Raw genomic sequence first — 57,671 nt, 5'->3', positions numbered from 1 at the left:
ATACTGCGGCTGCGCCAGCCAGTGCCACAGCTGTGCCGTTTTATCGTTGTTGCTTTGGATATCCTGCAGCCAGTGGCAGGCCTGCAGCAGTGCACTAAGCAGCGCCAGATAACACTGTGGCTTGCTGTTGGCAAACTGCTGGCTTACCGCAAACACTTTTTCCTGCCAGTTATGCCACAGCTGATCACAGCTGGTAACGATAGTGCCGTGGCCGCTTAATTGTGCCAGGCTGCTCCAGGGCTCACCGACACAAAAGCCGTCGATAGCGCCGCTGGCTAGCTGTGCGGTCATCGCTGCTGGGGCCACGCCTATCACTTCTACCTGGCGCGGGCTGATGCCGGCGGTGCTTAACCAGTAATGCAGTTGATAATGATGGCAGGAGTAGGGCGAAACGGTAGCCAGACGCAGCGGTTGCTGCGCTGATTGTCGTAGCAGTTGTTGTAACAGGTATTGCTGCAGCGCTTTACCGCTGGCCAGCGGGCAGGGCAACAGTGCCGGGTCCAGATCCAGTTGTTGCAGCAGGCGCTGAGATAAAGTTATCGCATTACCGCCGCTGCTTAGTACCAGAGCGGTGGTCATCGGCACGGCTGCCGCGCCCAAACCTAAACTGGAGGCCAGCGGCAAGGGCGCTATCATCTGCGCGCCGTCTAATACGCCAAAGGCGACTTTATCGCGGATACTGGCCCAGGACGCTTCGCGCTGCAGCGACACATTCAGCCCTTGTGCGGCGAACAATCCCAACTCTTGGGCGACGATAAGCGGCGCGGCATCCAGCAGCGGCACAAAGCCCAGGGTCAGGCGTTGTTGCTCAGGGTAGTAACGGCTGGTCATAGTGCCTCCAGAATAGCGATAACATCTTTGGCGACATCAGCCATTTTTTGTTGCCGGTCCATCGCCAGTTTACGCAGTGTGCTAAAGGCTTTGGCTTCATCCATCTGCTGCTTTTTTATCAACAGGCGCTTGGCTTTATCAATTAACTTTTGCTCTGCTAACTGGCTTTGGCTGCTGTGTAGTTGCCGGCGTAATTGCTGAAACTCATTAAAGCGTGCCACGGCGACATCAATAATCGGTTTTACCCGTTTCGCCGTTAAACCATCGACGATATAGGCGCTGACACCGGCCTGAATGGCCAGCTTAATGCTGTCCGGGTTGTCATCGTGGCCGGCAAAAAATACGATAGGCCGTGGGTTATGCTGGCTTATTACCGTCATATGCTCCAGCGTATCGCGATCGGGTGAGTCCATATCAATAATAATAATGTCCGGTTGCAGCCGCTCAACGTGATAGCGCAGCGCGGCGGTGCTGGTTAGCCGGCACACCACCTGATAGCCATGCTGCGCCAGCGCCTGCTCTACCAGCAGGGCGCGGTCGGCTTCATCATCTACCAGCATTACTGATAACGGCGTTTTATCCACGATACTGCGGTCTGCCTTTAGCTTCGGATAAGCTTGCTGTAGCAAAAGCTGTTCCAGCCTAATGCATTTAGCGCTATAGCTGGGCTGAGCGCGCTATGTGTTGCTTTAATCAGCGGCTCAGTGCTGGCGAAATGCGCCTATTTGGTGCAGTTTGCACTATGCTAAAGCGCAGCGGCTAACTTGTGCTGTAGTGGAGCATCTCTAAGGTATTGATAACAAATAAAGTTATGGGTTGGCATTGTGCTTGCAAAACATCAATTGCACTAAGAATTAAAATACCCAAAATAATTGAAGTTGCAGCAAGGCAGCGAGCGAGTGAAGCCCCATGAGCATAGATAGGCTATGTGATTGGGGTTCGGGAGCGAAGCTAACGCTGCTGCAGCTTCAAAGATGAAGGGGATAAAGCACAAGTATATCGAGCAATGGCGCTCGCTATGTTATCCGGTCTTCCGGCTAACGTAGCGGGCGTTTTTTTTCGTCTTTTTACCGGAGATGGCCCAAACGCATGAGTGACATTCTAACGACTTGCCCGTATTGCGGCGTCGGCTGCGGGATCCGCGCTAACCTGACAAGCCAGGCCGCTGATATAACAGGCGATAGCGCCCATCCGGCGAATTTCGGCCGGCTCTGTGTTAAAGGCAGTGCGCTGGGGCAAACGCTGTCTGCTGAGGGGCGTTTATTGCACCCGCAGGTTAACGGCGATGATTGCGACTGGCCAGCGGCGATTAGTGCCGTGGCTGAGGGTTTACAGCAGACGATAGCCGGGCATGGCCCGGGCGCGGTGGCGATGTATTTATCCGGCCAGTTGCTGACCGAAGATTATTATGTGGCGAATAAACTGATGAAAGGCTTTATCGGCAGTGCCCATGTCGATACCAACTCGCGCTTGTGTATGGCCTCTACCGTAGCAGGGCATAAACGCGCCTTTGGCGCTGATGTGGTGCCAGGCTGCTATGACGATATTGAACAGGCACGGCTGTTTGTGTTGGTGGGCGCCAATATGGCGTGGAACCATCCGGTATTATTTCAGCGTATACAGGCGGTACTGCAAGCCAAGCCAGAGGCTAAGTTAGTCGTAATTGACCCGCGGCGCAGTGCCAGCTGTGAAGCGGCACAGCTGCATTTAAAACTGCGGCCGGGCAGCGATGTGTTGCTGTTTAATGGCTTGCTGAGTTTTTTGGCACAGCAGGGCAAGCTGGATCAGTGCTTTATTAATTTGCATACCGAGGGTTTTGCACAGGCCCTGGCCAGTGCACAGCAACAGGCAGCGACAGTGGCGCAAGTAGCCAGTGGTTGCGATTTACCAGCAGATCAAATACTGCAGTTTTACCGCTGCTTTGCCAATGAACCACTTAGCCTGACGCTGTTTTCGCAAGGCGTAAATCAGGCGGTTGACGGCACCGATAAGGTGAACGCCATTATTAACTGCCATCTGGCTACCGGCCGCATTGGCAAGCCGGGCTGTGGCCCGTTTTCGCTGACCGGTCAGCCCAATGCCATGGGCGGGCGTGAAGTTGGCGGCCTGGCCAATCAGCTGGCGGCGCATATTGATTACACTGATAAAGCGCAGCAGGCGCTGGTTGGCGAATTCTGGCAGGCGCCAAAGCTGGTAAGTCAGCCGGGTTATAAAGCCGTAGAGTTGTTTGATGCCATTGAGCGCGGCGAGATTAAAGCCGTGTGGATAATGGCCACTAACCCGCTGGTCAGCATGCCGCAGGCGGATAAGGTAAAAGCGGCGTTAGCTAAGTGCCCGTTAGTGATTGTCAGCGATATTTATCAGCATACCGATACGCTCGATATTGCCAACATTAAACTGCCGGCGCTGGGCTGGAGCGAGAAAGACGGCACGGTAACCAATTCTGAGCGGCGCATTTCGCGTCAACGGGCGTTATCTCCACCACCTGGTCAGGCTAAAGCCGACTGGCAAATTATCTGTGAAGTCGCCCGGGCGATGGGCTTTACGCACGGTTTTAGTTTTAGCAGCGCGGCAGAGGTTTTCGCTGAACATGCCGCGCTGTCAGGTTATCAAAACAGTGGTCAGCGCGCGTTTAATATCTCGGCGCTGGCCAGGCTTAGCGCTGAGCAATACCAACAACTTACGCCGATGCAATGGCCGGTAACTGATACCAGGCCACAGGGCACGGCGCGACTGTTTGCCGATGGCCAATTTTTTACCGCTAATGGCAAGGCGCAGTTTATCGCGCTGCGCCAGCGCTTGCTTAGCCCGGCAGCGGTAGCAACGCCGTTGTGGCTAAACAGCGGCCGGCTGCGCGATCAGTGGCATAGCATGACCCGCACCGGCAGCGTGGCAGGTTTAATGCAACATACCCCGGAGCCCTTTGTTACTTTGCACCCGGCTGATGCCGCTTTATATGGCGTGATGCAGGGCGAGCTGGTGCAGCTGAGTAACGCCGGTGGCCGCTTAGTGCTGCGCGCCGATATCAGCGCCAATCAGCGGCCGGGCGAGCTGTTTGTGCCGATGCACTGGAGCGCGCAGTTTGCCAGCCAGGCGCGGGCTGATGTGCTGTTTGCTGCCGACACGGATCCCATCTCCGGCCAGCCGGCATTAAAGCTGAGCCAGGTGGCACTGCGCCGTTTTACGCCAAAGTGGCAGGCCTTGCTATTCACGAAGCAACCGTTAACGACGTCACAACTGGCGCTGTTTAATCAGCATTATCTGGCGCGGGTGCCGCTGGGCAGCTGCCAGAGCTACCGGCTGGGCTTAACGGATGCGCTTGCCCCCCGGCAGCTGTTGCAGCAACTGCAATTAACGCCCGGCGTATGCTGTAGCGACAGCGGGCAAGGCCAGCTGACAGGCTATCGCGCGGCGGCTATCGACAATAATCAGCTGCAATGGCTGCTGCTGGCCGGCCCTGCGCTGCGGCAAGCCGATCAGAGCTGGCTGAACCAGCAGTTTAGCGGCCCGATAAGCGCGGCTAACCGCCGGCAATTGCTGAGCGGCCGGGCCGGACAGGGCAAGGCCGCGGATAACAGCGCACTGATTTGCAGCTGCTTTAATGTGCGAAGTTTGGCGATATTCCAGGCTATAACCGCAGGTGCTGACAGTACCGCCAAACTGGGCAAGCAGCTTAACTGCGGCACCAATTGCGGTTCTTGTTTACCGGAGCTTAGTGCGCTGTTAAAGCGTCAACTTAGTCAAACCAACCTATTGCAAGGAGCTTAACCATGACGGCAATTAACTCTGTTGGCGCAGCGGGCGCAGTGGCGCTGGTGGGCGCCGGGCCCGGTGCCGCCGATTTACTGACCCTGCGCGCGCTGAAGCTGATACAGCAAGCCGGCGCGGTAGTGTATGACCGGCTGGTAAGCGAAGAGGTGTTGGCGCTTATTCCGCCCGGCTGTCTGTGCTTTGATGTTGGTAAAAGCCGCGGCCGCCACAGTGTGTCGCAGGCAGAGATCGGCGCCTTATTGGTACAACTGGCGCAGCAGGGCTTAAAAGTAGTGCGGTTAAAAGGCGGCGACCCGGCGATTTTCGGCCGTTTAGCTGAAGAGCTGGATGCGCTGGATAGCGCCGGCATTCGCTGGCAGATTGTGCCCGGCATCAGCGCGGCCTCCGGCTGTGCCGCAGCCACCGGCATACCATTGACTGAACGTGGTATTGCCCAACAACTGCGTTTTATCAGCGCGGTGGATAAAGACTGCAATACGGCGCAAGATTGGGCCAGCCTGGCCAGGCCCGGCCAAACGCTGGTATTTTATATGGGGCTAAGTGCACTGAGTGAAATAAGTCAACAGCTGATAGCACATGGCCTGGCCCCCGACTGGCCGCTGCTGTTGGTGGAAAACGGCAGCCGGCCAGCGCAGCGTCAGTTATTAACCACGCTGGCAGAAGCTGCTACTGCGGCCCAGCATATGGCCCTGCAGTCACCATGCTTGATACTGGTTGGCGAGGTGGTATTGCGCCAGCGTCAACTCGTTCCGCTGATGGCCCGGCTAAAGCAGCAGGTTGGATTTTTAGCGGCGTGAAGTAACGTAGTTAACGTTATTTGGCCGGCAAATAGCTGCATGTAAAAGTGTCCATATTGATGGCGCCAGTGCTTCCATGCATGGCGCTTTGGTTAATACCCGTGTTGTTATTGGCAACTGCCACAGCATATCTGGCGGTCGTCATTCTTTGCTGCTGAGGTGGGTTGTACAAACAAAATATGGTTTTCCAGCAAAATATGCTGCATTAAATCTTCTTTCAACTCTTTTAAGCCAATATACAAAGCGGTCCAGGTGTTGCAGGCATCCGCCGGCAAGGTGATGTTATTGGTCAGTTGCTCAAGTTTGTCCAGTGCATCACCATGCTGCAGGTGCTCTTCCTCCATCACACTGATAGGTCCGGCCGGATAAATACCGCCGGCCAGCATCGGAAACAGAATTTGCTCTTCTTTCATCATATGGCTCTCCAGCTCCTGGTACATGTCACCTAAATGATCGGCCAGGCCTGTCGGGCAGTTGGGGTCCAACGCATGTACATGCTCCACTCTGCGGGCTAACCGACACAGTTCAGGTAACTGCTGGCGGTGCCGCTGATGAAAGCGGGTCAAAATATGGTTTATCAGCTGCTTTACCGGCACTGTGCGCCAATCGATATGTTCAGTAGGGTGCTGCTGTAAGGTCTGTAGTGCAGTGACGATATCGTCTGCCGGCAATTGCCGTTTGGCCAGGGCTTCACGCAGGCTAAGTTGACCACCACAACAAAAATCCAGTTTGTATTGATGAAATACGGCGCTGGCGCCGGCAACTGAGGTGGCGATTTGACCTAAAGATTGATCCAGTAATGACATAGGTACTCCTGATTACGTAATTAAGATACCGGGTAAAGACGCCCGTCTGCTGATAAATGGCAAGAGTCAGGCCAAAACTACCACCTTTGATTTATATGGCTTTATTTGCGGCTATGGTAAATTGAACCCAGCCAAAACAGGGTCAAAACAACCCAAGGGTAATAACCACCATGTTGGAAGAAAGTTTGATTGCAGATTTGGTCACAGATCTGCCGGCTGCCGTGCGTTTGCAGCGCTTGGTCAGTACCTTACGTAATCATTTCGGTTGTGGCGCGGTAGGGTTGCTTAAAATTGAACACGAGGTATTAAAGCCGGTAGCCCTACACGGTTTGGTGCGCGAAGCGCTTGGGCGTCGCTTTGTGGTGAGCCAGCATCCGCGGCTGGCTGCTATTTTGGCCAGTCGTAATCCGGTACGGTTTGAGCCTGACTGTGGCTTGCCTGACCCTTACGATGGTTTGTTGGCAGAACAGCCGGGACAGGCGTTACCTGTGCACGATTGTATGGGGATAGCCTTATATATTGAAGGCTGTTGCTGGGGCGTATTAACACTGGATGCGCTGGAAGCCGGCAGTTTCTCATCTGCCGCCGTGTATGAGCTGCAGCGTTATAGCTTGCTGGTGGAAGCGGCAGTGCGCACCACTGAGCTGGAACAAGCTAACAGGGCATTGCGGCTTAATCATCAGGCCGATGAGCAACAGTTTGAACCGGCCGCCAAGTTGCGCTATGAGCTGATTGGTCAGAGCAAAGTGCTGCAGCAAATTTTGCAGGAACTTACCGTTGTGGCAAATTCTGACTTACCGGTATTACTTTTGGGCGAAACCGGGGTAGGTAAGGAGCTGTTTGCCCGGCATTTGCATCGTAGTTCAGTCAGGGCCGGAAAACCGATGATTTACCTCAATTGTGCAGCCTTGCCGGAAAGCCTGGCGGAAAGCGAATTATTTGGCCACAACAAGGGCGCTTACTCCGGGGCGCACAGTGAACGGGCCGGACGGTTTGAAGCAGCTGATGGTGGTACCTTATTTCTCGACGAAGTAGGTGAGCTACCGTTATCGGTGCAGGCTAAACTGCTACGGGTACTACAAAATGGTGAAATTCAACGGTTGGGCTCGGATAAAACACGGCAGGTTAATGTGCGCCTGGTTGCCGCTACTAACCGTGACTTGAAACAGCAGGTAAAAAGCGGTGAGTTCCGCGCAGACTTGTATCACCGCCTGTCGGTTTATCCGCTACCTATACCGCCACTGCGCGAGCGGCGTGACGATATTCCGCTGTTGGCCGGTCATTTTTTAGAACTTAACCGCAGCCGGCTGGGGTTAAGGGCTTTGCGTTTAGCGCCGGATGCTGAGTTGGCACTGCTAAGCTACGACTGGCCCGGCAATGTGCGCGAGCTGGAGCATGTTATCAGCCGGGCAGCAATTAAGGCATTAAGCCAGGGGGCGGCACGCAGCGACATTGTAACGCTGGGCGCAGAGCTATTGGATATTGACAGCGTGGCACCCGCGCAGAATCATATTGTGCTTAACAGCCCGCTGCTGCAAGATACGGCCATTACGCTTAAGCAAGCCGTTAGCCAACTGCAACGGCAGATGATCCAACAGGCGTTAACGCAGCATGCCGGCAGTTGGTCACAGGCGGCACGACAGCTGGAGCTGGACCCAAGCAACCTGCATAAGCTGGCACAGCGGTTAGGGCTGAAATAATGTGGCATATCACTAAGCTGTTTTTTTGGCGGCTATTAGCTTTGGTTAGTTTAATTCTGGGTTTGATAGGTATTCCTTTGCCGGGTTTGCCAACGGTACCCTTTATTCTGCTAAGTGCCTGGTCAGCCGGCAAAGGTTGGCCGGCATTAGAGCAGTGGTTGCTGGCACATTCGCGGTTGGGGCCGCCGGTAGCAGCCTGGCGCGCGCATGGCATAGTGCCCCGGCGTGCCAAGTATTTGGCCTGTATCATGATGACACTAAGCGCCATACTCATTCAGTTTTCAGCCGTGCCGATGTTACTCAAGCTAATGTTACCGCTATTTCTGTTATTGGTAGCATGCTGGTTATGGCGCAGGCCTGAACAAATAACGCAGGATAACACGCATGACAAAACCGTTTAGCTCCCGGCCGTTGGGGCAACAGCAGGCGATGCGCTACAGCCGCCAGCTTATGTTGCCGGCACTGGATTTCAGTGGCCAGGAGGCCTTACTGGCTGGTAAGGTGCTGCTGGTTGGTATGGGCGGGCTTGGCTGTGCAGCCGCACCTTATTTGGTGGCCAGCGGTATCGGCAGTATTACTCTGGCAGATGATGACACTATTGACCGGAGTAACTTACAGCGGCAGATCCTGTATCGCGAGGCTGATATCGGCCAGAGTAAAGCCGGGCAAGCGGCAGCAGGCTTGCGTCAGTTAAATTCTGAAATTGAGATAAATGCTTTACAGCAGCGCTTAACTGCTGATGACTTAGCGCAGCTGGTGCCGCAATTCTCACTGGTACTGGACTGCAGCGACAACCTCGTCACCCGCAATGCCATCAACGCTGCCTGTGTTAAAGCCAAAGTAGCGCTGGTCTCCGGCGCCGCTATTCGTTTTGAAGGCCAGGTTGCCAGCTTTAGTATGCAAGGCGACGGCGCCTGTTATCACTGTTTAAGCCAACTGTTTGGCGAGCAGCAGTTAAGCTGTATGGAAGCCGGTATTTTAAGCCCGGTAGTGGGTGTCATCGGTACTATGCAGGCGCTGGAGGCAGTAAAAATTCTCGCCGGTGTCGGCACACCGCTGTATGGCAAGTTACAGCTGTTTGATGGTTTAACCAGCCAATGGCGCCGGTTTAACCTGGCTAAAGATGCAGGCTGTAGTGTATGTGGCAACCAGAGCCAAGATAACGCTGTATAGCCGCTGACAAACTCAAAACATGGATTGAGATGAAACTACAACGATTGATAAAACCGATAGCCAAATTGGCTGGCCTGCCTGGTATTTTTCTGGCCCTTTGTGCAGCGCCGGCTTTGGCTGACATTGTGTATGTAGTGCGCCATGCTGAAAAACACGCCGTTGACAAAGATCCTGCGCTCACTGCCTGTGGTCAGGCACGCGCAGAAGCATTGGCGACCAGCCTGGCCGGCGTTAAATTGGCCGCCGTTTACGCTACGCCCTATCAGCGCACACAGCAAACTGCCGCTGCAGTGGCTAAACAGCAGCAGCTTGATATAACGCAGTACGATCCACGTCAGCCAGAGGTTTTGCTATCGCAGTTAAGGGCGCAAATCTCGCCGGTATTAGTGGTAGGGCACAGCAATACGGTGCCTGAGTTAGTGACGCAGTTAAGCGATATCGCCATGGCCGCGCTGACAGAGCAAGACTATGACTTGTTATATCAGGTTAAGCTGACCCCACCGGTCAGTGTCAGCATCAGCAGGCAGAGTTTCCGCTGCAAACAGGTGGAATAAGGCTGCTGAGCATTTTTACTGTATGCGCAGCGTGATCCGCCTGTTTAATGCCACTTAACTTGTCTTAGTTGGCAGGATGTCGCTATGCACCATTTGCAGCAGTTTATAGGCATCGCCTAACCTGCAGTTTTCATGGTCGCGTTTTTTATAGCCCAGTGTGGTCAGTTCTATATGCCAGGTGGGCACTACGTCTACTGTGGCCAGGGTTTGTTTAACGCAATTAAGCGGGCAGCCGTCTACCGCCAGTATTGGCCGGCCGGACCGGGCCACTTTTACCAGTTGCTTTACCTTACCGCCGACACCGGCAATACAAGACATTTGTGCCGAGCCTTCGCGGTCGAGCACCACAGCTAAATCGTTGGCAAGTTGCGCCACGTTAGAGCAGCCGGAGCAAGAGTATACCAGTGGCTTGTTATCGTAATCGGTGTTCATGCTGCGTTCCGTCGTTGTCAGACTGTTCGCACAGTGTAAAAGCCGTGACAGTTAGCGGTTTGATATAAATCAAAGCCGCCGCAGCCTTACCCCTTCAGAGGTAACAGCGCAAACGGCCTGTTCTGCTCGGTGTTTCGGTTACAACGCCTTCAGAGCTTGTCACAGCAACTCCTTCGCTGCTGGCGTGCTCAGTCAGACACTCTGTGACAACTCTTCAGGGTTCTAACCTTCACAGTAGTACTCGGCGCTTGTTCAACCCGGCCGGCCATCTGGCCTGGGTGTGGTTAGCACCGGAAAATACACCAGCACGTAAAGTATGTAAGCCAGCACCCAGCCGCCGACACCGAGCCAGAGCCATTGCATGGTTTGCGCCGGCCATAGCCAGATTAGCAGCGTACGGCTAACTGCGGCGGCCAGTACCAGTAAAAATGCCAGCGACATTATAGCTTTAGGTTTTAGCAGCCGGCCACTGTGGCCCAGCGACACCCGTGCCATCATGCTTAAGATCATGCTGCCCATGGCACCGGCGGTTAACGCATGCAGTGCTATGCTATTGCTGATATTTACCCCGGCATAACGTGCGCTGTATAGCGCTAACCCCAGCGGGATACACCAGTACGCCAGATGCAGCGACCACAGCAGTGGCACTTTAACCGTAAGCCAGATTTTCCAGCGCAGGCAGCGCAGGGCGGTGAGCAGGGCACTTAATGCAAATAAGCTGCTGATAGCCAGTGGCGGCAGGTATTTGCTCAGGGCAAAAAAGTGCAGTACAAAGATCAGCCACAAGGATGCCAGCGCCGCGCGATCCAGCCAGACAATGGCTTCAACCTTTTTCGTTTGGGTACCGTTGGCGGTAAACATCGGCAGCACCCGGCCACCGACAATCGCCATCAACAAGGTAATTACCCACACCGCGTTCTGGCTGCCAAGCTGGGTTAAGTCGTAACGCTGGGTGGCGACGCCGATATACATCAGCGCGTTGCAGGCGGTTAGTAACAGCAACACCGGAATAAAAAACAGGTTGCGCTGTTGGCCGGTTTTAATCAGCGGTACGGCAAGCAGATAAGCGCATACCGGCAAAAAGCTTAAATCAACGGCCGCCACCAGATATAGCGATAAACCGTCACCGAACAATAACAGCAAGCGGCCAGCCAGCCACAGCAGGCTGATAAATAATAAACTTTTGCCATGCGGCGCGCGTAGCCCGGTCCAGTTTTGCACTGCGGTGAGTAAAAAACCGATAACGATAGCGCTGACAAAACCAAGCAGCATTTCATGGCTGTGCCAAAACAGCACATTAGCAAAGGGTTTTAGCTGAATATGGCCGGCCAGCGTCAGGCCCCATAACAGCATCGCGATGGCACTAAAGGCGGCGCCGAATAAAAACATCGGCCGAAACGCCTGGCGCAATAGCGGCAACAGCTTTTGTTCAGTCGCCAGATCGGTTATTTGCATGGTTTATCCTCAGCTTCAATAGCCATATCGTCATCAAGTAGAAAGTTATCTGCGCGCGCTGCCGCCAGCTTTTGCTGGTACTGGGCCGCCTGATTGGCAAAAAACATGGTGATCATACACAGCGCCAGTACGCCGTATAAAATCATAAAACAGCCGGTGACTATACCCAGCACATCCTGCGCCACGCCAAATAAAATGGGCAGGGTGCAGCCGCCTAAGGCGCCAATGGCAGCAACAAAGCCACCGGCACTGCCCATATGCTGTGGGTAGTAATCGTGAATAACCTTATACACACTGGCGCGGCCAAAGCCCTGCGCCACGCCGATAATAAAAATCAGTAAGGTAAACCACCAGACATTAAGGCCAATTTCCAGCTGTACGTCTTTTTCCACGCCATGAATAATCAGGGTGGTAGGCGGGTAGCTTAAAAAAAACAGACAAACAATACAGACCCAGAACACGCTCCAGTTTACGGCGCGGCCACCGTAGCGATCGGCGAACCAGCCGCCCAGCGCCCGCACCATGGATGAGGTAGCAACAAAAAACAGCGTAAACGCCATCGCCTGCTGCGCATCCATGGCATAGGCCTGCATATAGTATTGCGGCAGCCATAATAGCAGCGCTAAAAAACTGCCAAACACAAAGTAGTAGTACAGCGAAAAACGCCAGATACGGGCGTCACTGCACAGCTGACGCAGACTAAGAGCGCGCTGTGTTTGCGCTAACGGTAGTGGCTCTTTTGGTGCCAGTAAGGCAAACAGCAGGCTGATGATCAGCATACCGCCGGCATAAAAAGGCCCAACCCATGTCCAGCCAGCGTAATGTACCGCCAGCGGCACCAGCACAAAGGTAATGGCTACCCCGGCATTGCCGACACCAAATAAGCCCAAAGCACGGCCCTGGCGGCTGGACGCAAACCACTGGCTGACATAGCGCACGCCCAACGTAAAAGACACACCGCTAATGCCAAACCAGAGCCCAAGCCACAAATAGCCGCTGTAGCTCTGTACCGATGGCAGCAGTAATAGTGCCGGGATCACCGCCAGCATCTGATATAGCCATAGTGTCCGGCTACTAACGCGGTCGGCCAGTATACCCAGTGGCAAGCGCAAAATAGCCCCGCTTAATATCGGTGCCGCCAGCAAAATGCCGTACCCGGTGGCGCTAAGAGCAAGCTGTTGCTGCAGCGCTATGCCCATCGCAGCGTACAGTGTCCATACCGAAAAACAGGCGGCAAAGGCCAGCGTGGCCAGCAGTAGTGCCCGGTTGGCATCGGGTAAGGTGGCTTGTATCAGCGTAGTCGGGGCAGGTTGTGCCATAGCAAAAACATCCGCTAATCAGGGGTTGGCATTAGTGTAACGCTAAAGCTATCGCTGCAGGCAGCAACGTAGGCGTACCTCTGACGCGCCAGTCAGCAGCGCATGACGTCGCCGCCTACCTATAAGGGAGTATCAGTGCTGGTATTGCCAATGCCTGCAGCCCTGAGTTGACATACCACTATGTTGGTATCTTTTTGTTTTGATTGGCAAAACCGCCTGTCAGGCTTTGTTTTATATCAATGATTTTGCCGTTAAGCCTCTCTACACTGGGCGCAGTTAATCTGTTAATCCTGTGGAGGATGTTATGGCTGGTCCTGCTTTAGCACAACAAAGCGGCAGTGGGTTAAACCTGCTTAATTTTGCCGAACAAAAAATAAAAATGCTGCACCTGACCTGGTTTGCTTTCTTTTTAACCTTTGTGATCTGGTTTGCCCATGCGCCCTTGCTTATTCATATTAAACAGGCGTTGGCACTGACTGATGCACAGGTTAAAGCGCTGCTGATTTTAAACGTAGCGATAACCATACCGGCGCGCATCGTTGTTGGCATGCTGGTAGACCGTTATGGTCCGCGCATTATGTATTCGTTGCTGCTGTTTATCTCGGCGCTGCTATGTATTGGGTTTGCTTTCGCGCAAACTTATGACGCGCTGGCGTTGTTCCGCTTTTTACTCGGTTTTGTCGGTGCCGGCTTTGTGGTGGGGATCAGGCTGGTCGGCGAGTGGTTTCCGCACCATCAGGTCGGTACCGCTGAAGGCATTTACGGCGGCTGGGGTAATTTTGGCTCAGCCGCTGCGGCCATGACGCTACCGGCATTGGCGCTGGCTTATGGCGGCGCTGACGGCTGGCGTTATGCCATTGGTACCGTTGGCGTGATTAGTGCAGTTTATTCGCTGGTGTTCTATAAGTTTGCCCGCAATACGCCCAAAGGCTCAGTGTATTTTAAACCGAAAAAAACCGGCGCCATGGTGGTCTCCAGCTGGGGGGCGCTATGGGGGCTTATTCTGATGAATATTCCTATGCATCTGGCACTGGGCATGTTGGCCTGGCGCTTATCGCCGGCCGGCGTAAACCTGTTTACTACCGATATGATGTATGCACTTTGGGGCGTGTTATTGCTGCTGTTTATTGTGCAGACCCAGCAAACCTGGCGTATTAACGTTGAGCATTTACGGGCCGGTGTGTCGGAGAATGATAAGTACAGCTTTAAACAGGTCGGTATTTTAAATATTGCTTACTTTGCTACCTTTGGCTCTGAGTTGGCGGTGGTATCGATGTTGCCGCTGTATTTTCTTGAGACCTTTGAGGGCATTAGTGCGGTGAAAGCCGGTTTACTGGCGTCGGGGTTTGCTTTTATGAACCTGGTGTCGCGTCCAATGGGCGGCTGGTTTTCCGATAAATTTGGCCGGCGCAAAAGCATGCTAATTTTAATTGGTGGTTTAGCAGCCGGTTACTTCTTAATGGGTCTGATGGACAGCCATTGGTGGATCCCGCTGGCCGTGCTGGCAACCATGGCCTGTAGTTTCTTTGTGCAGGCTGGCGAGGGCGCGGTGTTTGCCATAGTGCCGCTGATTAAACGCAGCATGACCGGGCAAATTGCCGGCATGGCAGGGGCTTACGGTAATGTCGGCGCTGTGGTGTACTTAACGGTATTAAGTTACGTTAGCTACAGTATGTTCTTTTATGTCATTGCCGCTTCGGCGCTGGTGGGGCTGGTGGCGGTGATGTTTTTGGATGACCCCAAAGGCCATATCACTGAAGTGGGCGAGGATGGCACTGTGCATCGGATTAATGTTGGTTAATGGCTAAAAAGGAGTGACAGGTGAGCACACCCGGGCTGCAACTACGCTACAGCAGTATCTGTGAAGCCGGCATCAAGCCGGCCAACGAAGATGCGGTTGCGCAGCATATCCCCTCAGATCCGCACCTGTTAACCTACAAAGGCGCCTGCTTTGCTCTGGCCGATGGCGTAAGTACCGCCGAAGCCGGCCAGCAGGCCAGTAGCCGGGCGGTAAGCCGGTTTTGCCGCGAATACAGCCAGACGCCGGATAGCTGGTCGGTAGCCTACAGCGCCCAGCAGCTGCTGGCGACCATTAATAATGAGCTGTACGAGCTAAGCCATCAGTTTGTGCACGAACAAAAAGGCTATCTCACCACCTTTATCGCGCTGGTGTTGAAATCACAAACAGCGCACTTTTTTCATATCGGCGACAGCCGGCTCTACCACTGGCGCGATGGCGTGTTGGTGCAGCTTAGTCAGGATCACACTACGGTGTTATCCGGGCAGCGCCAGTTTCTTGGCCGCGCACTGGGTATGGATGCGCACGTTGAGCTGCAGCAGGGCAGTATCAGTATCAAAACCGGCGACCGCTTTTTGTTGTGCTCAGATGGTATCTCTGACTTTATCAGTGTTGATGAACTGCAGCGTCAGTTATCAGCCGCCACCGATCTGGATGCAACCGCTGCGCAGTTAACTAAACAGGCGTTAGCTCAGGGTAGTGATGATAATCTCAGCCTGATTTTGCTGGAAATAACCGCACTGCCAGAGCAAAGCCTGGATGATCTAAATCAGCACTTAACTGCGCTGCCGTTTCCGCCGGCGTTAAGCCCTGGCATGAAACTGGATGGCTATAAGGTGCTGCAGGAGCTGTTTGCCAGCAGCCGCAGCCATTTGTATCTGGTGGAAGATGAAGACAGCGGGGCTAAGCTGGTGCTTAAGTGCCCGTCACTGAATTTTGATGATGATGCGCTCTATATCGACCGCTTTATCCGCGAAGAGTGGATAGGCCTGCGTATCGAATCAGACTACGTGGTTAAGGTGGTGCGGCAAAGCCGGCCGCGCACCTTTTTGTATTATGTAATGGAATACCTGCCGGGCCGGAGCTTAGAGCAATGGTTTGAGCGCCAGCCCAAGCCGTTAAAACCGGCGCTGGCAATTAAGTTGGTCAAACAAATAGCTGAAGGTTTAAAAGCCTTTCACCGCATGGGCGCTATTCATCAGGATTTAAAACCGGGCAATATTATTTACCTGGATGACGGCAGCTTAAAAATTGTCGATTTTGGCTCAGTGTTTGTCGCCGGTTTAGCTGAAATTTACAGCCCGCTGCAGCATGATGCGGCGCTTGGCACCGCAGCCTATTCTGATCCGCATTATTTGCTGGGGCATAATTCCGGCGTGCAGGGCGACATTTATGCGCTGGCCACTATTGCCTACGAGCTGTTCAGTGGTGGCCACTTACCTTACGGCAATGCAGTAGAGGAATGCCGCACCGCTGCCGATTACGACAAGCTGCGTTATCTTAACGCCAGCCAGTTTAACCCGGTTATTCCAACCTGGTTTGACCGCGCCCTGCAACAGGGCGTCAGCCTGGATTTATCGCAGCGCTATCAGAGCATCAACCAGCTACTAACCGACTTACAGCAGCCCAATCCGGCGTTTTTACACGAAGAAGTCAAGCAGCAGCATAAAACCAACCCGCTGCTGTTCTGGCAACTGTTGTCCGGCTTTTGGTTTATTACCTTATTGCTGGTGGTGTGGTTGTTTTTGCTTAGGCGCTAACATGGCTGATAGCGAAGACCGGCTTGCTCTAAGACAACCGTTGCAGGCCAGGATGGCCGAATCGAGCCCCCAGGGATGGGTTCACGGCGTGTTGTCGTGAGCAAACCGGTTGAAGCCTGACACCAAAGCTGGATATCAGCTTTTAGGCCGGAACGCTTTAATCACCGCTTCATTGCACTGCAGATAAGGTCCGTCCATTAGATCTATGCAGTAAGGCACCGCCGGAAATACCGCATCTAAACACTGACGAATGGCTTTGGGTTTACCCGGCAGGTTAATAATTAAACTGCTGCCACGCAGGCCGGCGGTCTGGCGCGACAATATTGCCGTGGGAACATATTTCAGCGATTCAGTGCGCATTAACTCGCCAAAGCCGGGCATCATGCGGTCGCACACCGCTTCGGTGGCCTCGGGCGTAACGTCGCGTTTTGCCGGGCCGGTGCCGCCGGTGGTAACAATTAAACAGCAGCCTTGTGCGTCGGCCAGTTCACGTAGTATTTGCTCAATTAACGGCTGCTCGTCCGGGATCAGCCGGTATTCGGCCTGCCAGTCACTGGTTAAGTAGTCTTTTAGCGTATCGATGATCGCCTTGCCGGATAAATCTTCATATACCCCGGCACTGGCGCGGTCGCTTACGGTAACTATGCCGATTTTGGTTAATGTTTGTGCCATCTACGCTCCAAATGTTACATCCTTAGCCACTCAAAACTCAACCCTCAACCCGCCACCATACCGGCCAGATTCAGCCAGTAGCCGTTACTGTCGGTAGCCGGCAGCGGCTGCGGCGCTGTGCCGTTAATATTGGCTTTAAATTTCGCTAACCAGTCAAAGGTGCCGCTTAGCTGTGGGCTTAACCGTACTATATCCACCTGGCCCTGCATAGTGTTTAGCTGGTTAACCAGGTTATAGCGCTGGCCAGACTGGGTTTGAATACCGTTTAACACAAACACCGAACTGCCGTCCTGGCTCTTCACCTCGCGTCCCTGTGGGTAGTTAATACAGCACAGCTCACACTGATCTTTACTGCGGTTTTCCGAACGGGCAGTAAAGCAGCGACCGCTCCAGGCCAATGGCAAATGACCAAAGCCAAATACCTCAGTGCTAAAGCAGTCGCGGATATCAGCAATAATGCTCTGGTTTAACACCTCGCTAAGCCACTGGCCGGATAACTCTACCGGCATGACCCAGCGCGTTAAGCCCATGCTGACTAAGCGGCGCAGCGTATGTTGGTTGTAGCAATTAATGGCAGCACCGGCGACAAAGGGCAGGCCCTGTTGCTGCAGCATGCTAATGGCGCCAACATCATTGGCTTCAACTAAAAACTCGCCGTTATCAACATATTTGCGTAGTTCGCGCAGTTCACCCGGTGCTTCATACAAGGTCATCGATGATAAACACACCTGTTTACCGGCCTCACGCAACATGTGGGCAACAGCAATATAGTCGTCAAATTTAAGCTCGCGCCTTTTACTGCACACGGTTTCGCCTAAGTAAACAATATCTATGTCACTGTCGGCTGCTTCGCGGTAAAACGTCAGCATCTGTGCTTTGGGCCAAAAGTACAGTACCGGCCCCAGAGAAAATTTCATCAGCTTATTTCCATTTACGATGATAGGCGCCCAGCGTGGTCTGGCTGCCCTCAGACAACGTCGCCAACACCTGTTGCCACTGTGGCTGCACGTTAAAACGCTCTGGCGTGGCCATAACCGCATCGATGGCGGCACGCCAGACTTGGGTAATTTGCGCGACATAGGCCGGGCTGCGCTGGCGGCCTTCTATTTTTAATGACTTAATGCCCTCGGCGTACAGTTGTGGCAGCAAATCCAGCGTATTTAAGCTGGTGGGCTCTTCCAGTGCATGGTAGGTGTCGCTGCCCACAGTAAAGCGGCCTTTGCATAGAGTGGGGTAGCCGGCGGTTTCGTTTGGTGCAAAGCGGTCAATTAAAATGCCGTTTAAACGCGACTCCAGCGTGCCGTTATTGTCCTGCCAGTTGACAAACGCTGCCGGCGAGCAGGCACCCGCGGTATTGGGCGACTGCCCGGTCATATAAGAGCTTAAATAACAGCGGCCTTCGGCCATAATGCACAGGCTGCCAAAAGCGAACACTTCCAGGTCGATATCGCAACTGTGAGCCAGCGCCCGCACTTGCTGCATCGATAATACCCGCGGTAGTACCACCCGGCTGATATTGAACTGGCGGTAAAAATCAATTGCTGCTGCATTGGTCGCTGACGCCTGCACTGACAAATGCCGTTCCAGTTTCGGGTAGCGCGCCGCAGCATAATCCAGCACGGCAATATCGGCCAGAATAAGCACATCGGCGCCGGCATCGGCGGCCATATCCACCGCTTGTTGCCAGCGCTGGTAGCTGTTTGGGTGGGCAAAGGTATTGATGGCTACATGCAGTTTTTTACCGTGTTGGTGCACATAACGGGCCGCGTCTTTTAACTTAGCTTCGTCAAAATTCAAGCCGGCAAAATGACGGGCATTGGTATCATCTTTTAAACCGATATAAACGGCATCGGCGCCATGTTCAATAGCGGCCTTTAGTGCCGGCATACTGCCGGCAGGGCAGAGCAGCTCCATAATGGTCTTCCGCGTTAGTTTAGCGTTTATCACTACCTCCGACAGGGAATAGCCGGTGGCGGCGTACTGTGGTTTTATTATAGGGTGATAACTAACTGTAAGGCTTGTATATGTTTGATATTAAAAGAGTTAACTCTAATTTGGTAGCGTCACTACCTACAATGCTGCGTGGCCTTACCCGCTATGCGCCCAAGGCGGCTCAGGCTGGCGTGTTACAGTTGGCGCTAAACCAATTCTTCCGCCCTGAACTTAAAACCGGCGAGCTGAATTTTTTAACGGCTAAGACGCTGGTGGTGCAGGTTAGCGATATTGCACTGCAGTTTGCCATCAGCCTGAACGGTGACAAGCTAAGGGTGCAGTTAGCCAGCGCAGAGCAGGATTTACTGCTAAAGGCAGAGCTGGCCGACTTTGTGGCTATGATCAGCAATACGGCCGATCCGGATACGTTATTTTTTCGCCGCCGGCTGCAAATGCTCGGTGATACCGAGCTTGGCTTGTACTGCAAAAACCTGCTGGACAGCATAGGGTCAGAGCGTTTACCGCTATTTTGTCATCGCGGTTTAAACTGGCTGGCGCAGCAGCAGGCCGCGACAGAAACAGCAGCGCACTAGCCTGCGATAGATCAAAGTGAAGCAGACAGGGGCCATTATAATGACGCTCTGCCAGCAAAGCGCAATAACAGAGGTAAAGATGCAAACGATTAAATGGGACCCGGCATTAATCAGTAAATACAATATTAATGGCCCGCGTTATACCTCTTACCCCACTGCACTGGCGCTGAGTACTGACTTTGACCACGGGCTGATCCGCGGTGCTATCAGCCAAAGCCCGGACCAGCTTAGTTTGTACCTGCATATCCCGTTCTGTCATAAGCTGTGTTACTACTGCGGTTGTAATAAGGTGCTCACCCGCCATCAGCATAAAGCCGATACTTATCTCGACGCGCTGGCTGATGAAATGGCGTTATATGCGCCTTTGCTGGACACTAAGCGCATTAACCAACTGCATTTAGGTGGCGGTACGCCAACTTTTTTAACGGAGGTACAACTTAGCCGCTTAATGGCGCTATTGCATAAGTTTTTTACTATTAATGCTGATGCCGAAATCAGCATTGAAATAGACCCGCGCAGCTGCAGCGACGATAAGCTGAGGCATTTGCGCACGCTGGGTTTTAACCGTGTTAGTTATGGCGTGCAGGATTTAGATGAAAAAGTGCAAATTGCCATTAACCGGGTGCAAGATACTGACCTTATTCGCCATCAGGTGCAGTTAAGCCGTGAGCTCGGCTTTAGCTCGATTAATCTCGACCTTCTCTACGGCTTACCCTTTCAACAGCCGGCCAGTTTTGCCGAAACCGTCGATGAAATTATCCGCCTTAATCCCGATCGGATCTCGTTATTTAGCTATGCCCATATTCCGGAGCGTTTTGCCGCCCAGCGCAAAATAAGCGATGCCAGCCTGCCGGATGCGCCACTAAAGCTGGAATTAATGCAACTGGCAATTAATCGTTTTGTCGCGGCCGGTTATCAGTTTATTGGTATGGACCACTTTGCCCGGCCGGATGACGCCCTGGCCAAAGCACAACAAGCCGGTAAGCTGCAGCGCAATTTTCAGGGCTATACCACTGCCGGCCAGGATGCGTTAATTGGCCTTGGCGTATCCAGCATCAGCCAGGTAAGCGGCGTGCTGTGGCAAAACAGTAAAGAGCTGCCGGCCTATTATGCCGCGATAAATAAGGCTCAGCGCCCCACTGAACGCGGCTTTAGTTTAAATAGCGACGATAAACTGCGCGCTGCCTTAATCAGCCAGCTTATCTGTCACTTCGAACTGGATACAGAGACATTTAGCCGGCAATGGCGTATTCAGGGTTTTTGGCAATACTTCGCCGGGGCGCTGGAGCGCTTACAGCCCTTTATGGAAGACGGCCTGGTTGAGGTATACGCAGAGCGCATTAAAGTCACCAACGCTGGCCGGTTGTGGGTACGCAGCATCTGTGCCTGTTTTGATGCCTATTTAACTCAGGGCCAGCAGCGTTATTCAAAGGTGGTGTAATGCTGTAGGGGCGCCCGTTCAGTAATGAAAATGGGCGCCCCAATATTCGTTAATATAAGGCCACTAACTCGCCGGCTTTATCAAAGGTAAGAAAATCGGCAATCATGCCGCCCTGAATTTTCTCCATCATCATCTTAAGCGGCTGTGTCGCTTCATCGCTGTTCGGCGGGAAGCCACCGCGACCGCCCAGTGCCGAAACAAAGGCAATATCCCAGTCAACACCGGTGGTTTTTGATTCACTCACCAGATTTGCAAAATCGCTGACCTCGTCCGGCAATTTATCAACACACAATACCGGTGCTAAAGCACCGCCCTGGCCTTGCTCAAAGTTGTTTTTCTGCGTATCGGTATAGCCGTTTGGCAGCTCTGCTTTGGCAAACACAAACAGCAAACGTTGCGGCTCGTCCTGCATGGCCGCAGCCTGGATTAAGTCGGAGTAAGATTCAATATTCATAGCAATAGCCCGGTAAGAATTTAAGCCAGTTTAGCAAGCTGGCACCGGCGGTTATATACGCTATATTGGTGTGGCAATTACCCCAAATGAGGTAGCCACCTTTGCCTGCTTAGTGTTTGGGTGGTTTTTACCTAAAATAGTGGTGATTTTCACCCTGAGGCCGTTTTATGACATACTTTATTCGTAACCTGTCTATCAGTCGTAAACTGATGTTATTACTGTTATTGCCAGCGTTAGCCGCACTCTGGTTGGCGCTAAATCGATTTGGCGCTAGCTGGCAGCAGGTGAGTGAAGCGGAGCATGTTAGCCAGGCTATCGAGGTGTCAGCCACAACCAATGCCTTAGTGGCAACCTTACAAGCTGAGCGCGGTGCCTCTGGTGTATATCTGGCCAGTTCAGGTAAGCGCTTTAGTGAACGAATGTTACAGTTACGCTTGCAAAGCGATCAGCGCTTAACGGCTTTTAATGCTCTGCAGATGCCTGAACTTAGCGCACTGCAACAACAGCTTGGCCAGCTAAACGATTTACGCCGGCAGGTTGACCAGCAAAGCGTCAACAATGCTGCCTCAGCAGAGCGTTATACGGCATTAATTACCGCCATGATAGCGCAGAACCATCAGCTGGAGGCGGCACTAACGCATCGGGATATGGCGCGGCAACTGGCGACACTAAACCAGTTTATAGAAATGAAAGAGCGTGCCGGACGTGAGCGCGCTATTTTAGGCTTAGTGTTTAGCCGAGGCAGTTTTAACAGTGAACTATTGGCCCGCTTTAGCAATAATTTAGGCGCTTACAATGCGTTTGCCGAAAACTTTTTACGTATGGTCAGCCCACAGCAGCAAAGCACCTGGCGCACCCTCAGCCAGCATAACAGTTTTGTTGAAGTTTCCCGCTTGCAGCAATTGGCGTTTAATACCGCATTAGGTGAGCCGCTCAATGTCGATGATGGCCAGTGGTTTGACCTTGCTACCAGTCGTTTGGCACAGATGGCAGAATTTGAAACCGCACTAAAAACCGATATTATCGGCTCTGCTGAGCAGCTGCAGCAGCAGTCTGTTCGTCAGTTGTGGCTATTAGCCGCGGCGATTGTCGTTATCAGTGCCGTGCTGGCTCTTGTTGCGGGTATTACCATGCGCAGCATCTCGGCGGCGGTACGCAGTATTGAGAGCACCATAACCGCACTGGCACAGCGCAACCTTACCGCGCGCTGCCACTATAAAAGTAAAGATGAATTTGGTCGTATAGCCGACAGTACCAACAGTATGGCGCAGCAGTTACAGCAGGTTATTCAGGAAATTGGCGGCGCTACCGGGCAGGTCGCTACCGCAGCTGAGCAATCTTCGGCGGTAACGCTGCAAACCAGCAAAGGTGTGCAGCAGCAACAGCAGGATACTGAGATGGTGGCCACTGCTATGCATGAAATGAGCGCGACGGTGCGCGATGTTGCCGCCAGTACGGCAGAGGCGGCAGAGCTATCGGAAACGGTGCAGTCGGGCGCCGCACAAGGGCAAAACAGGCTGGAGCAGACCATAGCGCTTATTCAGCAATTATCTACTCAGGTGGAAAGTACGGCGAAAGTTATCGAGAAAGTAAAATATGATAGCGACGCTATTACCTCGGTGCTGGATGTTATTCGTGGCATTGCCGAGCAAACCAATTTACTGGCGTTAAATGCGGCGATAGAAGCTGCCCGTGCCGGTGATGCTGGTCGTGGTTTTGCCGTAGTGGCCGATGAGGTACGCACCCTGGCACAGCGCACCGCAAAGTCTACAACGGATATTCAGCGTATGATAGAAGGCCTGCAGCAAGGCGCCAATCAGGCGACAGACGCAATGCGCACCAGCTTAAGCCAAGCGCAGGAGGGGCGCGATAAAGTAGCACAAACCGGTGATATTCTGGCGCAGGTGTTACAGGGAATTAATGGCATTAATGATAAGAATATGCAGATCGCATCAGCTGCTGAGCAGCAAGCTGCAGTCGCTGATGAGATAAACCAGAAAATTCTTAATATTAGTGACGTAGCGGTACAAACCAGTGCTGGCGCCGAACAAACCGCCAGCACCAGCCGTGAGCTGTCGCGGTTAGCAGAGCAATTACAACAACTGGTAGCGCGGTTTACTCTGGCCTGATATTTCAAGCCAGTTTGGCATTGAATAAGGCGGCAATAAGATCCGATTGGGTGATCACTCCGACCAGCTGTTGCTGATCGTTTAGTACAGGTATATGGTGCAGGCCCTGATCAGATAACATCGGCACCAGCGCGGCGATATGGTCATCTTCATGTGCAACGCTAAGTTTGCTGACCATAATCTCGGCCACTTTGCGTTTGTACTGCTTATTGTGGCGGTTTTTCAGCAGTAGCTGATTAACATGGCGTAGCAAGCCCCAGTAGTGCGGTACCTGCAGGTTTTTCAGAAAATCGACCGTCGACACTACGCCCAGCAGTTGCTGCTGGCTATCTGTTACCGGCAGCATACTTATTTTGTGTTTGCGCAGTAGCTGCCAGGCCGCCGCCACGGCGCTGTTGGGACCAATGGTGATCAAGTCACGTGACATAATGTCGCTACAGCGAATTTCGCCGCTTTTGCGCTGATAAGCATGCAGTTGTGCCTGGTGATATAAGCGTTCTAAATCTTGCTCGCTAATATCGACTACGGTATCAAAGCTGTTGAGTGCACTGAGCAAATCGTCTGGCTGCAGGCCCAGCCGCTTCAGCGGTGAGGCGTCTTTGTGCAAATGTACCGGGTCAAATTTCTGTGCGGTTGGTTGCAGGCCGCGTTTTAACCAGAACTTTTGCAGCACTATGGCCACCAGCAGCATGATAAACACATTAAGCGCTACCGGGTAGAGCAAAAAGTCATAACCCAATACGCTGTCGGTGGAGGCAATCACCGGTACCAGCGCGGTGGCGCCACCCGGCGGGTGCATACACTCAAAGATGTACATTACAAACAGCACGCAGCCAATAGTTACCGCGGCCATCAGTGCTAAGTCAGTAAACAAGTGCGAGCAAATAAGGCCCACGGTAGCCGAGATAAGATGGCCGGCGGCAAATGACCAGGGCCGTGCCAGTGGGCTGTTGGGTAAACCAAATAACAATACTGACGAGGCGCCCATTGAGGCCAGCAACACTATAGTGCTGGCGGCATCAGCCAGCTGCAGGCTGGTGTAGGTAACAATAAATAGCGCGATAAAGGCAGCCACTGCTACCTTTAGCCTTTCGGTCAGTGGTATGGCCGACAAACGCTGGCTGTCGTGTTTAATAAGGCCCAGTTGTGCCAGCACGGCACTTAACAGGTTTTTTGCTTGGCGTTGCAAGGTTAAATCCGATATTTGCACCAAAGGAGGGCAAGTATAAGCAGTTAGCAGAAAAAAAGACACCCGGATGTCTGCGGCTGAATGACGTTGACAACTAGTCGGCAGCTAAAATTTTATTGCGGATAAGGCTGCGTTTAACACTTAAACACAATTTACCGAAACGTCTTAGCTCATCAAACTTGGGAATACGGCCATTTTTTATTGCGTGCTCCCAAAACGATACTTCAGCGTCAACCATCTCCAGCAGTTTTTTTGGGCAACCCTGACAGTCGGTGTTGGTAATGCCACAGACAAAGGTGGCCGGCTCATAAAGCGGTAGGGTGGCTTTAACCTCAACCAGCAGTTGCTGCATTGCGGTTTTCAGATCAGGTTTAGTTGACATAATACTAACCTCTGGTTACGGCAACCGGACTAATTGTACGGCTTTGTTCCCCACGTGACGATGATACAAAATGGGTATGTCAGCAAGGCATTAACAAGTAAGACACCGCAGCCGTGCTACGGTGTCTTTAATTAACAGAAGTATTAGCTTAGCTGCTGCAGTGGCTGCCGGGCGGCTTTGCTGTCAAACACGCCTTTTACCACCTGCCAGCTTACTGCTAAAGCGCCGATGATAAAGATCACATCGCCAACTGTGCGTACCCAGCGTAGCGTATGTAAAATGTCGCTTTGCATAAAGGCTTCACTGCGGGCATACCATAAGCCTTCAGTAGCACTGGCGTAAAACTGGATAAAACCGATAGGCAGTAAGCTGGTAAACAGCATTAATACCAGGCCGCCGTTCATCCACCAAAAGGCGGTTTTCATCAGTTTTTCATCAAACACCAGCTGTGGCCGGATATAGCGCAGAATGAGCAAACAAAAGCCCAGCGCCAGGAAGCCATAGACACCAAACAGCGCAGCATGAGCATGGGTTGGCGTGGTGTTTAAGCCTTGCAGGTAATACAGCGCAATGGGTGGGTTAATCATAAAGCCAAACACGCCGGCGCCAAGCATATTCCAAAATGCTACCGCGACGAAAAACATCAATGGCCATTTAATATCACCCATCCACGGTGCTTTGTTTTTTAAGCGCCAGTTTTCCCAGGCTTCATAGCCCAGCACGACCAGCGGTACCACTTCCAGGGCACTAAAAGTGGCGCCAACCGCCATCACCGGCGTGGTGGTGCCGGAGAAATACAAGTGGTGGAAGGTACCCGGTATACCACCGAGCATAAACAGTGAGGCTGACGCTAAGCTGGCACTGGTTGCCACAGTGCGTGATATCAGCCCCATGCTGTGGAAGATAAACGCCAGCGATACGGTAGCAAATACTTCAAAGAAGCCCTCTACCCACAGGTGGACTACCCACCAGCGCCAGTACTCCATCACCGATAAATGCGTACGTTCACCGTAAAACAGGCCGGCACCGTAGAATAAGCCAACACAGATTACTGAGGCGGCAAACAGCGCCAGCAGGTTTTTATCACCCGGGGCTTTAAAGGCCGGCACTATGGCCCGCAGCATTAACAGTAACCAAAACAGTACGCCAACGTATTTAATAATTTGCCAGAACCGGCCAATATCAATGTACTCGTAACCCTGATGGCCAAACCAAAAGCTGTATTGCTCTGGCATAATTTGCATAATGGCAAAGTAATTACCGGCAAAAGAACCGGCCACCAGCACCACTAAGGCCCAGAACAGGATATCGACGCCGAGTTTTTGGAACTTCGGATCTTTGCCGCCGTTAATAATCGGCGCTAAGAATAAGCCTGCCGCTAAAAAGCCGGTGGCGATCCAGAACATCGCGGCCTGAATATGCCAGGTACGTGCCAGGCTGTATGGCAGCCATTCGGTGGTATTTAAACCATAAAAACCATCGCCTTCTACCGTGTAATGCGCGGTAAAACCGCCCAGCATCACCTGCAGGGTAAACAAGGCGACCACTACCAGAATATATTTACCTAATGATTTTTGTGACGGCGTAAGTTTAAGCCGGGCAATAGGATCCAACTTAGGCGGTGCGGGCTCTTCTTCATCGTGTTTGCGTAAAAATGCCCAGCCCCAGATCAGGCCACCGACACCGGCGATCAGTAAAATAATACTCACCAAAGACCAAATCAGGTTCTCAGCGGTAGGTCGGTTGTCTATCAGTGGCTCGTGTGGCCAGTTATTGGTGTAAGTGGCGCTATCCGGAGTGCGCTCTGTGCTGGCTGCCCAGGCGGTCCAGAAGAAAAACTGCGTCATTTCCTGCCGGCGGCTTAACGACGGCAAGGTATTGTTTTTCATCGCGTAGTTGGCGCGGGTTTGCGCCAACTCAGTATCATCACCAAATAAGGCGATGTAGTGCTCAGCCGTTTGTGCTATCGCTTGAGCCCGTCTGTCGCTCAGCAGCAAGGTGTCAGTGGTTTTATCATAGCTGTTAGTGCGGTAGGCCTGCTTTAACGCAAACTGCAGCGCATTTTGTTGCGCTGCGTTTAGTTCAGTGTAGCCCTGACCAAATTCATCTTGCGCTGCCAGTTCCAGCCAGGCCATTAACTCGCGGTGCAGCCAGTCTGCCGTCCAGTCCGGTGCCTGATAAGCACCGTGGCCCCAGATAGAGCCCAGCTGCATACCACCGACCGATTGCCAGGCAGTCTGGCCGTTTAAGATGGTCTCGTTAGTCATCAGTACTTGCCCTTGCTGATCAACTACCTTGGCCGGGATTGGCGGCGCTGAGCGGTACACCTCAGCGCCAAAATAGCCCAGCACCGAAAAGGTAATGGCTAAAATGGCAATTAACAGCCACCAGAGTTTACGATATCCGGCCATACAGCCCCCTTAAATTATTGTTGTTGCGCCCAAGTGTCATACATCACTCCTGTTTTTTTATTGCACGGGCCTTGCCCGCCTGCAACGTTATTACAAGAACCAAGCCATATTTTAAGTTGTTGTTTTTGATTGATTAAATTCTGTTTCTGTCAGCGGTAGGGTGCTTTTAACCTAAAGAGGGTCGGGTGTTATTGACCCACGGGGTAAAAAATACCCAGCAGGGTGTAGGCATTGGTGCTTTCTACCTATTTAGCGATATAGGCACAGCGGCCAAGTTGCTTTAAGGTGACGCGCATAAACACGCCAGAGGTGAGGCCAATGGAATATTATTTACCAGTAAAACAATTACATATGTTTTGTGCTTATTTAAGTGCCGGTTTGTTTATTGCCCGCTTATTATTGGATATGGCGGGTAAACCGGGTTGGCGCTTAAGCCCGGTGCGGTATTTGCCGCATATTAATGACACCTTACTGCTAACGCTGGCCTTTACGCTGCTGGCTATCGGCCCCTGGCAGCCCTTTGTGCACCAGTGGCTGGGGTTTAAAATTTTACTGTTGCTGGGTTATATCGCCTTTGGTATTGGCGCGTTAAAACAGCGCTTGTCCGCGCCTATGCGCACATTGTGCGCCGCATTGGCGCTGGCACAATTGGCCGGTATTTTTTACCTGGCACGGTTTAAGCCGCTGTTGTTTGTTTGATGTCTGCATCGGTTTTGTAGGGGCGCCCATTCTCATAGTTAGAGGCGCCCCGGTTTTTGCGCTGCGGATGTAATCCGCTTTAAGCGCTGCGATGTTGCTGCGCGGTTTGCTCGCGCTGATAATGCCGCAGGCTATGCTCCAGGCGGCGGCCACTGCTAAAGGCGGATACCCGTTTTAAGTAGCCAATTACCCGCGTGCCGTAGTCTATGTCAAAGCTGCCGCATGTCGGGCAGGCGCACAGTGTGCGTTTGTCGATAGCCTCGCAGCTGTTGCAGATGGTAATTTTCACGTTGACGCAAAAGTAGTTACAGCCGGTTTGGGCGGCGATATTCAGCAGGTTAACGTAACCGGGCTGGTCGAGTTTTTCCTCCAGATTTAAATGCAGCGCCGAGCCACCATCAAGGTAATCCAGCAGCTGCCGACCATGTAGCTGAAATTTGTCCAGTGTATTGCTGTGTTCATCCTCAACCACATAAAAATACGAGTTGTAGCAATCGCGCGGTACAAAGTAGCCATCTTCGCGGTCCCATTTGGCGTTTTTCACGCCGAGGTTTTCCGCCGGCACAAACTCGGTGTTAAACATGTAGCCGTATTCGGCTTTAGCGGCTTTGTTAGCGTCAAAAATTACTTGTAGCTGTTGTTGCACAAAGTGGATATAGGCCGGGTTATTGCCGGCAGTTAAGCCTTGTGATTCGGCAGCTTCGACCATGCCGTTAATGCCAATGGTTAAAAACTGTTTATCCAGGCTGATAAAGCCGGCGTCGTATACGGTGAGCAGGCCGGCGGCTTTATATTGTTCCATTAACTTACGATAGGCGACCTGATATTTATGGATCTTGTCTATTTCAGTTGCCAGATCGCGACCATCCTGCACCAGGCGGTTGATATTAATGGTAATCACATTAATAGAGCCGGTGGCGACGCCGCCTGCACCCAGTGAGTAAGAAAAGGTATTGTCGCTGATTTCACTGCGTAGCCGGCAGCAGCTGGCTAACGAGTCGGCATTCTCCGACTGGTAAATAAAGAACGAGTTACCCTCGGCCATCTCGCGGGCGATGTCGTTGGCAAAAGCATTGTCTTTACATTTTCCATTATCGGTAAGCATCGCCACGGTGACTACCGGAAAAGTCAGTACGGTTTTTTCCCGCTCTTTATTAAACCAGCTTAAGAAAAACTGCTGTAAGGCAGCAACAGATGACCACTCTGGCTTAACAAAATCCGGAAACACGAAGTTGCCAAACATGCTGTCGAAGTAGTGCTGGTCGTATACTGAGATATTCCAGAATACGCTTTGGTAGCCCCGCGCTGCGGCCGGTTGGTTTAACGCATACACCACATGTTGCAGGTGGTTTTCTATTTGCTTGCGATGCGTTTGCAGGTAGTTATCGCCATAGTCTTTACGGGCAAAGTAATCAAAGTACGTTAAAAACTCCACTGTGGCCACGGCGCCGGCAAACTGGCTGGACACCGCAAACACGAAGTTAACGAAGCAGCCGCAAAACGACTCTAAATGTTTCGGCGCTTGCGACTCGCCACCCAGTTTGGTTAAGCCATCACGTAAAAACGGATACATGGTTACCGATACACAGTAAGGCTTTAAGCTGGTCTCGTCATGCACATATATTTCATGCTCAGTTATTTGCCGCAGGTATTCCGCCGCCAATTCGGCACCAAATAGCTCGCTGATTTTATTGCTGATTAAAGCGCGGTTTACCTGAATAAACTGATCTTTCATCAGCTCGGCTTCCAACGTAGCGATGTTTTTTTGCGTCACGTTGGCGTTGGCATCAAGCTTTGAGCCATCGGCGGCATTGTTGGCATGCAGGTAGTTGTCGATAAAGCTGAGTTTTTGTTGTAGTTGCGAAAAGTTGAGCGCTTGCATGGCATATCCCTTAGCAGGTTATTGACGGATAAATAAATGGTTCAGGCGTTGGCCTGTGCGTAAATCGGTAAAGATCTGGTTAGTGTGCAGGCTGTCCAGGCCGCCACGTTCTGAGTGCCAACGGCCGGTTTTCAGGTAAGTTAGTCGTTGTTTCAGTGCCGGGCTGACATCGTCTAAGCCGGTATATAAACAGGTATTAAGGTTGGCACTGCGGCTTAGCTCCAGCAGCGCTATCAGTGCATCAGGCTGCCATTCACCGCCTAAAAACAACACACAGCTGATTAAGCCTTTATAGCTGTCTAAGCGATGCTGCAAGTAAAGCGGCGTTAGCGCCGTGCCCTGATCGCTGCGCCAGCTATAGCTACTATGGCAGCCTTTACAGCCCAGCGGGCAACCTGCGACGGTAAAGGCCAGTGACACCTCGCCCGGCACTTCTTGGAACACTATTTGTTCATCGGTAAATTGCAGCATAGCTATCTATATATAGTCCTATTTTTTGTTATTGGCACAATATGTTGTGGTTTAGCTTAGCGTTAAGCCTGGGCTGAAGTTTGATCTGGATCAAGTTTTGCTGGTGCTGAAACGGCTGTCGCCGCGCCAGAGGGCATAAAACCTGAGCTTGTTACCCCATCGGAGGTAAAGCTGCTTTAGCGCATTAAGCTGACATAGACACGAAAGGCGAAAATAAAAAAACCGCCCACTGAAAACCAGGGGCGGTGCAGAGAAGCCAATAACAACATTGGCCAGGGTGGAGCTATGAGAGAGAAAATGGGTTTATTACAACTGGTAGCTAAGCATCAGCCAGACCTTAGTGGTGTCAATTGCCAGCGTATCAGCCTGGTAGTGCGCCAATTTTAATAGGGCTGATAGCTGTTTGTTTAGGTTATAGCCGGCGCTGGCATTCCACTCATCACCGTATGTTTGGCTGCCAGCGTCGCTATCAAAGCGGTGATAAGCCAGTGTGACTGCGACATCTTTTAGTTTGGTTTTCGCTTCTAACCAGTTATCGCGCAGGCCGTTATTGGGCGTATTAAGAAACATATCGGCAAAGCCGGAAAAGGCATGCAGAGTCGCCAGTGGCGTTTGAAAGGCGCTTTGGCCGTCACCGGCTAAACGCTCCTGACCAGCTTCAAGCATGAGGTTATCCAGTGCCCAGCTTAAGCTTAAACGGTGATAGTGATGGCTGAAACTGAGCGCTGCATTATGCGCATCATCCTGCTTCGCCAGTGCTAACTGCCAGCTCAGCTTCGGGCCGGCGCTCAGCTTACCCTGGTAGTCGATGCCAAAAGTACGGCTACTGCGCACCGCCCGGTTATCAAAGTCAAAATCATAAGCAAAACCGGCCAGCCGATGTGCCGGTGCCAGCTGCCATTGCAGCAGGGCAGTATTAAAGCTGCCGCCGTGATCAGCCGCAGCGCCCTTAGGGCCAAATACGCGGTTTACGTTGTAGTAGTGGCCCAAATCAACACTAAGATGGTCAGAAAATTTCTGCTGCAGCCGGTAGCCATCCAGCGTTTGTTCATTCTGGCGCCAGCCGACACCGCCTAAAAAGCGCTGGTTTAGCTGATTAACCAACTGGCGGCCGGCGCTTAACGTGATGCCACTGTCGTTGCTATAACGCAGCAGCGCCTGGTTAATATCGGTGCCCTTAGGGTCGGCCACCACACTGTAAGCGGTTTTACCATTTACTGTGCTGTTGTAATTATCGTTACCCAGCAGGCTAACGTTATCCAGCTGCACTAAGGCACTAAAGCCCGATACTGTGCCGGTATTCACCGTTAAGCGGCTACGCAGCGTAGAGGCGATGGCATCGTCCAGCGCATTGTCTTGCTCAACGTATTCTAAGCGGTAGCGAAAATTCGCCGACACCTTGCTTTGTTCCAAAGCCGTGCGCAAGGTATCACTGGCGTTAACGGTTGTTGGTAGTGCCAGCGCAGATAACGCCAGGCTTAAGGCAAAAGGTAAAGCAGAAACAGCGGGTTTCATGGTAAAGCTCCAGACTGCGGTTGATGCGTAGATCCTAGTCTGAAACTGGTTTTTTTATAATTAGGTTAAGGGGTTACCTACATGAGGGTATTAGAGCTTATATTCTGGTTTAGTATGCTCGGGCATAAATGTACAAAACAAGAAATAAGGTAGGGGCGTATATGTACGCCCCATAATTTACATGGATAGCCTTAGGATAAAGCAGTGCCAAAATATAACAGGGCGCAATGATGATGGGGGCGAAATAATACGCCCCTACTGCATTAACGGCGAAGTTGACAGGTTAAAGTCAAAACCGTCTATCTCGGCATCGACAATCAATGTGTGGATATACTGGGCCACCGCTTTGCGGCGGACTTTTTCATTTAAATATTCAGCAATTTTTTGCTCTACTGCACTAAATGGCAGCAACTGGCCGGGCACTTTGCGGGCAATGTGCACGATATGATAACCATAACGGCTTTCTACCGGCTGTGGCATTATGCCAGGCTCGGCACTGAATATTTGCCGTTCAAACTCAGGCACAGTTTGGCCGCGGCTGATTTGGCCTAAGCTGCCACCGGTTTGTTTTGACGGGCAGGCAGAGTAGTGTTTTGCCAGTGCGGCCAGAGGCTCACCTTGTTGTAGCTGGCTAATTAACTGCTCGGCCAGGGTTTTGGCCTCTACCCGGGCTTTGTCATCTTCTGGTGCCGCTGCCAGCAAAATATGGCTTAGCTCTAAAAGTGGCGAGCTTTGAAACCGCTGCGGGTTTAGCCGGTAGTATTGCTCGCATTCTGTCTGGCTTGCCTGCGGAATGGCTACTTCGGTGTTTATCAGTGCATCAAGAAAGTTGTCATCACTGGCGGTGTTGGCTTCACTTTTTACGCTAAGTCCCAGTGCTTTGGCGCGCTGGCGCAGCAGCTCACCAATAATCAGTGATTCGGCCGCCTTTAGCATAGCCGCGCGTTTATCGCTGGCCGGGTGGTACTGCATTTCGGCCATTATTGCCGCTTCGCTGATACTGGCTTGGTTGACTTGTATCATATTAAACCTCTGTAATCGGTGCTTGTTAGCTTGCCTCCAGTTTGCTGAAGGAGGCGAGCCGTTGTTGCTAAACAAAGCGTCTTTGGCATGGATGCCAAAGAGGAGCCTCCAGGGAGGGATTTACGGCGTCTTTGTGTGCAACACCGGCTTAAAGCCTCCCGGAGCCCGAAAGTTTGACGGCTGGCTGGTCAATCGATCCATTCTGGCCCGGGTTGGAACCTCGATAGCGCAGCCACAGAGTGTCTGAGCGCAGCGAGTTGCTGTGGCGAGCACAGCGAGTGTTGCAACCGTCAGGGCCTTAAACCGTCCGTTGTTCACGTCGTCTAGCGCACAAAACGCTGGCGTACTATCTGGTGTTGACGGCTGATGTACTGCACCGGCACGCTTAGCATGTGCACTAAGCGGCTAAACGGAAACACCACAAACAACGTCATGCCTAAAAACACGTGCATTTTAAAAATCCAGTGCACGCCGCTAATGGCTTCTGCTGCTGCCACGCTGTTAAAGGTGACGGTGTTTTGCGCCCAGGCCATCAGTTTTAGCATCTCAGCACCGTCTAAATGGCCCATCGATACCGTGATGCTCAGCAACCCCAGAATTAACTGCGCATAGAGTAAAAACAAAATGGCAATGTCCATTGGGTTACTGGTAGCGCGAATGCGCGGGTTAAATAAACGGCGTTTAATCAGCACGGTTAGGCCGTAAAAGCAGATCAAGCCAAACAAGCCACCGGCGCCAATGGCGATAAGTTGCTTCATCTGGGTGGTAATACCAAACAGGTACCAAATTTCTTTTGGCATCAGTAAACCAAAGAAATGGCCTAAAAAGATACCCAGTACGCCAATGTGAAAAGCAATACTGCCTTTACGCAGCTGTTTGCTTTCCAGTAGCTGGCTGGAGCTGGTTTTCCAGCTGTATTGCTCTCTGTCGTAGCGGATCCAACTGCCAATCACCATAATGGCGATGGCAATGTAGGGGTAAATGCCAAAGGCAAACAGATTTAAGTGTGCCATGTTAATGCTCCTTTACGCGCGCTTTGCTGCGGCTGCTTTATAAAGTTGTTGCCCGGCTTCTTCGCTGCCCAGCAGCTCTGTGCTAAGCGGAATAAACTGATCGCGGCGCTGGCCATCTGTTGGTTTATTGCCACTGCCGCAGGCTGAATTAGCTTGCTCGTTACCGATAAAGCTAACCATTTCCTCTTCCCAGACTTTATCCAGCGCTTTGGGTGTGTCGTCGCGCTGCTCGCCGGCAATTTGCGCTTTAATATCGGCTAAATCGACCTCTGCCGCAGATAGCGCCACCAAAGTAGCGAAAATGCCGGCGTAGTCTGACTCGCGCTGCTGCAGGCGGCACAACAATACCGCCAGCACCGGTGCTATTTCTTCCAGGCCAATTTGCGCGTTTTGCTCGCCTTGGGTGGATAAAAACTCCAGGTAAAGCGGCAGGTAGTCCGGTAGCTCTTTTACGCCGATATCCAGCCCGGCTTCGCGGTATTGCGCCATCAGGTTAACCATGGCCTGGCCGCGATCGCGCGACTCGCCATGAATATGCTCAAATATCAGCAAGGACAGTGAGCGACCGCGCTCGAACAGGCCATCGTATTCTGATTGCCAGTCCATTAGCTCACCACTGCAGCGCGCTGTAATAAAAGCATTTAACTGCTGCTTAAGCTCTGCCGCGATAGCGGCATCGGCCACTATCGCCAGCAATTCAGCTTTGGCATCAACTAACGGCTGCTTCGGGTAGTCCAGCAGTAAGGACAACAGTTGTAGTATCGGCATGCTTGTTGTTGACATCGTATTTAGTCCTTAATCTCAACCGGGATAACCTGACGCACACCTTTGGCTTTAGTGCCAAACAGGTTGACGCCGTTATTGCCATCGCCACAGCCATTACCAAAACTAAAACCACAGCTTGATTTTAAGTCGTAGGCGTTTTCGGCGTAGGCGCGGTGACTGGTGGGTATAACAAACCTGTCTTCATAGTTTGCCAGCGCCATATAGCGGTACATTTCTTCTACCTGCACCGGCGTTAAGCCCACTTGCTTTAACACCTCAGCATCTTCAATACCGTCTACCTGTTGTGCGCGTTTAAAGGCGCGCATCGCTATCATCCGCTCCAGTGCCCGTACTACCGGCGCTTCATCGCCTGCGGTCAGCATATTAGCCAGGTAACGCAGCGGAATACGCAGCGATTTCAGATCCGGAATTTCACCGTTCATGCCAACATGGCCGGCCTGCACCGCACTTTGAATAGGTGACAGTGGCGGTACATACCACACCATTGGTAAGGTGCGATATTCCGGGTGCAGTGGCAGTGCTACTTTCCACTCCATCGCCATCATATACACCGGTGAGCGCTGGGCCGCTTTAATCCAGTTATCGCTGATGCCTTCGGCGCGGGCTGCGGCAATCACGACCGGATCGTTGGGATCGAGGAAGATATCCAGCTGCGCCTGATATAAGTCTTTCTCGTTTGGCGTATTAGCCGCCACTTCAATTTTATCGGCGTCATACAGCAGCACGCCTAAGTAGCGGATGCGGCCAACACAGGTTTCCGAGCAGACTGTCGGCTGGCCGGCTTCAATGCGCGGGAAGCAGAAGGTACATTTTTCGGATTTACCGGTTTTCCAGTTGTAATAGATTTTTTTGTACGGACAGGCCGAGACACACATGCGCCAGCCACGGCATTTATCCTGATCAATCAGCACGATGCCGTCTTCTTCGCGCTTATAAATGGCGCCGGAAGGGCAGGCCGCGACACAGGCCGGGTTTAAGCAGTGCTCACATAAACGTGGCAGGTACATCATAAAAGTCTTTTCAAACTGACCGTAGATGTCCTTTTGCACTACTTCATTGAAATTCTGGTCGATTTTGCGCTTAGCAAACTCGGTACCGAGAATTTCTTCCCAGTTTGGGCCCCATTCAATTTTTTCCATGCGTTGGCCGCTGATCAACGAGCGCGGCCGTGCTACCGGCTGGTGCTTGGTATCACCAACATTGTGTAAATGCTGGTAATCAAAATCGAACGGCTCGTAGTAGTCGTCAATTTCCGGTAAGTCCGGGTTGGCGAAAATATTCGCCAGAATGCGGCGTTTACCGCCGATTTTCAGCTCCAGCTTGCCGCTTTTATTGCGTACCCAGCCGCCGTTCCATTTTTGCTGGTTTTCCCACTCTTTCGGAAAACCAATACCGGGTTTGGTTTCAACGTTGTTAAACCAGGCGTACTCGACGCCTTCACGCGAGGTCCAGACATTTTTACAAGTGATGGAGCAAGTGTGGCAACCTATGCACTTGTCTAAATTCAGCACCATGCCTATTTGGGCTCTGACTTTCATGTTACTTACTCCAACCTTATTTAGTGTCTAACCAGTCAACGTTCTGCATTTTGCGCACCACGACAAATTCATCGCGGTTACAGCCAACGGTGCCGTAGTAGTTAAAGCCGTAGGATTGCTGGGCATAGCCACCGATCATATGGGTGGGTTTCATTACCGCCCGGGTGACCGAGTTATGAATACCACCGCGGGTGCCGGTAAGCTCGCTGCCCGGTACGTTTACAATGCGCTCCTGAGCGTGGTACATCATGCTCATGCCTTCCGGCACCCGTTGTGACACCACAGCACGGGCGGCAATGGCGCCGTTAACGTTAAAGATTTCAATCCAGTCGTTATCTTCAATGCCGGCCGCAGCAGCGTCGGTTTCACTTAACCAGACGATAGGGCCGCCACGCGACAGCGTCAGCATTAACAGGTTGTCAGAATACGTACTATGGATACCCCATTTCTGGTGCGGCGTGATCCAGTTCAGTACCACCTCTTTATTGCCGTTTGGCTTTTTGTTCAGCACCGGCTGCACGGTTTTTAAGTTAATTGGCGGCTTGTAGCTACACAGCTGCTCGCCAAAATCGCGCATCCACTCGTGATCCTGATAAAACTGCTGACGGCCGGTAATGGTGCGCCATGGGATCAGCTCGTGTACGTTGGTGTAGCCGGCGTTGTACGACACATGCTCATCCTCAAGACCTGACCAGGTCGGCGAGCTGATGATCTTGCGCGGCTGGGCGACGATATCGTTAAAGCGGATTTTCTCATCCGCCTTTGGCAGGGCTAAATGGGTATGGTCGCGACCGGTAATTTTACCCAGCGCCTGCCAGGCTTTCACTGCCACATGGCCGTTGGTTTCCGGCGCTAAGGATAAAATCATCTCGCAGGCGTCGATGGCGCTGTCAATCTTCGCCATGCCTTTGTTAATGCCTTCGTCGGTATGCACCCGGTTAAGTTTTTTCAGGAAGCTGACTTCCTCTTTAGTGTCCCAGCCGATACCTTTGCCGCCGTTGCCGATTTTCTCTAGTAGTGGGCCAATCGAGGTAAAGCGGGCATAAGTATTAGGGTAATCACGCTCGACAATATTAATGTGCGGCATGGTGATACCCGGTATCGCATCACATTCGCCTTTCCACCAGGCTTTAACACCATAAGGCTGGGCCAGTTCGGCCGGGGTGTCATGGTGCATCGGCGTGGTAACCACGTCAGTTTCTACGCCTAAGTGGCCAACGGCGGCTTTGGAAAACGCCTTGGCAATGCCTTTGAATATTTCCCAGTCGCTGCGCGCTTCCCATACCGGGTCAATAGCGGCGGTTAACGGGTGAATAAACGGATGCATGTCCGAGGTATTCATATCGTCTTTTTCATACCAGGTAGCGGTAGGCAGCACGATGTCGGAGTACAGGCAGGTGGTCGACATACGGAAATCCAGCGTCACCCATAAGTCGACCTTGCCTTCGGCGCCTTTGTCAGTCCATTCAATATCCTGTGGCTTTTTACCGCCGAATTCGCCTAAGTCTTTACCGAGCAAACCATGTTTGGTGCCCAAAAAGTGCTTCAGCATATATTCGTGGCCTTTACCGCTGGAGCCCAGCAGGTTAGAGCGCCAGATAAACATATTGCGTGGGAAGTTTTGCGGGCTGTCGGGCTGCTCGCAGGCAAACTTAATGTTGCGATCTGTTAGCTGCTGCAGCACATAGTCTTTTAGCTCAACCCCGGCGGCTTTGGCTTTAGCGGCCAGCCCCAGCGGGTTCACGCCCAGTTGTGGTGCTGATGGCAACCAACCCATCCGTTCGGCGCGGGCGTTAAAATCGACGATACTGCCGCTCCACTTTTCTTTGTTCGCCAGCGGAGATACCACTTCGGTCATATCCAGCTTTTCATAGCGCCACTGGCTGGAGTGGTTGTAGAAGAACGAAGTACCGTTCATATGACGCGGTGGCCGCTGCCAGTCCAGTGCAAACGCCAGCGGGGTCCAGCCGGTTTGTGGCCGCAGTTTTTCCTGGCCAACATAATGCGCCCAACCGCCGCCACTTTGGCCGATACAGCCGCACATCATTAGCATGTTAATTAAACCGCGGTAGTTCATGTCCATGTGGTACCAGTGGTTTAATGCGGCACCGACAATTACCATAGAACGGCCGCGGGTTTTATCGGCGTTACGGGCAAATTCACGCGCTACCCGAATCACATCTTCCGGGTTAACACCGGTAATCGGCTGCTGCCAACCCGGGGTATAAGGCACGTTGTCTAAGTAGGATTTAGCCCGGCTGTCATCACCGATACCGTTATCTACGCCATAGTGCGCCAGCATTAAGTCAAACACGGTAGCGACTAACGCCGTGCTGCCATCGGCTAGTTCGACGCGTTTGGCCGGGATCTTACGGATTTGCACATCGTCATGCGCGGTGTGCTGGAAGTATTTATACTCGTGCGGCGCTCCGCCAAAGTATGGGAAGGCCACCTCAACCAGTTCATCGCGGTTGTCTTTTAGCGATAACTGTAAGTCGATTTCGCCGTCTTTATCTTTTTGCTCCAGGTTCCATTTACCGGCCTGGCCCCAGCGATAACCAATGGCACCATTGGGGCTGGTTAAGCGGCCATCACTGTTAATGGCAATGGTTTTCCAGTCAGGATTGTTGTCTTCACCCAGGTTATTCACTAAATCGGCAGCGCGTAAAAACCGGCCCTGCGTCAGATGCTTGTCACCTTGCTCCAGCATCACCAGCATTGGCATATCGGTGGTGCGTTTTACATAGTCGGTAAAATACGCACTTGGGTTATCAACGTGGAATTCTTTTAAAATGACATGGCCAAAGGCCATCGCCAATGCGGCATCGGTACCCTGGCGCGGTGCTAACCAGGTGTCACCAAATTTAGACGCTTCTGAGTAATCTGAGGTAATAACGCAGGTTTTCGTGCCTTTATAGCGTACTTCGGTTAAAAAGTGCGCGTCGGGCGTGCGGGTTTGCGGCACGTTAGAGCCCCAAACAATAATGTAATTTGAGTTATACCAGTCGGCCGACTCCGGCACGTCGGTTTGCTCACCCCACACCTGCGGTGAAGCCGGTGGTAAGTCGCAGTACCAGTCGTAGAAGCTTAAACAGTTACCACCAATTAACGATAAATAACGGGCACCGGCGGCGTAAGATACCATCGACATTGCCGGAATAGGCGAGAAGCCGGTAACCCGATCCGGGCCATAAGTTTTAGTGGTGTACACATTTGAAGCGGCAATCAGTTCGTTAACTTCATCCCAGCTGGCGCGGACAAAACCGCCTAAACCGCGGCGCTCTTTATAGCTTTTGGCTTTTTCCGGGTCGCTGACAATAGATTCCCAGGCTTTAACCGGATCCTTGTGCACAGCCTTGGCTTCGCGCCACAGTTTCATCAGCTGCTGGCGTACTTTGGGGTACTTTAAGCGGTTAGCACTGTAGATATACCAAGAATAGCTGGCACCACGCGGGCAGCCGCGCGGCTCGTGGTTGGGTAAATCCGGACGGGTACGCGGGTAGTCGGTTTGCTGGGTTTCCCAGGTCACCAGACCGTCTTTAACATAAATCTTCCAGCTGCACGAGCCGGTACAGTTAACACCATGGGTAGATCGCACAATTTTATCGTGCTGCCAGCGCTGGCGGTAACCCTGTTCCCAGGCTCTGTCCTCATTAGTGGTAACACCGTGGCCGTCGGCGAACGGGGCTTTGCGGGTTTTAAAAAACCGCAGTTTGTCGAGTAGGTGACTCATGGTTTACTCCTGGTCTTGTCCTGCATGAACAGACATATTGCTTTTCTGGTATGCACACTATAGAAACAACAGGCGGATGATGCTTGATTTAGATCACGCTAACCAGAGCGCTAAATAGCTGATAAAAAACGAAAATACCCACAAAGTGGTAGTGTGGGTAGCGCCGCAATCGCCGACAATAGGCGGGTGTTTACCTCTTGCGGTATAAAGTGGTGCGCGCCAGCTACCCTGGCGGGAAAAAGGGGGTAGCTCAATTGTGCCGGCGGTTTTTATAATAAAGCGGCGTGACAACAGATAAGCAGGTATGCTTAAGCAGTAAATCAGCGGAGTGGTTATGCGACAGTTTTCTATTGTTACCCGAATTAATATCGCGCTTGCCTGTATTGTTACGCTGGCCATTGGCACCATGCTGGCGTCGTATTGGCTGTCGGATAAAACCGATAACGATGCTCATGCGGTAAATGTGGCCGGCTCGCTACGGATGCAAAGCTATCGCATGGCTTGGTTAACGCAGCAGCAGGACGAGCAAAAGTTGCGAGCGGCTAAAGCGCAGTTTAACCAAAGCTGGCAGCATCCGGTATTTACCCGTTTTATGCATAACGACACTATAGTGTCGCAGTTCGATGCCGCCAGACGGCATTGGCAGCAAATTGAGCCACAGCTAACACAGTTGCCGCAACAGCCACAGCAGTTAGAACAGGCATTGGCAGAGCAAATCCAATTGCTGGAGCAACTGGTGTCTTATATTCAGCAGGATGCAGAGCAAAAGGTACGTAGTTTTCGCACCCTACAACTGGCTGCGCTGCTGGCTACCGTGCTGCTGTCGGCAATAGTGATTTACTGGTTAAAGGTAATGGTACAGCAACCGCTGGAAGCGTTGACTCAGGGCGCTAAACGGGTCGCGATGGGCGATTTTACCCATCGCTTAAGCGTCGAGAATAACGATGAGCTGGGTACCCTGGCACACAGCTTTAATAAAATGAATGATTCCATTTCCTATATGTATGGCAATTTAGAGCAGCGGGTAGAGCAGCAAACCGAGGCACTAAAACATAGCAATACCACCTTACGCTTTTTGTACAACACGGCGCAGCGCATTAGTGAGCATGTGCCGGAATATGTCGATTTTAACCAGATCATCACTGAACTAAAGCCAGCAGTAAAACTGGATGATATAGAGCTTTGCCTGTTCACTGAAGAAGGTGATAGACCCTATATGCAACTGGTTCCGGGTGATAGCGGCGCCGACCCTTGTGCTGAGCAAAATTGTGGAGATTGCATCAGCCAAAGCGAGAACATTGGCTGCAGCACACACCAATATAATTATTTACTGCAGCGTGAACGGAAGAAGTACGGTGTACTGGTAGCCCGGGTACCCGAAGGCCAACAATTGGCGCGCTGGCAGCAGCAGTTAATGGCATCGGTGGCCGATCAGCTGGCACTGGCGCTGAGCTTAAAATCAGAAGAGCAGCAGGTGCGACGGCTGGCGCTAATGCAGGAGCGCACAGTAATTGCCCGCGAGCTGCATGACTCCTTAGCTCAGGCGTTGTCGTATTTAAAAATTCAGGTCACCCGGCTAAACAAAGCCACGCAAAAAGATGACAAAGCCACTATTGCCGATGTGTCAGCCGAGTTAAAACAAGGCCTGGACGCGGCTTACCGGCAGCTGCGTGAACTGCTAACCACCTTCCGCTTAAAAGTCGATGGCGCCGGTTTGTTAAGCGCGCTGCAAACTACGGTAAAGCAACTGAGCGGGCAGTCTGACTTGCAGATCCTGCTGGATTACCAGTTAACCAATGTGCCTTTGGCGCCGCATGAGGAAATTCACCTGCTGCAGATTATTCGCGAAGCCAGCCAGAATGCAGTGCACCACAGCCAGGGCAGTGAGCTTAAAGTCAGCCTGCAACACAGTAAAGATGGTATTAGTCTGGCGGTGGAAGATAACGGTGTCGGCATCCCGCAGTCAGCCGAGAAACTGAACCATTACGGCCTGGCGATTATGCAGGAGCGCAGTAAACATCTGGGCGGAACAATAGAAATAAGGCGGCGTAGCCAGGGCGGTACCGGAGTGTATTTTAACTTTGCTCCTGAATATCTGCAGCACAAGCAGCGGGCCTGATATTACTTAATGGGTATAGCTTCAACAGTGTTGTTGCCACAAGCTAGGGCTATTAACAGCTTGGGGGAAACTGTGATGTTTGAGTTACAAGAGTATAATTTTACCGATTTTAATCAATTGATACAGCTGTGTAAGCAGTACCCTGAAAAAGCGGAGCTGTTGCGGCAGCAGCTTATTGAGCGGCAGAGCAATGATGCTAACCGCCGCTCTCTGTTGCAGTACCAGTTTGTTACTGAGCAACGTTTAAAGCTATTAACGTCTGCCGAAGCAAAGCAGCTCTTTATACAGCAGCAGCTTGCACAGAATATTAAACGATTACAAATATGTTTAACTGAGCTGGAGCAAAGATGTAAGAACGTAACTAATTTAGTGCAGAAATGAACAACAAAGGCGCAGTTACTGCGCCTTTGTTTTGTTTCGGATTAAGGATTATAAAATTCGCCGTTTTTTCTAAGATAAAAGAACCAGTTAATCAGCAGACATAAGCCATAGAAAATGGCAAAACCCACCATGGCATACTCCGGTGTAGCTGCTTTTATTTGCTCACCCAACACCTGTGGAATATAAAAGGCGCCATAGGCGGCTACCGCAGATGTCCAGCCCAGTACCGGTCCGGCTTGCTCTTTTGGGAATACCACGGCGATGGTGCGGAAGGTTGAGCCATTACCAATGCCGCTGGCGGCAAATAGGCCTAAAAATATCAGGAAGAACGGCACAAAATATTGCTCTGGCGTGGCACTTTGATACGCCAGTTGCATATAGTAAGCCGCCCCTAAGGCACAAATAATCATCACCACTGAGCAGAGTTGAGTAACAAAGGCGCCGCCGAGTTTGTCGGCTATCCAGCCACCAACCGGGCGGATAAGTGCGCCGACAAAAGGCGCTATCCAAGCATAGGTTAAGGCACTGGGGCCGTTTGGGTTAGGCGTGCTGTGCGTCATAACGCCATCAACCATAATATGGCTGTAGCCAAAGATCACCTGAATAGACAGCGGAAAGGCTGCCGAGAAGCCGATAAAAGAACCAAAGGTCATCACGTACAGCACGCTCATTACCCAAGTGTGTTTGTTATTAAAAATCTTGTACTGCCTGTCAAGGCTGGTGCGAATGGCTCCTGGCAGCAATTTTAATAAAAACACCGTGGCAAACAGCACAGCTATCAGCACAATTTCTTTTGGAATTCCAAAGCCGGAGCCGTTAGCTGACTCGGGTAAAATCAGCCATAAACCAGCAATAGAGGTCACAAAACCTATGCCGAGCATGGCCAGAATAATGCTGAAAGACTTTATGGCAGATGGCAGCTTGGGGGTTACTTCTTCAGTGTGGATATTGTTGGTGCCAAACCAGAGTAGAAATGCCAGCGGCACCAAGGTAATTAACCAGGCAAAACCGGCATTCTGGATCCAGGTTTCGGTGCCGGCAGGTATAGTGCCGGTAACAGTGCCGCTGGCTTTGGCCAGTATCATCGGCTCGCCACCGCCCAGCAGGGTAAAAACACCATATGACATAAAAATAGGCACCAGAATTTGCACTGTTGTGACACCAAAATTACCCAGGCCAGCATTTAGCCCCAGCGCTAAACCCTGTTGTTTTTTCGGGAAGAAAAAACTGATGTTGGACATTGACGATGCAAAATTGCCGCCACCAATACCCGATAACAGCGCCATCAACTGAAACACCCATAATGGCGTGTCGATACTTTGCAGCGCAAGGCCGGTACCGACAGCAGGTATCAGCAGCAAGCTGGTGGTTAAAAACAGCGTGTAGCGGCCGCCACACAAGCGGACAAAAAAGCTTGACGGGATCCGCAGTGTAGCGCCGGTTAAGCCGGCAATGGCGGTAAGAGTAAATAGCTCAGCGGTGCTAAACGGATAGCCGACGTTAAGCATTTGCACGGTGACAATGCTCCATAGCATCCAGACGCCAAAGCCGCACAGCAAGGCGGGGATCGAGATCCACAGGTTACGGTTGGCAATGGCTTTGCCTGTGCTGTGCCAGAAGTTGTCGTCTTCCGGTTGCCATTGTTTAAGATCTGACATAGTTCACTCCTGTTAGGAACTGCAATTCAAACTGTGCAAACTATGCAGGGCGTATGGCGTTGTCACAATGTATCTTCGGAGTTAGCCGCTGGCGGCTGGGGGATAGTTAGGAGTACCTATTAAGTGGTAGGCTCTAAGTTGTGATTTTTTAATGTTGAATTAAATCAATTTATTAGCTGTATTGTTTCGGTTGTGGCTGGCCGTTGTTAGCGGCAGGGCACGATAGGCTTAACTGCCATTTAACTGATTTATATCAAAGTTAGCTCCGCCTTGTTATAAGCTAATACTCATACAGAAATACGTTAGATTTGGAGCAAGACATGTCAGAGCAAAAATCCAGCATTATGCTGGTGGACGATCATCCGTTACTGCGTAAAGGCTTAAGGCAATTACTGGCGCTGGAAGATGAGCTGGAAGTGATTGCTGAAGCAGGTAGTGGCACGGAGGCAATACCGCTGGCAGTAGAGTTGGACCCGGATTTGATAATTCTGGATTTAAATATGCAGGGCATGGACGGCATTGCCACGTTAAAGTGTTTACGTGATGAAGGCGTTACCTCACGCATCGTAATGCTGACGGTATCGGATGCGGATGAAGACGTAGTTAATGCGATCAGCAATGGTGCTGATGGTTACCTGCTAAAAGATGCCGATCCGGAAGTGTTACTTGAGCAGATAAAGCGGGCATTGAGCGGTAAAATGGTGCTCAGTGAGGCCATTACTCAGGTACTGGCCACAGCACTGCGTCGCCCTGCAGTGAAAACTTCTGCTGAGCTTAACAGCCTGACTAACCGTGAACACGAAATTTTAAGTTTTATTGCTAAGGGTTTAAGTAACAAACTGATTGCCCGCGAGCTGAATATCTCTGACGGTACGGTAAAAGTGCATGTGAAGCACCTGCTGAAAAAACTGGGTTTGCGTTCACGCGTTGAAGCTGCGGTATGGATGGTGAATCAACAAGGAGCAAAAGCCTGATGCCAGACGCCCGCGTGCCGAAACAGATGCTAAGCGCTGAGCAGGCTATATTGCAGATGCTGGGCGAGGTCGCGCCACTGACGCAAAGTGTTAGTGTGCCGCTAAGCGACGCTCTGGACAGAGTACTGGCGCAGCCTGTGCTGTCTAACCTTAATGTGCCGGGCTACGACAACGCGGCGATGGATGGCTATGCGCTGCGGGCCGGCGATGTTAAACCCGGCCAGCCACTGACGGTAGCGGGTCTGGCGCTGGCCGGCCATGCATTTACTGACAGGGTGCCGCCATGCTGCTGTGTACGTATTACCACCGGCGCTGTAATGCCATCAGGCTTAGATACCGTTGTGATGCAGGAGCAGGTTACGCTTACGCAAAGCGATTTACAGCAGCAGATCTTATGTCAGCTGGTGCCCGTCAGTGGCGAGCATGTGCGCCGCGCCGGTGAAGATATCGCTAACGGTGCTGAAGTGTTTGCCGCCGGGCATAAACTGCGGCCAGCCGATATCGGTTTACTGGCATCCATTGGTATTGCCAACGTTAAAGTGCTGCGCCAGCTTAAAGTGGCGATATTCTCCAGTGGTGATGAGTTAATTCCACCCGGCCAGCCACTGCCGGATGGGCATATTTACGACAGCAACCGCTATGTAATGGCAGCTATGCTTTCGCGGCTGGGCGCAGAGGTGATTGATCTGGGCTTACTGCCGGACGATCCTCTGGCGATAGAACAGGCGTTTTTGCAAGCGATGACACAGGCCGATGTGCTTATTACCAGTGCCGGTGTCTCAGTGGGCGATGCCGATTACACCCGGCAAATTTTACATAAACTTGGCCAGATTAACTTCTGGCAGGTGGCGATAAAGCCCGGCAAACCCTTTGCCTTTGGTAAGCTTAATAACTGTTGGTTTTTTGGCTTACCGGGTAACCCGGTGGCTGCGGTAGTAACGCTGGAGCAACTGGTGCAGCCGGTGCTGCGCAAACTTAGCGGCGAAAATGTGGTTGGCGAAGTTAAGCTGTTAAGTGCCGAATGCGAAGTGCCGTTGAAAAAACAACCCAGCCGGATGGATTTCCAACGGGGCTGGTACTGGCAGGGTGAGCATGGTTTAAAAGTGAAAACCTTAGGTAGCCAGAGCTCGGGTATGCTCAGCTCCATTGCCAACGCCAACTGTTATATCGTGTTGGCGCGTGACAGCGCCAGCCTGCCGGCTGGTGAAACAGTATCGATACTGCCGTTTTCTAATTTGCTGCGTTAACGCGCTACCTTGTTTTATCTACCACCTTTGCGCCGGTATAAGCCGGCGCAGGCCAACTGTTAACCACCGGCGGTTTGCGGCAGATCAAAGCCGGTTTTCCTGCCGGCGTTAGACTAGCCGCCTTTGTATAGTTGTGATGTCGTGCCAGAGGCCCTGTTATGTTTAAACCTGAATTACTCTCCCCAGCCGGCAGTTTAAAAGCACTGCGCCTGGCGTTTGCCTATGGTGCCGATGCCGTGTACGCCGGTCAGCCGCGTTACAGTTTGCGCGTGCGCAATAACGAGTTTGATTTGGCCGCGCTTGAAACCGGCATTAACGAAGCCCATGCGCTGGGTAAAAAGCTGTATGTGGTAGTTAATATTGCGCCGCATAACAGCAAGCTAAAAAGCTTTATTGCCGATATGGCACCGGTGGTGGCGCTTAAGCCCGACGCGCTAATCGTGTCCGATCCCGGTGTGGTGTATTTGCTTAAACAGCATTTTCCACAGATGCCGCTGCACTTATCTGTGCAGGCCAATACTGTGAACTGGGCGGCAGTAAAGTTTTGGCAGGCGCAGGGGGTAGAGCGGGTTATTTTATCGCGCGAGCTGGCGGTTGATGAAATCGCCGAAATCCGCCGCGAAGTGCCTGATATGCAACTGGAGGTTTTTGTGCATGGAGCGTTGTGTATGGCGTACTCCGGCCGCTGTTTGCTGTCGGGCTATATTAATAAGCGCGATCCGAATCAGGGCGCCTGCACCAACAGCTGCCGCTGGCCGTATCAGGTGCATGCCGCGCGCGAGGACGACGTCGGCCAGTTTACCCCGATAAGCACGCCGGCGTTGTTAGAAGAGCAGGGCCGCCCCGGTGAGCTGATGGCAATAGATGAAGACTTGCACGGCACTTATATCCTTAATTCAAAAGACTTACGCGCTATCGAGCATGTGCCGGCACTAACGGCGATGGGCGTGCATTCGCTGAAAATCGAAGGCCGCACCAAATCGCCGTATTATGTTGCGCGCACCGCTCAGGTGTATCGCCAGGCTATCGACGATGCCGTGGCCGGTAAGGCCTTTAATCACAATTTACCCGGCGAGCTCGACGGCATGGCCAACCGCGGCTTTACCGAAGGCTTTTTACGCCGGCATAAACCGCAGGACACACAAAACTACGACACCAGCCACAGTGTTGGCGAGCAGCTGTTAGTCGGCGAGTTTATTGCTGAGCAAGACAGCGAAGGTTTCGCGCTACTGGAGGTAAAAAACCAGTTTAGCGTTGGCGATAGCCTGATATTAATGTCGCCAGCTGGCAACCAGTGTTTTACTTTGCAGGCGCTGCGCGATAAGCAGGACAACGCTATTTTGCTGGCACCGGGCGCGTGTTATCAGCTTAAAGTAAAGTTACCACAGCAAACTGATGTGCGCTTTGCCATGTTGCTTAAACAGCTGCCGACAACCGTGCCGGCTGGCGCTGATTTAGCCATTAATGCTGCGGCTGCGGCGGGGCAATAACATGCCTGCGGTTATTGAAGTCAGCTGCATTAATTGCGATATGTGTGTGCCAGAGTGTCCGAACGAGGCTATTAGCATGGGCACCAGGCACTATGAAGTTGATCCGCTACTGTGTACTGAATGCATTGGCTACTACGATAAACCTACCTGCATTGCGGTATGCCCATTAGATTGTATTACTTTGGTTTGAGCTAAAACAAAAACGCCACCCGTAAGGTGGCGTTTTTATTGAAATTTTTGGTGCGTCCTAGTGGACTCGAACCACCGACCCCTACCATGTCAAGGTAGTGCTCTAACCAGCTGAGCTAAGGACGCACACTTTGGTTGCATGCGACAACTGTACGCGGCAGACAACGGCGGCTATGTTATTGCGCCGTTGGAGCAATGGCAAGTGTTTTTCTGCTAACACTGTGTGTTTGGTGTATTTTTCACCGCATTGGTGCTTACTGCCGGGCAGTCAGTTCAAGCGGGCATTGGCTGTTCAGCGTTTGCCACCAGGTTACGTGACGGCTTAGCTCAGTGCGCATAGTCAGATGAGTTTGCTCAAAACGCTGCGTTAGTGCGTTGTTAAGCGCGGTATGTTGATAAAGTTGCAGCAGCAGTGGCCACAATTGTTGCTGGTAGCGATTTAATTCGCTGGTATACAACTGCACTTCGCTGACAAAGTACTTGCTGAATACATTGCTCAGAATGCGCAGTTTTTCGCTGTCCCGCCGTTGCGGGCACAAGCTTGCCGGCGCGATGTTTGTTGTCAACAGGTTAAGCTGTGCCAACCGATGGCCGGCATCGCGCAAGCTGTATTGCAACCTGGCAAGCACATTATATTGATACAGCAATTGTAGTTGTTGTTCGATATCAATTTGGCTGGCAGCCTGCCAGTTTTGCTCTGCAATAAACTTTTGTAAGCGGTTAAGTTCAGTTAATGCTTGCCAGGTTTCACTGATACCGGCCGCCGCGTTCAGCGGCAATGCCTGGCGTACGCCAAGCAGTTCTTTGCGCAGCGTGTCATCGGTTAGCAGCATATTATTAAACGCGATATCGATACTAAGTTGTTTTTGCTGGTACACCTGTTGCAACTGGCTTAGCAGCAAAGTGTTGTCCCAGCTTTGTGCCAGGCATTGTTGCAGCTGGCTTAAAAAGCGCAGTTCGTAGCTCAGCTGTTTGCTAGCACTGTAGACCTTACCCAGGCTGGAGTTACGCTCGCCAATTAAGCTGTCCAGACTGCAGTGTCGGGTAGCGTAGGCGTCGGTTAAATCTAACCTGACATCCGGCAGTGGTTGCTTTAAATCGCGTTGCTTTGCCAGTGCTGCAGCATCCGGCATAGCGGTGTCGGCCGGCGGTGTATCCAATACCCGCGCAAGGCGCTGTTGGTAATTTTGCAGGGCTTTATCGCCGTTATAGTTGCTACAGGCGCTAAGGCTTATCAGCAGCAGTGGTAGCAGGCATACCTTCATATTCCAACCTGTGTAAGTTGCGTTTTAAGATAATGGCTAACAATACGGCAGCGACACTTAACCCGGCAATAATGCCAATCCAGAAACCGTGTGCGCCCATTGCCGGTACCAACCAATTGGTTAGTCCCAGTACGGCACCCAGGCCAAAACCGATTGGCCAGTAAGCAATAAAGGTAATAAAAAACACCGGTTTGGTCACTTTCATACCGCGCAATGCGCAAGCCGACACGACTTGAATAGCGTCGGACACCTGATAAAAACAGGCCAGAATTAACAGCGAAGCCGCCAGTGCAATAACAGTAGCATCTGGCGAGTACAGCGCTGCAATACTGTTCCTTAACACAAAGGTCAGGCTGGCAATAACCAATGACATTAATACTGCCAGGATGATTGCAGTTGAAACGGCTTTTTTCAGCTCCAGCAGGCTTTGCTGGCCTACCAGATGGCCAACGCGGATGGTGGTGGCCATACCTAACGACAACGGTAGCATAAACATTATGCCACTGTAGTTTTGCGCTATTTGATGGCCGGCCACCATAATTGGGCCAAGGTGCACTATTGCCAGCGGAATACAGGCGAACAGGGTTACTTCAAAGAAGATAGAAAAGGCAATAGGGGTACCGATACAAATAATTTGCCAGATATCTTTGAAGTTAACGCGATAGCTGTCGGGGTGGGTACGGTAACGTCTGGTGGTGCGGCTAAACCAGCCGTAGATTAAAATGGCAATAAACATGGCTAAAAACACCAGTGCGGTGGCAATACCACAGCCGGCGCCGCCCAGTGCCGGCATGCCTAGCTTACCGTAAATAAACACGTAGTTCGCCGGGATATTAACCAGGATACCAACAAAACTGATCCACATGCTGGCCTTGGTGTTGCCGATACCTTCAAACATACTGCGCAGCACCATATAGCCTGCTGCCGGAAACAAACCAAAGCTGACGTAATACAGGTAGTCCAAAGATTTTTGCCGCAGGGTTTCATCCATATTCAACAAGTCTATCGGCACATGCACATACAGCATCACGATAAACAGGGCCGCGGCTAATGCCATGGCCAGGTACATGGCCTGCATGGTGAAGTGGGTAACCGGTTTGGTTTGTTTACTGCCGTAGTACTGCGCCACTATGGGCGTTAATGCCAGCAATAAGCCCTGCATGGTCATTACCACCGGAAACCATAAGCCGGATGCTACCGCTATTGCTGCCATATCTACTGCACTGTAACGGCCGGCCATAACGGTATCGACAAAGTACATTAAGGTTTGTGTCAGCTGGGCCAGCACGATGGGACCGGAAAGTTTCAGGATGGTTCTGGCTTCGAAGCGGGAAAAAGGTAACATATGCAGTCTGTTGTATCAGCAGCGTGTAATGGCGCGCAATGTAGCACAAATGGGGGCTTATGTTTACCGGAATAGTTCAAACCAAAGCGCAGTTAACAGCAATTCGCGACGAAGCGGGTTTTCGCCAGTTAACCCTGAAACCGGGCGCGCAATATCTGCAGAATTTAGCCCGTGGCGCCAGCATAGCCATTAACGGCGTATGTTTAACCGTAACCGATTTTGACAGCGAGGCCGGTTGGGTGTGTTTTGATGTGATAGCGGAAACTTTAAGTAAAACTAACCTGGGCGCTTTAAGCCCGGGCGATGCCGTTAACTTTGAACGCTCGCTTAGTTTTGGCAGCGAACTGGGCGGCCATATTGTCTCAGGCCATATTCAAACAACAGCGACGTTAACGGCGCTGGAAAAGACGGCAAATAACTGCGCGATGCGCCTGACATTAGCACCGGAGTATATGCGTTATATTTTAAGCAAAGGCTTTATTGCGGTAGAAGGTTGCAGTTTAACCGTGGGGGAAACCTATGCCGATGGTTTTAGTTTATACCTGATCCCGGAAACCCTGGCCATTACCACGCTGGGCCAAAAGCAGGTAGGCGATATGATTAATATCGAGCTGGATCAGCAAACACAAACCATAGTGCAAACGGTAGAACGCATTATGGCGCAGCGATTTTCGTCGGGTCCGGCGGCTCAGTAGTACTGTTCGTCGTCGGCATCAATAAACAGCTGCACACTGTGGTGCAACTCGTCTTTATGCACCCGCACATGGATAGGGTTGCAGCAGTTGCTGCAATCCTCAATATACTCCTGGTCTTCGTCGGTGACCTCTACGCTTAAATGCATAGGATGGCCGCAAAACGGGCACTGTATAGTTTTGCTCAGTATGTCCATATTCCCTCCGCCGCTGTGTGGTGTCAGCTGATATCAGGCCTTATTACTGCCGCCTAAACTGCGGCCGCCATCCACAGCAATTATTTGCCCGGTAATATAAGGCGCCTGTAACAAAAACAGCAGGGTTTGCGCGATGTCGCTGGTTGCGCCCAGCCGTTGCAACGGTATTTGCGCCAAAATCGCCGCCTTGTCCTGTTCGGCCAGGGGGGTTGTTGTGGTATCGGGCCACAAAATGGCACCCGGCGCGATACCATTGACTCTGATTGTAGGCGCTAATTCGCGCGCCAGCGACTTTGTCATCATTAATAGTGCTGCTTTGGCCATGCAATAAATGCTGTGGCCCAGCAGCGGCCGCTCTGCATGGATATCCACCATGTTAATAATAACGCCATGCTGTTTTGCCAGCTGTGGTGCTAAGGCCTGGCTTAAAAAATACGGCGCCTGCACATTGCTGCCAAACAGCTCCTGCCACTGCGATGCGGTGGCACTGCCAACGTGGGTGGGGTAGAACGCAGAAGCGTTGTTTACCAGCGCATCCAGCCGGTCAAAACAGGCAATGGCTTGCTGTGCCAGCTGCGGCAGGGCGTCAATATTGAGTAAATCGGCTTGCAGTACGGCGGCGCTTTGCGGGCGAAGCCGGTTCAGGCTGTCTGCCAGGCTGTCGGCATCCTGGCGTGAACGGTTGCAATGAATAATAACGCGATAATGCTGCTGATGCAGGGTTTCGATCATTTGCCGGCCCAGCCGTTTGGCGCTGCCGGTGATTAGTACAACAGGTTGAGAAGACGACGCTGACATCGGGTATTTTTCCTGAACAACGGGCGGTGCTGTTATTGCCGGTGCAGTTTAGTAAAACAGCTGTTTTATCATTTCCTGCGCCTGCACCAGATAAGCACCGCGAAACAAATAGGCATGGTTTAATACATGATACAGATTATACAGCGTTTTGCGCTGCTCAAAATCGGCGTCTAATGGATAGAATTCGTGGTATGCCTGATAAAAGCTGTCGTCAAAGCGACCAAACAGGCTGCTGTAAGCGATGTCGGTTTCTCTGTCGCCGTAATAGCAGGCCGGGTCAAACACTGCCGGGCCGGTGGTCATAAAGCCAACATTGCCGCGCCATAAATCACCATGCAGCAGGCTGGGGGGCGGTTGGTAATGTTGCAGGCGCTGGCGGCATTGCTCTACCAGATGATCAATTTTGCCAAAGCCGAAGCCTTGCTCCAGCAGCAACTGCAACAACCAGCCGATGCGCTGCTCAGAGAAAAAGCTGCTCCAGTTACTTTGCCACTTATTCGGTTGCACCGTGTTGCCGAGCATATTGTCCCAGTCAAAACCATACATGGCCTGGTCATGCTGTTTATGTAGTAAGGCTAATTGTTGCGCCAGTTGCCGCCAGGACGCGCCGTTATCGTTAATCAGCGGCAAGTATTCCAAAACCAGGAAAGCTTTATCGATAGTTTGGCCGGCGCAGATCACCTCCGGCACTCGAATACAGTGGTGTTGACGCAATGCCTGTAAACTCAGCGCTTCGGTTTCAAATTGCTCAAATTGCTCGCGTTGATTAATTTTGACAAAGAAATCTTGTTTAGTGTTGCTGATATGCCAGGCCAGATTAATTTCACCGCCACTAAGTTGGTTTTTCTGCGTAATATGAAACTGCCCGCCCAACTCACTGTTAATATGATCTGTAATAGCCTGCCACATATTTGATCCTCCCTTTGCGCTGTGATGTGAGTATGGCTGATAAAGCGGAAAAATCACTGATCGACTTTCTGCCTGAACTACGTATTGCTCATCAGGTGACTTAATTCCCGGTAATCGGCTGCGTGGTACCGGATGTGAACCACCACTGCGCTAAATACAGTGGACGATAGTCTTATAGTGCCTATACTTTAGCAGGCGGCAATGTTGCTGTGGCGCTGGTTGAATGGTGACGCCAGAGCTTGTAGTTGTATTACATCCTGAAGTGGAGAAGTAGAAGGTGCAGCAACACAAAATCAGCAATAGCAGAGAGCAGCGTATACAAAGCTTATTTGCTGCCCAACCTATATTTGACCGCAACAATAATAGGGTGGCGGTTGAGCTGCTATATCGAAGTGATAACGGCATTACGGCGCTTGAGCTCGGAGACAACCGGGCAACCACTGAACTGTTATATAACTTGTGCAGCGGTATTTCCAGCCAAATTGCTCAGTACAATGCACCGGTTTTTATTAATGTGTGTGCCGACTTTCTGCTGTCAGACAGTTTTTTACCTCTGGATGCTGACAATGTTGTTATTGAATTGGTCGAGCGAATTACGCCCGACCCCGATTTTATAGCTCATGTGGCTGCTTTTAAACGCCGGGGCTTTCGTTTTGCGTTGGATGATTTTGAATTTACCGCGGACTGGGAGCCGCTGATTGCGCTGGCCGATTTTATAAAAGTAGACATCTTGCAGCACAACTATGCTGAGATTAAATCACATATGCACCGCTTACGCAGTTATCCGCTTGAATGGTTAGCTGAACGGGTAGAAACGCCGGAGCAATTTGAGCAGTGCAAAGCATTGGGATTCACCTTGTTTCAAGGATATTTTCTGGCACGTCCCGAGCTGGTAACCGGCAAAACAGTACCGCCGGCAGCGCTTAAAATGGCAGATTTGATCAATAATTTGTTTCGTGACGAGCCTGATATAAATAAGCTGTCGCTGCAATTGAATGATGAGCCTGCCCTGGTTATGAGTATGCTGCGCATTGCCAACAGCCCTTTGTACCGTAAAACCCGTGAGGTGAACTCGGTAAAAGAACTGATTATGCGGCTGGGATTAGATTTAGCCAGAAAATGGATCCTGATGTTTTCTGTGCTTAACCGTTGCGGTCCTGCAGCTGCCGGCCTTGTATTAAGCCGTGCTTACACAGCACAGCAGTTGGCTGTGCTGTGGCATGTTGACAGTGTCAAGCAAAGCCAATTTTTTCTGACCGGTTTACTGTCCGGAGTCGATATTTTGTTTGGTATTGCGCCTGCAGAGTTTGTTGCGCAGTTAAATGTGGCTGAAGATATCAAAAATGCTATTTGCATGCACAGCGGAGATGCAGCCAAAGCTGTTGATATTATTAAAACTATTGAAAACGCTTATGCAATGAAACGTAATGCAGGTGATGTCAAAGCAGACTATTTTGCTGTTTATAATCAGCAACAGCATTATGTACAAGAGAAATTTTCCGGTTTTAGCCGATGACATTTGCCAGTTAGTTCCGGCTAATGGCTTTGCGCTAATCATGACAACTGCTACTATAGCGCCTGTTTTATTGTTTGCCGCCATTGGTACAACCTTATGACTTTTCGTGTAAGTCATTAACTGGTTGTCTCGGGTGGTAAAACTTCCTCTAACAAAACTAAACAAGTGACCCTTGGTTTGGGCCACCACTGTATAAGGATTTATCATGCCAGTTATTACTCTGCCAGATGGCAGCCAGCGCGCTTTTGATCATGCTGTTTCCGTTATGGATGTTGCCAAAGACATCGGCCCGGGCTTAGCCAAAGCCACCATCGCCGGTAAGGTGAATGGCCAGTTGGTTGATGCCTGTGACCCTATCACAACAGACTCAACCTTAAGCATTATTACCAGCAAAGATCAGGACGGGCTGGAAATTATCCGCCACTCCTGCGCGCACTTATTAGGCCATGCCATTAAGCAACTGTGGCCCAATGTGAAAATGGCCATCGGTCCGGTAATAGATAACGGCTTTTACTACGACGTTGATTTAGACCAGCCGATTAGCAGCGACGATTTAGCTAAGCTTGAGCAGCGCATGCTGGAGCTGGCGAAAACCGAATACGACGTGATTAAGAAAAAAGTTAGCTGGCAAGAAGCGGTAGATACCTTTAAAGCCCGTGGCGAAAGCTACAAGCTGGAAATCCTCGAACAAAACGTTAGCCGTGATGACCAGCCCGGTTTGTATCATCACGAAGAATACGTTGATATGTGCCGTGGCCCGCATGTGCCGAATATGCGTTTTTGCCAGCACTTTAAAATTATGAAAGTGGCCGGTGCCTATTGGCGCGGCGACTCGAAAAACAAAATGCTACAGCGCGTGTATGGCACCGCCTGGGCCGATAAAAAGCAACTGGCGGCTTATTTGCTGCAGTTAGAAGAAGCCGAAAAGCGCGATCACCGCAAAATTGGTAAGGCGCTGGGCTTATTTCACTGGCAGGAAGAAGCACCGGGTATGGTGTTCTGGCACAACGATGGCTGGACCATCTTCCGCGAGCTGGAAAGCTTTGTGCGCGAAAAGCTGGGCGAATATGACTACGACGAAGTAAAAGGTCCGTTAATGATGGACCGCGTGCTGTGGGAAAAGTCCGGCCACTGGGAAAAGTACGCTGACAATATGTTTACTACCCAGTCAGAGCACCGCGAATATGCCATTAAGCCGATGAACTGCCCGGGCCATGTGCAGATTTTCAACCAGGGCTTAAAATCATACCGCGATTTACCGCTACGGATGGCTGAGTTTGGTTGTTGCCACCGTAACGAGCCATCAGGTGGCTTACACGGTTTAATGCGCGTGCGCGGCTTTACCCAGGACGATGCACATATCTTCTGTACTGAAGATCAGGTGCAGGCTGAAGTGACTAAATGTATTCAGATGGTATTTGATACCTACAGCACTTTCGGCTTTAAAAACGTCGCGGTTAAACTGTCTACCCGGCCGGCACAGCGTATCGGTACCGATGAGATGTGGGACCGCGCTGAGCAGGGCTTAACCGAAGCGTTAAAAGCCAATGATATCGCCTATGATTTACAGCCGGGTGAGGGCGCTTTTTACGGGCCTAAAATTGAATTTACCCTGCACGACTGTTTAGGCCGTGCCTGGCAGTGCGGTACTGTGCAGTTAGATTTTGCCTTACCAGGCCGTTTAGGCGCTACTTTTGTCGCTGAAAGCGGCGAAAAGCAAACGCCGGTGATGATCCACCGTGCCATTTTGGGTTCAATTGAGCGTTTTATCGGTATTTTGATTGAAGAATATGCCGGTTTATTTCCTGCCTGGTTAGCACCAACCCAGGTGGTGGTGATGAACATTACCGATAATCAGGCCGAATATGTGCAAAATTTAGTAAAAACTTTCAAATCTCACGGTATTAGAGTCATAAGTGACTTGAGAAATGAGAAGATAGGCTTTAAAATTCGCGAGCACACGCTTAAGCGCATTCCTTACCTTGTTGTCGTTGGTGATAAAGAAATGGAAGCCGGTGATATTGCACTGAGAACGCGCAAGGGTGAAGACTTGGGTAAAATGTCGGTTGCAGCTTTTGTAGAGAAGCTGACAACAGAAATTAAAGCCCGGGTGTGAACCTGGTTAAGCGATAAGAATAATTTTCGGAGGAACATACTATTAAAGTAGGAAAGAAGACATTACCTGCAAACCGTCCTAACAGGATCAATGAAGAAATTAACCTGCCAGAGGTACGGTTAATTGGTATTGAAGGTGAGCAACTGGGTGTAGTAAGTATTGCTGAAGCCATTCGTTTGGCTGAGGAAGGCGGCGCCGATTTAGTAGAGATTAGCCCGACAGCCGAACCGCCAGTATGTAAGTTGATGGACTACGGTAAGTTCCTGTTCGAAAAGAGTAAAGCTCTTAAAGAGCAGAAGAAGAAGCAAAAACAGATCCAGATTAAGGAAATAAAATTCCGGCCTGGAACTGATGAAGGCGATTACCAGGTAAAACTACGCAACCTGCGTCGCTTCATTGAAGAGGGTGACAAAGCTAAAGTAACGCTGCGCTATCGTGGTCGTGAAATGGCGCACACAGAGATCGGCATTGAGATGTTAAATCGGATTAAAGAAGATTTATCAGACATTGCAATCT

The 57,671-nt window shown here is 51.5% G+C and carries 47 protein-coding genes, 1 tRNA gene and 1 pseudogene (2 of these 49 running past the window's edge); 21 read left to right on the top strand and 28 right to left on the bottom strand.

The features are described from left to right. Together HRH59_RS05890 and HRH59_RS05885 are read right to left on the bottom strand one after the other, a co-directional pair. On the bottom strand, nt 1-831 hold the 5' portion of the coding sequence (locus HRH59_RS05890; RefSeq protein WP_173500338.1) for a CmpA/NrtA family ABC transporter substrate-binding protein. It extends 327 nt beyond the left edge of the window; the window shows 831 of its 1,158 coding nt (coding positions 1-831); its start codon is at nt 829-831; its stop codon lies off the left edge, out of view. Then, nucleotides 828-1,460 (bottom strand): ANTAR domain-containing response regulator, encoded by a 633-nt coding sequence (locus tag HRH59_RS05885; protein ID WP_218573464.1) that lies wholly within the window; start codon nt 1,458-1,460, stop codon nt 828-830. Before HRH59_RS05885 ends, HRH59_RS05890 begins: the two co-directional genes overlap by 4 nt. A 460-nt stretch (nt 1,461-1,920) precedes the next feature. Here HRH59_RS05885 and HRH59_RS05880 point away from each other — a divergent pair, with 460 nt between their 5' ends. Both HRH59_RS05880 and cobA read left to right on the top strand, forming a co-directional pair. Continuing rightward, nucleotides 1,921-4,599, top strand: a complete 2,679-nt coding sequence (locus HRH59_RS05880; protein ID WP_173500337.1) for a nitrate reductase — start codon at nt 1,921-1,923, stop codon at nt 4,597-4,599. A 2-nt stretch (nt 4,600-4,601) separates the two neighbouring features. Next, nucleotides 4,602-5,399: a uroporphyrinogen-III C-methyltransferase gene (cobA, locus tag HRH59_RS05875; RefSeq protein ID WP_173500336.1), complete on the top strand. Its 798-nt coding sequence runs from the start codon at nt 4,602-4,604 to the stop codon at nt 5,397-5,399. 107 nt (nt 5,400-5,506) lie between these two features. Here the strand turns inward: cobA and ytfE are convergent, their stop codons facing one another. Further along, nucleotides 5,507-6,205, bottom strand: a complete 699-nt coding sequence (gene ytfE, locus HRH59_RS05870; protein ID WP_173500335.1) for an iron-sulfur cluster repair protein YtfE — start codon at nt 6,203-6,205, stop codon at nt 5,507-5,509. Between the two features lie 170 nt (nt 6,206-6,375). On the opposite strand from ytfE, the gene norR reads away from it, so the two are divergent. The 4 genes from norR to HRH59_RS05850 are packed head-to-tail and all read left to right on the top strand — an operon-like array spanning nt 6,376 to nt 9,632. Continuing rightward, nucleotides 6,376-7,905: a nitric oxide reductase transcriptional regulator NorR gene (norR, locus tag HRH59_RS05865; protein ID WP_173500334.1), complete on the top strand. Its 1,530-nt coding sequence runs from the start codon at nt 6,376-6,378 to the stop codon at nt 7,903-7,905. Next, nucleotides 7,905-8,306 carry a YbaN family protein gene (locus HRH59_RS05860; protein WP_173500333.1) on the top strand — a complete coding sequence of 134 codons (402 nt, stop codon included), beginning with the start codon at nt 7,905-7,907 and terminating at the stop codon, nt 8,304-8,306. Before norR ends, HRH59_RS05860 begins: the two co-directional genes overlap by 1 nt. Further along, on the top strand, nt 8,290-9,078 hold the full coding sequence (locus HRH59_RS05855; protein WP_173500332.1) for a HesA/MoeB/ThiF family protein: 789 nt from the start codon (nt 8,290-8,292) through the stop codon (nt 9,076-9,078). Before HRH59_RS05860 ends, HRH59_RS05855 begins: the two co-directional genes overlap by 17 nt. Nucleotides 9,079-9,107: 29 nt before the next feature. Next, complete coding sequence (locus tag HRH59_RS05850) at nt 9,108-9,632, top strand: SixA phosphatase family protein (protein ID WP_173500331.1); 525 nt, start codon at nt 9,108-9,110, stop codon at nt 9,630-9,632. A 54-nt stretch (nt 9,633-9,686) separates the two neighbouring features. Here the strand turns inward: HRH59_RS05850 and HRH59_RS05845 are convergent, their stop codons facing one another. From HRH59_RS05845 to HRH59_RS05835, 3 genes are all read right to left on the bottom strand, one after another. Further along, nucleotides 9,687-10,064 carry a putative zinc-binding protein gene (locus HRH59_RS05845; RefSeq protein WP_173500330.1) on the bottom strand — a complete coding sequence of 126 codons (378 nt, stop codon included), beginning with the start codon at nt 10,062-10,064 and terminating at the stop codon, nt 9,687-9,689. Nucleotides 10,065-10,316: 252 nt separating this feature from the next. Further along, complete coding sequence (locus HRH59_RS05840) at nt 10,317-11,519, bottom strand: NnrS family protein (protein ID WP_173500329.1); 1,203 nt, start codon at nt 11,517-11,519, stop codon at nt 10,317-10,319. After that, a complete protein-coding gene (locus tag HRH59_RS05835) occupies nt 11,510-12,838 on the bottom strand; it encodes an MFS transporter (protein ID WP_178089479.1) in 1,329 nt (442 codons plus the stop codon). The genes HRH59_RS05840 and HRH59_RS05835 overlap by 10 nt, the downstream gene beginning before the upstream one ends. 304 nt (nt 12,839-13,142) lie before the next feature. On the opposite strand from HRH59_RS05835, the gene HRH59_RS05830 reads away from it, so the two are divergent. Together HRH59_RS05830 and HRH59_RS05825 are read left to right on the top strand one after the other, a co-directional pair. After that, nucleotides 13,143-14,639, top strand: coding sequence for a NarK family nitrate/nitrite MFS transporter (locus tag HRH59_RS05830; RefSeq protein ID WP_173500328.1), 1,497 nt, complete (start codon nt 13,143-13,145; stop codon nt 14,637-14,639). Nucleotides 14,640-14,659: 20 nt separating this feature from the next. After that, the gene (locus HRH59_RS05825; RefSeq protein ID WP_173500327.1) at nt 14,660-16,396 is read left to right on the top strand and encodes a protein kinase domain-containing protein; all 1,737 of its coding nucleotides are present in this window, start codon (nt 14,660-14,662) and stop codon (nt 16,394-16,396) included. Between the two features lie 135 nt (nt 16,397-16,531). Here HRH59_RS05825 and mog read toward each other — a convergent pair whose 3' ends face one another. The 3 genes from mog to ubiU are packed head-to-tail and all read right to left on the bottom strand — an operon-like array spanning nt 16,532 to nt 18,982. Next, the gene (gene mog, locus HRH59_RS05820; protein WP_173500326.1) at nt 16,532-17,068 is read right to left on the bottom strand and encodes a molybdopterin adenylyltransferase; all 537 of its coding nucleotides are present in this window, start codon (nt 17,066-17,068) and stop codon (nt 16,532-16,534) included. A gap of 44 nt (nt 17,069-17,112) precedes the next feature. After that, nucleotides 17,113-17,985 carry a U32 family peptidase gene (locus tag HRH59_RS05815; protein WP_173500325.1) on the bottom strand — a complete coding sequence of 291 codons (873 nt, stop codon included), beginning with the start codon at nt 17,983-17,985 and terminating at the stop codon, nt 17,113-17,115. Nucleotides 17,986-17,989: 4 nt separating this feature from the next. Continuing rightward, a complete protein-coding gene (gene ubiU, locus HRH59_RS05810) occupies nt 17,990-18,982 on the bottom strand; it encodes a ubiquinone anaerobic biosynthesis protein UbiU (protein ID WP_173500324.1) in 993 nt (330 codons plus the stop codon). A gap of 110 nt (nt 18,983-19,092) precedes the next feature. Between ubiU and ubiT the strand changes: the two genes are divergently transcribed. Next, the gene (ubiT, locus tag HRH59_RS05805; protein WP_173500323.1) at nt 19,093-19,593 is read left to right on the top strand and encodes a ubiquinone anaerobic biosynthesis accessory factor UbiT; all 501 of its coding nucleotides are present in this window, start codon (nt 19,093-19,095) and stop codon (nt 19,591-19,593) included. Between the two features lie 79 nt (nt 19,594-19,672). Beyond that, a complete protein-coding gene (hemN, locus tag HRH59_RS05800; protein ID WP_173500322.1) occupies nt 19,673-21,034 on the top strand; it encodes an oxygen-independent coproporphyrinogen III oxidase in 1,362 nt (453 codons plus the stop codon). A 49-nt stretch (nt 21,035-21,083) separates the two neighbouring features. Here hemN and HRH59_RS05795 read toward each other — a convergent pair whose 3' ends face one another. Continuing rightward, nucleotides 21,084-21,488, bottom strand: coding sequence for a ribonucleotide reductase subunit alpha (locus tag HRH59_RS05795; RefSeq protein ID WP_173500321.1), 405 nt, complete (start codon nt 21,486-21,488; stop codon nt 21,084-21,086). Between the two features lie 167 nt (nt 21,489-21,655). On the opposite strand from HRH59_RS05795, the gene HRH59_RS05790 reads away from it, so the two are divergent. Next, nucleotides 21,656-23,617: a methyl-accepting chemotaxis protein gene (locus HRH59_RS05790; protein WP_173500320.1), complete on the top strand. Its 1,962-nt coding sequence runs from the start codon at nt 21,656-21,658 to the stop codon at nt 23,615-23,617. A 4-nt stretch (nt 23,618-23,621) separates the two neighbouring features. On the opposite strand, the gene HRH59_RS05785 is transcribed toward HRH59_RS05790, so the two are convergent. The 3 genes from HRH59_RS05785 to HRH59_RS05775 form a co-directional block, all read right to left on the bottom strand. Continuing rightward, nucleotides 23,622-24,806 (bottom strand): HPP family protein, encoded by a 1,185-nt coding sequence (locus HRH59_RS05785; protein ID WP_231702406.1) that lies wholly within the window; start codon nt 24,804-24,806, stop codon nt 23,622-23,624. 94 nt (nt 24,807-24,900) lie between these two features. After that, a complete protein-coding gene (locus tag HRH59_RS05780) occupies nt 24,901-25,188 on the bottom strand; it encodes a hypothetical protein (protein ID WP_173500318.1) in 288 nt (95 codons plus the stop codon). A gap of 143 nt (nt 25,189-25,331) precedes the next feature. Further along, nucleotides 25,332-27,599, bottom strand: coding sequence for a nitric-oxide reductase large subunit (locus tag HRH59_RS05775; protein WP_173500317.1), 2,268 nt, complete (start codon nt 27,597-27,599; stop codon nt 25,332-25,334). A gap of 318 nt (nt 27,600-27,917) precedes the next feature. Here HRH59_RS05775 and HRH59_RS05770 point away from each other — a divergent pair, with 318 nt between their 5' ends. Continuing rightward, on the top strand, nt 27,918-28,298 hold the full coding sequence (locus HRH59_RS05770; RefSeq protein ID WP_173500316.1) for a SirB2 family protein: 381 nt from the start codon (nt 27,918-27,920) through the stop codon (nt 28,296-28,298). A 79-nt stretch (nt 28,299-28,377) separates the two neighbouring features. Here HRH59_RS05770 and nrdD read toward each other — a convergent pair whose 3' ends face one another. The 8 genes from nrdD to HRH59_RS05730 form a co-directional block, all read right to left on the bottom strand. Then, entirely contained in the window at nt 28,378-30,180 is a 1,803-nt protein-coding gene (gene nrdD / locus HRH59_RS05765) for an anaerobic ribonucleoside-triphosphate reductase (RefSeq protein ID WP_173500315.1), read from the bottom strand. An 18-nt stretch (nt 30,181-30,198) separates the two neighbouring features. Further along, nucleotides 30,199-30,651, bottom strand: a complete 453-nt coding sequence (gene nrdG / locus HRH59_RS05760) for an anaerobic ribonucleoside-triphosphate reductase activating protein (protein WP_178089478.1) — start codon at nt 30,649-30,651, stop codon at nt 30,199-30,201. Between the two features lie 306 nt (nt 30,652-30,957). After that, a complete protein-coding gene (locus HRH59_RS05755) occupies nt 30,958-32,166 on the bottom strand; it encodes a hypothetical protein (protein ID WP_173500314.1) in 1,209 nt (402 codons plus the stop codon). 255 nt (nt 32,167-32,421) lie between these two features. After that, nucleotides 32,422-33,189, bottom strand: coding sequence for a peptidylprolyl isomerase (locus tag HRH59_RS05750; RefSeq protein WP_173500313.1), 768 nt, complete (start codon nt 33,187-33,189; stop codon nt 32,422-32,424). A 323-nt stretch (nt 33,190-33,512) separates the two neighbouring features. After that, complete coding sequence (gene narI / locus HRH59_RS05745; RefSeq protein ID WP_173500312.1) at nt 33,513-34,202, bottom strand: respiratory nitrate reductase subunit gamma; 690 nt, start codon at nt 34,200-34,202, stop codon at nt 33,513-33,515. 12 nt (nt 34,203-34,214) lie between these two features. Beyond that, complete coding sequence (narJ, locus tag HRH59_RS05740) at nt 34,215-34,985, bottom strand: nitrate reductase molybdenum cofactor assembly chaperone (protein ID WP_231702405.1); 771 nt, start codon at nt 34,983-34,985, stop codon at nt 34,215-34,217. 5 nt (nt 34,986-34,990) lie between these two features. Beyond that, nucleotides 34,991-36,526, bottom strand: coding sequence for a nitrate reductase subunit beta (gene narH, locus HRH59_RS05735; protein ID WP_173500311.1), 1,536 nt, complete (start codon nt 36,524-36,526; stop codon nt 34,991-34,993). A gap of 16 nt (nt 36,527-36,542) precedes the next feature. Continuing rightward, nucleotides 36,543-40,259 (bottom strand): nitrate reductase subunit alpha, encoded by a 3,717-nt coding sequence (locus HRH59_RS05730; protein WP_173500310.1) that lies wholly within the window; start codon nt 40,257-40,259, stop codon nt 36,543-36,545. A 334-nt stretch (nt 40,260-40,593) separates the two neighbouring features. Here HRH59_RS05730 and HRH59_RS05725 point away from each other — a divergent pair, with 334 nt between their 5' ends. After that, nucleotides 40,594-42,378 (top strand): ATP-binding protein, encoded by a 1,785-nt coding sequence (locus HRH59_RS05725; RefSeq protein WP_173500309.1) that lies wholly within the window; start codon nt 40,594-40,596, stop codon nt 42,376-42,378. A 422-nt stretch (nt 42,379-42,800) separates the two neighbouring features. On the opposite strand, the gene HRH59_RS05715 is transcribed toward HRH59_RS05725, so the two are convergent. Then, nucleotides 42,801-44,417: an MFS transporter gene (locus HRH59_RS05715; protein ID WP_173500307.1), complete on the bottom strand. Its 1,617-nt coding sequence runs from the start codon at nt 44,415-44,417 to the stop codon at nt 42,801-42,803. Nucleotides 44,418-44,737: 320 nt separating this feature from the next. Between HRH59_RS05715 and narL the strand changes: the two genes are divergently transcribed. From narL to HRH59_RS05695, 4 genes and pseudogenes are all read left to right on the top strand, one after another. Next, nucleotides 44,738-45,391 carry a two-component system response regulator NarL gene (gene narL / locus HRH59_RS05710; protein WP_173500306.1) on the top strand — a complete coding sequence of 218 codons (654 nt, stop codon included), beginning with the start codon at nt 44,738-44,740 and terminating at the stop codon, nt 45,389-45,391. After that, complete coding sequence (moeA, locus tag HRH59_RS05705; RefSeq protein ID WP_173500305.1) at nt 45,391-46,638, top strand: molybdopterin molybdotransferase MoeA; 1,248 nt, start codon at nt 45,391-45,393, stop codon at nt 46,636-46,638. Before narL ends, moeA begins: the two co-directional genes overlap by 1 nt. Nucleotides 46,639-46,796: 158 nt before the next feature. After that, on the top strand, nt 46,797-48,128 hold the full coding sequence (gene trhP / locus HRH59_RS05700; RefSeq protein ID WP_173500304.1) for a prephenate-dependent tRNA uridine(34) hydroxylase TrhP: 1,332 nt from the start codon (nt 46,797-46,799) through the stop codon (nt 48,126-48,128). A 1-nt stretch (nt 48,129) separates the two neighbouring features. Continuing rightward, nucleotides 48,130-48,312, top strand: a pseudogene (locus HRH59_RS05695) (YfhL family 4Fe-4S dicluster ferredoxin); the annotation flags it as partial. Between the two features lie 54 nt (nt 48,313-48,366). Here the strand turns inward: HRH59_RS05695 and HRH59_RS05690 are convergent. The 3 genes from HRH59_RS05690 to HRH59_RS05680 form a co-directional block, all read right to left on the bottom strand. After that, nucleotides 48,367-48,443 (bottom strand) — tRNA-Val (locus HRH59_RS05690). 128 nt (nt 48,444-48,571) lie between these two features. Continuing rightward, nucleotides 48,572-49,582 (bottom strand): DUF3080 family protein, encoded by a 1,011-nt coding sequence (locus HRH59_RS05685; RefSeq protein ID WP_173500302.1) that lies wholly within the window; start codon nt 49,580-49,582, stop codon nt 48,572-48,574. Beyond that, a complete protein-coding gene (locus HRH59_RS05680; RefSeq protein WP_173500301.1) occupies nt 49,542-50,927 on the bottom strand; it encodes an MATE family efflux transporter in 1,386 nt (461 codons plus the stop codon). The genes HRH59_RS05685 and HRH59_RS05680 overlap by 41 nt, the downstream gene beginning before the upstream one ends. Before the next feature lie 59 nt (nt 50,928-50,986). Between HRH59_RS05680 and HRH59_RS05675 the strand changes: the two genes are divergently transcribed. Beyond that, entirely contained in the window at nt 50,987-51,622 is a 636-nt protein-coding gene (locus HRH59_RS05675) for a riboflavin synthase subunit alpha (protein WP_173500300.1), read from the top strand. Here the strand turns inward: HRH59_RS05675 and HRH59_RS05670 are convergent. From HRH59_RS05670 to HRH59_RS05660, 3 genes are read right to left on the bottom strand one after another with little or no spacing between them, the layout of a single operon-like run. Next, nucleotides 51,616-51,816: a CPXCG motif-containing cysteine-rich protein gene (locus HRH59_RS05670; protein WP_173500299.1), complete on the bottom strand. Its 201-nt coding sequence runs from the start codon at nt 51,814-51,816 to the stop codon at nt 51,616-51,618. The genes HRH59_RS05675 and HRH59_RS05670 overlap by 7 nt on opposite strands. Before the next feature lie 33 nt (nt 51,817-51,849). Next, the gene (locus HRH59_RS05665) at nt 51,850-52,614 is read right to left on the bottom strand and encodes a pteridine reductase (RefSeq protein ID WP_173500298.1); all 765 of its coding nucleotides are present in this window, start codon (nt 52,612-52,614) and stop codon (nt 51,850-51,852) included. A gap of 48 nt (nt 52,615-52,662) precedes the next feature. Beyond that, entirely contained in the window at nt 52,663-53,523 is an 861-nt protein-coding gene (locus HRH59_RS05660) for a fructosamine kinase family protein (protein ID WP_173500297.1), read from the bottom strand. A 277-nt stretch (nt 53,524-53,800) separates the two neighbouring features. Here HRH59_RS05660 and HRH59_RS05655 point away from each other — a divergent pair, with 277 nt between their 5' ends. The 3 genes from HRH59_RS05655 to infC all read left to right on the top strand — a co-directional run. Further along, the gene (locus HRH59_RS05655) at nt 53,801-55,039 is read left to right on the top strand and encodes an EAL and HDOD domain-containing protein (RefSeq protein ID WP_173500296.1); all 1,239 of its coding nucleotides are present in this window, start codon (nt 53,801-53,803) and stop codon (nt 55,037-55,039) included. 205 nt (nt 55,040-55,244) lie between these two features. Beyond that, nucleotides 55,245-57,155, top strand: coding sequence for a threonine--tRNA ligase (gene thrS, locus HRH59_RS05650; RefSeq protein ID WP_173500295.1), 1,911 nt, complete (start codon nt 55,245-55,247; stop codon nt 57,153-57,155). Nucleotides 57,156-57,196: 41 nt separating this feature from the next. After that, nucleotides 57,197-57,671, top strand: partial view of a translation initiation factor IF-3 gene (infC, locus tag HRH59_RS05645; RefSeq protein ID WP_173500367.1) — the 5' portion only. It continues 68 nt past the right edge of the window; 475 of the gene's 543 nt are visible here — the first part of the coding sequence; it begins with the start codon at nt 57,197-57,199; the stop codon falls past the right edge of the window.

This window comes from Rheinheimera lutimaris (genome assembly GCF_013283795.1).
In the GTDB taxonomy this organism is placed as follows: Bacteria; Pseudomonadota; Gammaproteobacteria; order Enterobacterales; family Alteromonadaceae; genus Alishewanella; species Alishewanella lutimaris.
The sequence above is the reverse complement of the archived record's forward strand: the minus strand, read 5'-3'. Positions and strand labels throughout refer to the sequence as shown.

Excerpts from the sequence above, each read along its gene's own strand:
- HRH59_RS05665 (WP_173500298.1), bottom strand. The coding sequence starts at position 52,614 with ATGTCAGCGTCGTCTTCTCAACCTGTTGTACTAATCACCGGCAGCGCC.
- HRH59_RS05750 (WP_173500313.1), bottom strand. The coding sequence starts at position 33,189 with ATGATACAAGTCAACCAAGCCAGTATCAGCGAAGCGGCAATAATGGCC.
- HRH59_RS05860 (WP_173500333.1), top strand. The coding sequence starts at position 7,905 with ATGTGGCATATCACTAAGCTGTTTTTTTGGCGGCTATTAGCTTTGGTT.
- narL (WP_173500306.1), top strand. The coding sequence starts at position 44,738 with ATGTCAGAGCAAAAATCCAGCATTATGCTGGTGGACGATCATCCGTTA.
- HRH59_RS05680 (WP_173500301.1), bottom strand. The coding sequence starts at position 50,927 with ATGTTACCTTTTTCCCGCTTCGAAGCCAGAACCATCCTGAAACTTTCC.
- HRH59_RS05835 (WP_178089479.1), bottom strand. The coding sequence starts at position 12,838 with ATGGCACAACCTGCCCCGACTACGCTGATACAAGCCACCTTACCCGAT.
- norR (WP_173500334.1), top strand. The coding sequence starts at position 6,376 with ATGTTGGAAGAAAGTTTGATTGCAGATTTGGTCACAGATCTGCCGGCT.
- HRH59_RS05660 (WP_173500297.1), bottom strand. The coding sequence starts at position 53,523 with ATGTGGCAGGCTATTACAGATCATATTAACAGTGAGTTGGGCGGGCAG.
- HRH59_RS05830 (WP_173500328.1), top strand. The coding sequence starts at position 13,143 with ATGGCTGGTCCTGCTTTAGCACAACAAAGCGGCAGTGGGTTAAACCTG.
- HRH59_RS05815 (WP_173500325.1), bottom strand. The coding sequence starts at position 17,985 with ATGAAATTTTCTCTGGGGCCGGTACTGTACTTTTGGCCCAAAGCACAG.
- moeA (WP_173500305.1), top strand. The coding sequence starts at position 45,391 with ATGCCAGACGCCCGCGTGCCGAAACAGATGCTAAGCGCTGAGCAGGCT.
- HRH59_RS05790 (WP_173500320.1), top strand. The coding sequence starts at position 21,656 with ATGACATACTTTATTCGTAACCTGTCTATCAGTCGTAAACTGATGTTA.
- nrdG (WP_178089478.1), bottom strand. The coding sequence starts at position 30,651 with ATGCTGCAATTTACCGATGAACAAATAGTGTTCCAAGAAGTGCCGGGC.
- nrdD (WP_173500315.1), bottom strand. The coding sequence starts at position 30,180 with ATGCAAGCGCTCAACTTTTCGCAACTACAACAAAAACTCAGCTTTATC.
- HRH59_RS05775 (WP_173500317.1), bottom strand. The coding sequence starts at position 27,599 with ATGGCCGGATATCGTAAACTCTGGTGGCTGTTAATTGCCATTTTAGCC.
- mog (WP_173500326.1), bottom strand. The coding sequence starts at position 17,068 with ATGGCACAAACATTAACCAAAATCGGCATAGTTACCGTAAGCGACCGC.
- HRH59_RS05795 (WP_173500321.1), bottom strand. The coding sequence starts at position 21,488 with ATGAATATTGAATCTTACTCCGACTTAATCCAGGCTGCGGCCATGCAG.
- narH (WP_173500311.1), bottom strand. The coding sequence starts at position 36,526 with ATGAAAGTCAGAGCCCAAATAGGCATGGTGCTGAATTTAGACAAGTGC.
- ubiU (WP_173500324.1), bottom strand. The coding sequence starts at position 18,982 with ATGGAGCTGCTCTGCCCTGCCGGCAGTATGCCGGCACTAAAGGCCGCT.
- HRH59_RS05755 (WP_173500314.1), bottom strand. The coding sequence starts at position 32,166 with ATGAAACCCGCTGTTTCTGCTTTACCTTTTGCCTTAAGCCTGGCGTTA.
- HRH59_RS05880 (WP_173500337.1), top strand. The coding sequence starts at position 1,921 with ATGAGTGACATTCTAACGACTTGCCCGTATTGCGGCGTCGGCTGCGGG.
- HRH59_RS05725 (WP_173500309.1), top strand. The coding sequence starts at position 40,594 with ATGCGACAGTTTTCTATTGTTACCCGAATTAATATCGCGCTTGCCTGT.
- HRH59_RS05670 (WP_173500299.1), bottom strand. The coding sequence starts at position 51,816 with ATGGACATACTGAGCAAAACTATACAGTGCCCGTTTTGCGGCCATCCT.
- HRH59_RS05780 (WP_173500318.1), bottom strand. The coding sequence starts at position 25,188 with ATGTCAACTAAACCTGATCTGAAAACCGCAATGCAGCAACTGCTGGTT.
- HRH59_RS05675 (WP_173500300.1), top strand. The coding sequence starts at position 50,987 with ATGTTTACCGGAATAGTTCAAACCAAAGCGCAGTTAACAGCAATTCGC.
- HRH59_RS05855 (WP_173500332.1), top strand. The coding sequence starts at position 8,290 with ATGACAAAACCGTTTAGCTCCCGGCCGTTGGGGCAACAGCAGGCGATG.
- HRH59_RS05715 (WP_173500307.1), bottom strand. The coding sequence starts at position 44,417 with ATGTCAGATCTTAAACAATGGCAACCGGAAGACGACAACTTCTGGCAC.
- HRH59_RS05685 (WP_173500302.1), bottom strand. The coding sequence starts at position 49,582 with ATGAAGGTATGCCTGCTACCACTGCTGCTGATAAGCCTTAGCGCCTGT.
- hemN (WP_173500322.1), top strand. The coding sequence starts at position 19,673 with ATGCAAACGATTAAATGGGACCCGGCATTAATCAGTAAATACAATATT.
- HRH59_RS05770 (WP_173500316.1), top strand. The coding sequence starts at position 27,918 with ATGGAATATTATTTACCAGTAAAACAATTACATATGTTTTGTGCTTAT.
- ytfE (WP_173500335.1), bottom strand. The coding sequence starts at position 6,205 with ATGTCATTACTGGATCAATCTTTAGGTCAAATCGCCACCTCAGTTGCC.
- HRH59_RS05840 (WP_173500329.1), bottom strand. The coding sequence starts at position 11,519 with ATGCAAATAACCGATCTGGCGACTGAACAAAAGCTGTTGCCGCTATTG.
- thrS (WP_173500295.1), top strand. The coding sequence starts at position 55,245 with ATGCCAGTTATTACTCTGCCAGATGGCAGCCAGCGCGCTTTTGATCAT.
- HRH59_RS05850 (WP_173500331.1), top strand. The coding sequence starts at position 9,108 with ATGAAACTACAACGATTGATAAAACCGATAGCCAAATTGGCTGGCCTG.
- ubiT (WP_173500323.1), top strand. The coding sequence starts at position 19,093 with ATGTTTGATATTAAAAGAGTTAACTCTAATTTGGTAGCGTCACTACCT.
- cobA (WP_173500336.1), top strand. The coding sequence starts at position 4,602 with ATGACGGCAATTAACTCTGTTGGCGCAGCGGGCGCAGTGGCGCTGGTG.
- narJ (WP_231702405.1), bottom strand. The coding sequence starts at position 34,985 with ATGTCAACAACAAGCATGCCGATACTACAACTGTTGTCCTTACTGCTG.
- narI (WP_173500312.1), bottom strand. The coding sequence starts at position 34,202 with ATGGCACACTTAAATCTGTTTGCCTTTGGCATTTACCCCTACATTGCC.
- HRH59_RS05730 (WP_173500310.1), bottom strand. The coding sequence starts at position 40,259 with ATGAGTCACCTACTCGACAAACTGCGGTTTTTTAAAACCCGCAAAGCC.
- HRH59_RS05845 (WP_173500330.1), bottom strand. The coding sequence starts at position 10,064 with ATGAACACCGATTACGATAACAAGCCACTGGTATACTCTTGCTCCGGC.
- trhP (WP_173500304.1), top strand. The coding sequence starts at position 46,797 with ATGTTTAAACCTGAATTACTCTCCCCAGCCGGCAGTTTAAAAGCACTG.